The 57,671-nt window shown below is 71.7% G+C and carries 49 protein-coding genes (2 of these 49 only partly in view); 33 read left to right on the top strand and 16 right to left on the bottom strand.

Going from position 1 to position 57,671, the window contains the following annotated elements; genetic code table 11:
• Positions 1 to 650, bottom strand: the 5' portion of a protein-coding gene (locus tag AB3M81_RS05050) for an LppX_LprAFG lipoprotein (RefSeq protein ID WP_412902812.1). It extends 40 nt beyond the left edge of the window; the window shows 650 of its 690 coding nt (coding positions 1–650); it begins with the start codon at positions 648 to 650; its stop codon lies beyond the left edge, outside the window.
• Between the two features lie 5 nt (positions 651 to 655).
• Positions 656 to 3,133 (bottom strand): DNA gyrase/topoisomerase IV subunit A, encoded by a 2,478-nt coding sequence (locus AB3M81_RS05045; protein ID WP_412902811.1) that lies wholly within the window; start codon positions 3,131 to 3,133, stop codon positions 656 to 658.
• A gap of 68 nt (positions 3,134 to 3,201) precedes the next feature.
• On the opposite strand from AB3M81_RS05045, the gene AB3M81_RS05040 reads away from it, so the two are divergent.
• From AB3M81_RS05040 to AB3M81_RS05025, 4 genes are read left to right on the top strand one after another with little or no spacing between them, the layout of a single operon-like run.
• Positions 3,202 to 5,919: a bifunctional acetate--CoA ligase family protein/GNAT family N-acetyltransferase gene (locus AB3M81_RS05040; protein ID WP_412902810.1), complete on the top strand. Its 2,718-nt coding sequence runs from the start codon at positions 3,202 to 3,204 to the stop codon at positions 5,917 to 5,919.
• Entirely contained in the window at positions 5,916 to 6,491 is a 576-nt protein-coding gene (locus tag AB3M81_RS05035) for a DUF5998 family protein (RefSeq protein ID WP_412902809.1), read from the top strand. Before AB3M81_RS05040 ends, AB3M81_RS05035 begins: the two co-directional genes overlap by 4 nt.
• A complete protein-coding gene (locus AB3M81_RS05030; protein WP_412902808.1) occupies positions 6,488 to 7,582 on the top strand; it encodes an alkaline phosphatase family protein in 1,095 nt (364 codons plus the stop codon). Before AB3M81_RS05035 ends, AB3M81_RS05030 begins: the two co-directional genes overlap by 4 nt.
• Positions 7,583 to 7,601: 19 nt before the next feature.
• Entirely contained in the window at positions 7,602 to 8,255 is a 654-nt protein-coding gene (locus AB3M81_RS05025) for a thymidine kinase (protein WP_412902807.1), read from the top strand.
• A gap of 155 nt (positions 8,256 to 8,410) precedes the next feature.
• Here the strand turns inward: AB3M81_RS05025 and sepH are convergent, their stop codons facing one another.
• Positions 8,411 to 9,289 (bottom strand): septation protein SepH, encoded by an 879-nt coding sequence (sepH, locus tag AB3M81_RS05020; RefSeq protein ID WP_412902806.1) that lies wholly within the window; start codon positions 9,287 to 9,289, stop codon positions 8,411 to 8,413.
• A 92-nt stretch (positions 9,290 to 9,381) separates the two neighbouring features.
• Complete coding sequence (locus AB3M81_RS05015; protein WP_412902805.1) at positions 9,382 to 10,557, bottom strand: MFS transporter; 1,176 nt, start codon at positions 10,555 to 10,557, stop codon at positions 9,382 to 9,384.
• A 57-nt stretch (positions 10,558 to 10,614) separates the two neighbouring features.
• On the opposite strand from AB3M81_RS05015, the gene AB3M81_RS05010 reads away from it, so the two are divergent.
• From AB3M81_RS05010 to AB3M81_RS05000, 3 genes are all read left to right on the top strand, one after another.
• Complete coding sequence (locus AB3M81_RS05010; protein WP_412902804.1) at positions 10,615 to 11,655, top strand: ferrochelatase; 1,041 nt, start codon at positions 10,615 to 10,617, stop codon at positions 11,653 to 11,655.
• Positions 11,652 to 12,440 carry an inositol monophosphatase family protein gene (locus AB3M81_RS05005; protein WP_412902803.1) on the top strand — a complete coding sequence of 263 codons (789 nt, stop codon included), beginning with the start codon at positions 11,652 to 11,654 and terminating at the stop codon, positions 12,438 to 12,440. The genes AB3M81_RS05010 and AB3M81_RS05005 overlap by 4 nt, the downstream gene beginning before the upstream one ends.
• A gap of 182 nt (positions 12,441 to 12,622) precedes the next feature.
• On the top strand, positions 12,623 to 12,922 hold the full coding sequence (locus AB3M81_RS05000; protein WP_412902802.1) for a DUF4193 domain-containing protein: 300 nt from the start codon (positions 12,623 to 12,625) through the stop codon (positions 12,920 to 12,922).
• A gap of 70 nt (positions 12,923 to 12,992) precedes the next feature.
• Here the strand turns inward: AB3M81_RS05000 and AB3M81_RS04995 are convergent, their stop codons facing one another.
• Together AB3M81_RS04995 and AB3M81_RS04990 are read right to left on the bottom strand one after the other, a co-directional pair.
• Positions 12,993 to 13,364: a DUF4235 domain-containing protein gene (locus AB3M81_RS04995; RefSeq protein WP_412902801.1), complete on the bottom strand. Its 372-nt coding sequence runs from the start codon at positions 13,362 to 13,364 to the stop codon at positions 12,993 to 12,995.
• Positions 13,330 to 13,839: a DUF3093 domain-containing protein gene (locus AB3M81_RS04990; protein ID WP_412902800.1), complete on the bottom strand. Its 510-nt coding sequence runs from the start codon at positions 13,837 to 13,839 to the stop codon at positions 13,330 to 13,332. Before AB3M81_RS04990 ends, AB3M81_RS04995 begins: the two co-directional genes overlap by 35 nt.
• 46 nt (positions 13,840 to 13,885) lie before the next feature.
• Between AB3M81_RS04990 and dut the strand changes: the two genes are divergently transcribed.
• Genes dut through AB3M81_RS04970 form a run of 4 tightly spaced genes read left to right on the top strand, consistent with a single transcriptional unit; the run spans position 13,886 to position 16,009 of the window.
• Positions 13,886 to 14,356: a dUTP diphosphatase gene (gene dut, locus AB3M81_RS04985; RefSeq protein WP_412902799.1), complete on the top strand. Its 471-nt coding sequence runs from the start codon at positions 13,886 to 13,888 to the stop codon at positions 14,354 to 14,356.
• Positions 14,356 to 14,982: a DUF3710 domain-containing protein gene (locus AB3M81_RS04980; RefSeq protein WP_412902798.1), complete on the top strand. Its 627-nt coding sequence runs from the start codon at positions 14,356 to 14,358 to the stop codon at positions 14,980 to 14,982. Before dut ends, AB3M81_RS04980 begins: the two co-directional genes overlap by 1 nt.
• Positions 14,983 to 14,984: 2 nt before the next feature.
• Positions 14,985 to 15,341 (top strand): OB-fold nucleic acid binding domain-containing protein, encoded by a 357-nt coding sequence (locus AB3M81_RS04975; RefSeq protein ID WP_412902797.1) that lies wholly within the window; start codon positions 14,985 to 14,987, stop codon positions 15,339 to 15,341.
• Complete coding sequence (locus AB3M81_RS04970; RefSeq protein WP_412902796.1) at positions 15,338 to 16,009, top strand: DUF3159 domain-containing protein; 672 nt, start codon at positions 15,338 to 15,340, stop codon at positions 16,007 to 16,009. The genes AB3M81_RS04975 and AB3M81_RS04970 overlap by 4 nt, the downstream gene beginning before the upstream one ends.
• 1 nt (position 16,010) lies before the next feature.
• Here the strand turns inward: AB3M81_RS04970 and AB3M81_RS04965 are convergent, their stop codons facing one another.
• Together AB3M81_RS04965 and AB3M81_RS04960 are read right to left on the bottom strand one after the other, a co-directional pair.
• Positions 16,011 to 16,676: a potassium channel family protein gene (locus tag AB3M81_RS04965; protein WP_412902795.1), complete on the bottom strand. Its 666-nt coding sequence runs from the start codon at positions 16,674 to 16,676 to the stop codon at positions 16,011 to 16,013.
• A complete protein-coding gene (locus AB3M81_RS04960) occupies positions 16,676 to 17,341 on the bottom strand; it encodes a potassium channel family protein (protein ID WP_412902794.1) in 666 nt (221 codons plus the stop codon). The genes AB3M81_RS04965 and AB3M81_RS04960 overlap by 1 nt, the downstream gene beginning before the upstream one ends.
• Before the next feature lie 44 nt (positions 17,342 to 17,385).
• Here AB3M81_RS04960 and AB3M81_RS04955 point away from each other — a divergent pair, with 44 nt between their 5' ends.
• Positions 17,386 to 19,395 carry an APC family permease gene (locus AB3M81_RS04955; protein WP_489671968.1) on the top strand — a complete coding sequence of 670 codons (2,010 nt, stop codon included), beginning with the start codon at positions 17,386 to 17,388 and terminating at the stop codon, positions 19,393 to 19,395.
• A complete protein-coding gene (locus AB3M81_RS04950; protein WP_412902793.1) occupies positions 19,392 to 20,597 on the top strand; it encodes a class I SAM-dependent RNA methyltransferase in 1,206 nt (401 codons plus the stop codon). Before AB3M81_RS04955 ends, AB3M81_RS04950 begins: the two co-directional genes overlap by 4 nt.
• Before the next feature lie 7 nt (positions 20,598 to 20,604).
• On the opposite strand, the gene AB3M81_RS04945 is transcribed toward AB3M81_RS04950, so the two are convergent.
• Genes AB3M81_RS04945 through AB3M81_RS04935 form a run of 3 tightly spaced genes read right to left on the bottom strand, consistent with a single transcriptional unit; the run spans position 20,605 to position 24,205 of the window.
• A complete protein-coding gene (locus tag AB3M81_RS04945; RefSeq protein ID WP_412902792.1) occupies positions 20,605 to 22,923 on the bottom strand; it encodes an FdhF/YdeP family oxidoreductase in 2,319 nt (772 codons plus the stop codon).
• A gap of 49 nt (positions 22,924 to 22,972) precedes the next feature.
• Positions 22,973 to 23,482 (bottom strand): SRPBCC family protein, encoded by a 510-nt coding sequence (locus AB3M81_RS04940; protein WP_412902791.1) that lies wholly within the window; start codon positions 23,480 to 23,482, stop codon positions 22,973 to 22,975.
• A gap of 54 nt (positions 23,483 to 23,536) precedes the next feature.
• On the bottom strand, positions 23,537 to 24,205 hold the full coding sequence (locus AB3M81_RS04935; protein WP_412902790.1) for an HhH-GDP family DNA glycosylase: 669 nt from the start codon (positions 24,203 to 24,205) through the stop codon (positions 23,537 to 23,539).
• 68 nt (positions 24,206 to 24,273) lie between these two features.
• Here AB3M81_RS04935 and AB3M81_RS04930 point away from each other — a divergent pair, with 68 nt between their 5' ends.
• The 6 genes from AB3M81_RS04930 to AB3M81_RS04905 all read left to right on the top strand — a co-directional run bounded on the left by AB3M81_RS04930 (position 24,274) and on the right by AB3M81_RS04905 (position 34,159).
• A complete protein-coding gene (locus AB3M81_RS04930) occupies positions 24,274 to 26,784 on the top strand; it encodes an SCO7613 C-terminal domain-containing membrane protein (protein WP_412902789.1) in 2,511 nt (836 codons plus the stop codon).
• Positions 26,785 to 26,923: 139 nt separating this feature from the next.
• The gene (locus AB3M81_RS04925; RefSeq protein WP_412902788.1) at positions 26,924 to 29,749 is read left to right on the top strand and encodes an aconitate hydratase; all 2,826 of its coding nucleotides are present in this window, start codon (positions 26,924 to 26,926) and stop codon (positions 29,747 to 29,749) included.
• 83 nt (positions 29,750 to 29,832) lie between these two features.
• On the top strand, positions 29,833 to 30,339 hold the full coding sequence (locus tag AB3M81_RS04920; RefSeq protein ID WP_412902787.1) for a flavin reductase family protein: 507 nt from the start codon (positions 29,833 to 29,835) through the stop codon (positions 30,337 to 30,339).
• A 53-nt stretch (positions 30,340 to 30,392) separates the two neighbouring features.
• Positions 30,393 to 32,261: a 1-deoxy-D-xylulose-5-phosphate synthase gene (dxs, locus tag AB3M81_RS04915; RefSeq protein WP_412902786.1), complete on the top strand. Its 1,869-nt coding sequence runs from the start codon at positions 30,393 to 30,395 to the stop codon at positions 32,259 to 32,261.
• Between the two features lie 12 nt (positions 32,262 to 32,273).
• Complete coding sequence (locus AB3M81_RS04910) at positions 32,274 to 33,176, top strand: proteasome assembly chaperone family protein (protein ID WP_412902785.1); 903 nt, start codon at positions 32,274 to 32,276, stop codon at positions 33,174 to 33,176.
• A 104-nt stretch (positions 33,177 to 33,280) separates the two neighbouring features.
• Positions 33,281 to 34,159, top strand: coding sequence for an acyl-CoA thioesterase (locus AB3M81_RS04905; RefSeq protein ID WP_412902784.1), 879 nt, complete (start codon positions 33,281 to 33,283; stop codon positions 34,157 to 34,159).
• A 63-nt stretch (positions 34,160 to 34,222) separates the two neighbouring features.
• Here AB3M81_RS04905 and AB3M81_RS04900 read toward each other — a convergent pair whose 3' ends face one another.
• Both AB3M81_RS04900 and AB3M81_RS04895 read right to left on the bottom strand, forming a co-directional pair.
• Positions 34,223 to 35,104 (bottom strand): MaoC family dehydratase, encoded by an 882-nt coding sequence (locus AB3M81_RS04900; RefSeq protein WP_412902783.1) that lies wholly within the window; start codon positions 35,102 to 35,104, stop codon positions 34,223 to 34,225.
• Position 35,105: 1 nt separating this feature from the next.
• Positions 35,106 to 36,437: a 3-oxoacyl-ACP reductase gene (locus AB3M81_RS04895; RefSeq protein ID WP_412902782.1), complete on the bottom strand. Its 1,332-nt coding sequence runs from the start codon at positions 36,435 to 36,437 to the stop codon at positions 35,106 to 35,108.
• Between the two features lie 128 nt (positions 36,438 to 36,565).
• On the opposite strand from AB3M81_RS04895, the gene AB3M81_RS04890 reads away from it, so the two are divergent.
• On the top strand, positions 36,566 to 37,906 hold the full coding sequence (locus AB3M81_RS04890; RefSeq protein ID WP_412902781.1) for an acetyl-CoA C-acetyltransferase: 1,341 nt from the start codon (positions 36,566 to 36,568) through the stop codon (positions 37,904 to 37,906).
• A gap of 66 nt (positions 37,907 to 37,972) precedes the next feature.
• Here AB3M81_RS04890 and AB3M81_RS04885 read toward each other — a convergent pair whose 3' ends face one another.
• Positions 37,973 to 38,626 (bottom strand): TetR/AcrR family transcriptional regulator, encoded by a 654-nt coding sequence (locus tag AB3M81_RS04885; RefSeq protein WP_412902780.1) that lies wholly within the window; start codon positions 38,624 to 38,626, stop codon positions 37,973 to 37,975.
• A gap of 103 nt (positions 38,627 to 38,729) precedes the next feature.
• Here AB3M81_RS04885 and AB3M81_RS04880 point away from each other — a divergent pair, with 103 nt between their 5' ends.
• From AB3M81_RS04880 to AB3M81_RS04865, 4 genes are all read left to right on the top strand, one after another.
• Complete coding sequence (locus tag AB3M81_RS04880) at positions 38,730 to 39,593, top strand: SDR family oxidoreductase (RefSeq protein ID WP_412902779.1); 864 nt, start codon at positions 38,730 to 38,732, stop codon at positions 39,591 to 39,593.
• Entirely contained in the window at positions 39,590 to 40,135 is a 546-nt protein-coding gene (locus tag AB3M81_RS04875; RefSeq protein ID WP_412902778.1) for a carboxymuconolactone decarboxylase family protein, read from the top strand. The genes AB3M81_RS04880 and AB3M81_RS04875 overlap by 4 nt, the downstream gene beginning before the upstream one ends.
• Positions 40,136 to 40,180: 45 nt before the next feature.
• A complete protein-coding gene (uvrB, locus tag AB3M81_RS04870) occupies positions 40,181 to 42,265 on the top strand; it encodes an excinuclease ABC subunit UvrB (protein ID WP_412902777.1) in 2,085 nt (694 codons plus the stop codon).
• 176 nt (positions 42,266 to 42,441) lie between these two features.
• The gene (locus AB3M81_RS04865; protein ID WP_412902776.1) at positions 42,442 to 43,440 is read left to right on the top strand and encodes a TerC family protein; all 999 of its coding nucleotides are present in this window, start codon (positions 42,442 to 42,444) and stop codon (positions 43,438 to 43,440) included.
• A gap of 6 nt (positions 43,441 to 43,446) precedes the next feature.
• Here AB3M81_RS04865 and AB3M81_RS04860 read toward each other — a convergent pair whose 3' ends face one another.
• Positions 43,447 to 44,853 (bottom strand): APC family permease, encoded by a 1,407-nt coding sequence (locus tag AB3M81_RS04860; protein WP_412902775.1) that lies wholly within the window; start codon positions 44,851 to 44,853, stop codon positions 43,447 to 43,449.
• An 84-nt stretch (positions 44,854 to 44,937) separates the two neighbouring features.
• Here AB3M81_RS04860 and AB3M81_RS04855 point away from each other — a divergent pair, with 84 nt between their 5' ends.
• Positions 44,938 to 46,212, top strand: a complete 1,275-nt coding sequence (locus AB3M81_RS04855) for a cytochrome P450 (protein WP_412903128.1) — start codon at positions 44,938 to 44,940, stop codon at positions 46,210 to 46,212.
• A 45-nt stretch (positions 46,213 to 46,257) separates the two neighbouring features.
• Here AB3M81_RS04855 and AB3M81_RS04850 read toward each other — a convergent pair whose 3' ends face one another.
• Entirely contained in the window at positions 46,258 to 46,911 is a 654-nt protein-coding gene (locus tag AB3M81_RS04850) for an MBL fold metallo-hydrolase (protein ID WP_412902774.1), read from the bottom strand.
• Positions 46,912 to 46,968: 57 nt separating this feature from the next.
• Here AB3M81_RS04850 and uvrA point away from each other — a divergent pair, with 57 nt between their 5' ends.
• From uvrA to tpiA, 8 genes are all read left to right on the top strand, one after another.
• Entirely contained in the window at positions 46,969 to 49,827 is a 2,859-nt protein-coding gene (gene uvrA / locus AB3M81_RS04845; RefSeq protein ID WP_412902773.1) for an excinuclease ABC subunit UvrA, read from the top strand.
• 21 nt (positions 49,828 to 49,848) lie between these two features.
• The gene (gene uvrC, locus AB3M81_RS04840; RefSeq protein ID WP_412902772.1) at positions 49,849 to 51,792 is read left to right on the top strand and encodes an excinuclease ABC subunit UvrC; all 1,944 of its coding nucleotides are present in this window, start codon (positions 49,849 to 49,851) and stop codon (positions 51,790 to 51,792) included.
• Between the two features lie 8 nt (positions 51,793 to 51,800).
• The gene (gene rapZ, locus AB3M81_RS04835; RefSeq protein ID WP_412902771.1) at positions 51,801 to 52,664 is read left to right on the top strand and encodes an RNase adapter RapZ; all 864 of its coding nucleotides are present in this window, start codon (positions 51,801 to 51,803) and stop codon (positions 52,662 to 52,664) included.
• A complete protein-coding gene (locus AB3M81_RS04830) occupies positions 52,661 to 53,623 on the top strand; it encodes a gluconeogenesis factor YvcK family protein (RefSeq protein WP_412902770.1) in 963 nt (320 codons plus the stop codon). The genes rapZ and AB3M81_RS04830 overlap by 4 nt, the downstream gene beginning before the upstream one ends.
• 49 nt (positions 53,624 to 53,672) lie before the next feature.
• Complete coding sequence (whiA, locus tag AB3M81_RS04825; RefSeq protein WP_412902769.1) at positions 53,673 to 54,656, top strand: DNA-binding protein WhiA; 984 nt, start codon at positions 53,673 to 53,675, stop codon at positions 54,654 to 54,656.
• Positions 54,657 to 54,753: 97 nt separating this feature from the next.
• A complete protein-coding gene (gene gap, locus AB3M81_RS04820; RefSeq protein ID WP_412902768.1) occupies positions 54,754 to 55,752 on the top strand; it encodes a type I glyceraldehyde-3-phosphate dehydrogenase in 999 nt (332 codons plus the stop codon).
• A 10-nt stretch (positions 55,753 to 55,762) separates the two neighbouring features.
• Positions 55,763 to 56,959, top strand: a complete 1,197-nt coding sequence (locus tag AB3M81_RS04815) for a phosphoglycerate kinase (RefSeq protein ID WP_412902767.1) — start codon at positions 55,763 to 55,765, stop codon at positions 56,957 to 56,959.
• On the top strand, positions 56,956 to 57,671 hold the 5' portion of the coding sequence (tpiA, locus tag AB3M81_RS04810; RefSeq protein WP_412902766.1) for a triose-phosphate isomerase. 82 nt of this gene lie beyond the right edge of the window; 716 of the gene's 798 nt are visible here — the first part of the coding sequence; it begins with the start codon at positions 56,956 to 56,958; the stop codon falls past the right edge of the window. The genes AB3M81_RS04815 and tpiA overlap by 4 nt, the downstream gene beginning before the upstream one ends.

The raw sequence follows: 57,671 nt of genomic DNA, 5'->3' as shown, positions 1-57,671 counted from the left end.
AGGGTGAGCGTGTACGTGACGTCGGCGTCGCCGTAGAACGGCCCCGTGAGGGTCGCGTCGTGCAGCTCGTCGTCGTCCGTCAGGCGGTACGTGACGTCGAAGTCGGCCGACTCGTCGGCGCTCGGGATGAGGTCCTGGATGCGCCCGCCGGGGATCGTGCCGGTGATCTCGGTCAGCACCTGCTTGCCGTCGCGCGACTGGTCGCCGGCCTCGACGTCCTCGGTGGCGCCGAGCAGCGAGCCGAGGCCGGAGTCGGAGTCCTTGCCGACGAGAGCTGCGGGGTCGGGGGCGCCGAGCGAGGCCGGGTCGAGCGGTGCCCAGACGGGTGCGAAGCCGGTCTTGGCGTAGACCTTGCCGTCCACGGCGATGACGTCGGCGCCGATCGAGGCGCCGCCCGCGACGACCGTGACCTCGCCCTCGAACGCAGGGGAGTGGTCGCCCACGCCCTTGGCCGACAGCAGGCCCTTCGCGCCGCTGGGCAGCTCGGGCGTCGACAGCGAGATCTCGAACGACTCGGCGTCCTCGAGCGCGGACGCGGCGGCGTCGAGCCGCTCGTCCGCCGGTGCGGATCCGTCGTCGTCCCCGGTGCACCCGCCGAGCAGGAGGGCGCCGCCGAGGGCCAGGGCAGTCAGCAGTCGTCGTGTGGACACGACGGTCAGTCTGGCACGTCCGGCGAGGCGGGGAGCCCGCGCGCGGACGAGGACACGCCCGCGATGGGCTGCGCCACCGGGGTGCCGGACGCGTCGCGCTTGGAGACCGGCTCGGGCAGGTCGACGGGGGAGCCGGACGCCGCCGAGGCGATCGGCGTGCCGTCGCCGACCCAGCCGAAGACGATCTCGTCCTCGCCGCTGAGCAGGCGCTGGCAGCGCACGCCGCCCGTGCCGCGACCCTTGGCGGGGTAGATCGACAGCGGGCTGACCTTGACCGACCCGGCCTGCGTGCCCGGCAGCGCGTCCGAGCTGCCGGCGACCGTCACGAGGTGCGCGCCCTCGAGGTCGCCCACCGCGCCGAACGCCACGACGTGCGCGCCGGCGCCCAGCTTGATGCCGGCGACGCCGCCACCGGAGCGCCCCTGCGGGCGGACCAGCGAGGCCGAGAAGCGCAGCAGCTGCGCCTCGGACGTGACGAAGGCCAGGTCCTCCTCGCCGGTGGACAGCGGGACGGCGCCCACGACGCGGTCACCGTCCTCGAGCCGGATGAGGTCCCACGAGTCGCGGTTGCTGAGGTGGTCGGGCCGGACCCGCTTGACGACGCCCGAGCGCGTGCCGAGCGCGAGCCCGGGCACGTCCTCGTCGAACGTCATGAGCGCGAGCGCGTCGCCGTCGAGGCTGAGCAGCTCGGTCAGCGGGACGCCGCCCTGCAGCCGGGGTGCGTCGGCGGTCGGCGGCAGCGCGGGGAGGTCGAGGACCTCGAGGCGGTGCACCGTGCCGGCGGACGTGACCACGCCGATCTGGCCGCGCGCCGTGGCGCGGACGACCGACACGACGGCGTCGTGCTTGCCGCGGCGGCCGATCTCGCCCAGCGGGGCGTCGTCGGACGTGCGGGCGACGAGTCCGGTGGAGGACAGCAGCACCCAGCACGGGTCGTCCGGGACCTCGATGGACGCGCCCTTGGCGGCCGGGGCGGGGACGCCCGCGGACTCCAGCAGCACGGTGCGTCGCGGGGTGCCGAACTTCTGCGCCATCTGGGAGAGCTCGTCACCGACGAGCGCCCGCAGGACGCCCTCGTCGGCCAGGATCGCCTCGAGCTGCTCGATCGTGCGGCGCAGCTCGTCGGCCTCGCGCTCGAGCTCGAGGCGCGAGAACTTCGTCAGGCGGCCGAGCTGGAGGTCGAGGATGTACTCGGCCTGCAGCTCGGACAGGTCGAACACCGAGATCAGGCGTTGGCGCGCCTCGCCGCGGTTCTCGGACGAGCGGATCAGCTGGATGACCTCGTCGATGTCGAGGATCGCGATGAGCAGGCCGTCCACCAGGTGCAGGCGGGCCGCGGCCTTGTCGCGGCGGTACGTCGTGCGGCGGCGCACCACGTCGATCCGGTGGTCGAGGTACACCTGCAGCATCTCGCGCAGGCCGAGCGTGCGCGGCTGGCCGTCGACGAGCGCGACGGCGTTGATGCCGAACGAGGTCTCCAGCGGCGTCTGCCGGTAGAGCTGCTCGAGCAGCGCCTCGGGGACGATTCCGTTCTTGACCTCGATCACGAGGCGCAGGCCGTGCGTGCGGTCGGTGAGGTTCTTCAGGTCCGAGATGCCCTGGATCTTCTTGGCCTGGACGAGCTTCTTGATCGACTCGATGACCTTCTCGGGGCCGACGTTGTAGGGCAGCTCGGTGACGACGATGCCCTTCTTGCGGGCGGTGACGTTCTCGATCCGGGCCGTGGCGCGCATCTTGAACGAGCCGTTGCCCGTGGCGTACGCGTCGCGGACGCCCTCGAGGCCGACGATCTTGCCGCCCGTGGGCAGGTCGGGGCCGGGGATGAAGCGCATGAGCGCGTCCAGGTCGGCGTCCGGGTGGTCGATGAGGTGGCGCAGCGCCTGCACGACCTCGACGAGGTTGTGCGGCGCGATGTTCGTGGCCATGCCGACCGCGATGCCCGAGGCGCCGTTGACCAGCAGGTTGGGGATGGCCGAGGGCAGGACGGTGGGCTCCTGCAGGCGGCCGTCGTAGTTGGGCTTGAAGTCGACCGTGTCCTCGTCGAGCGACGCGGTCATGGCCTCGGCGGCCTCGTCCATCCGGATCTCGGTGTAGCGCATCGCGGCGGGCGGGTCGTCGGGCGAGCCGAAGTTGCCGTGGCCGTCGAGCAGCGGCAGCCGCAGGGCCCACGGCTGGACGAGCCGGACGAGCGCGTCGTAGATCGCGCTGTCGCCGTGCGGGTGCAGCTTGCCCATCACCTCGCCGACGGGGCGGGCGCTCTTGACGTGGGCGCGGTCGTGCCGCAGGCCCATCTCGTCCATCGTGTAGAGGATGCGCCGCTGCACGGGCTTGAGCCCGTCCCGGGCGTCGGGCAGGGCGCGCGCGTAGATGACCGAGTAGGCGTACTCGAGGAAGCTGGAGCGCATCTCGTCGCCGACGTCGGTGTCGAGGATGTGCTCCTCGAAGTCCACGGTCTCGGTACCGGAAGCAGTCACGCGGGCCATTCTCCCGCGACCCGTCCCGGCGCTGACCCGCGACCCGCCGCGACCGGGGTAGGTTTGTGCTCGTGAGTGTGAGCGAACCAGTCGGGCTGACGACCGCGATGCCTCACCCGGTGCCCGCCTGGGAGGCCGACGTCCTCCTCAAGGACGGTCGGGTCGCGCAGATCCGCCCCATCGTGCCCGAGGACGCCCCACGGTTCGTCGCGTTCTACGACCGCGTCTCGGCCGAGTCGAAGTACTTCCGCTTCTTCGCGCCCTACCCGCGGCTGTCCGACCGCGACATCAAGCGCTTCACCACGGTCGACCACGACCGCCGGGTCGCCTTCGTGGTGACCCAGCACGACGACATCATCGCCGTCGGCCGCTACGACGCCGTCTCCGAGGACGAGGCCGAGGTCGCCTTCCTCGTCGAGGACGCCCACCAGGGCCGCGGCATCGGCCAGCTGCTGCTGGAGCACCTGGCCCAGGCCGGCCGCGAGCGCGGCTTCACCGAGTTCACCGCCGAGGTGCTGCCCGAGAACGTGCGCATGCTGCAGGTCTTCCGTGAGATGGGCTACACCATCAGCGGCACCCTCGAGGACGGCGTGCAGCGGCTGACGTTCGAGATCAACCCCACCGACTCCGCGCTGGGCGTCATGCGCTCGCGCGAGCAGCGGGCCGAGGCCGCCTCGATCGCCCGCATCTTCGATGCCCGCAGCGTCGCCGTCGTCGGCGCCAGCCGCCGCCAGGACTCGATCGGCCAGGCGATGGTGCGCAACCTCGTGCTGGGCGACTACGGCGGCACCGTCTACGCCGTGAACTCCCAGGCTGAGGCCGTCTCGGGCCTGACCGCCTACCCGACGGTGCGCGACATCCCCGGCGACGTCGAGATCGCGATCGTCGCCGTGCCCGCCGAGCACGTGAACGACGTCGTCCTGGACTGCGCCGCCAAGGGCGTCCACGGCCTCGTCGTGATCTCGGCCGGCTTCGCCGAGGAGGGCGCCGAGGGCCGCGCCCGCCAGCAGGAGCTGCTGCACCTGTGCCGCACGCACGGCCTGCGCCTCATCGGCCCCAACTGCCTGGGCATCATCAACACCGCCGCCGACGTCCAGCTCAACGCCTCGCTGTCCTCCACGATGCCGCCGCCCGGCCGCGTCGGGTTCTTCTGCCAGTCCGGCGCGCTCGGCTCGGCGATCCTCGAGACCGTCGCGGCCCGCGGGCTGGGCCTGTCCACGTTCGTGTCGGCCGGCAACCGCGCCGACGTCTCCGGCAACGACCTGCTGCAGTACTGGCAGCAGGACGACAGCACCGAGGTCGTGCTGCTGTACCTCGAGTCCATCGGCAACCCGCGCAAGTTCTCGCGCCTCGCCCGCCGCGTCTCCGAGGTCAAGCCGGTCGTGGCGGTGAAGTCGGGCCGCTCCACGCAGGGCGTCCCGGTCGGCCACACCGTGCGCAGCACGTCGGCGCCGCAGCAGGCGGTCGACGCGATGTTCCGCCAGGCCGGCGTCATCCAGGTCGACAACCTCGAGGAGATGTTCGACGTCGCGCAACTGCTGGCTCACCAGCCCCTGCCGCGCGGCAACCGCATCGCCGTCGTGGGCAACTCCGACGCCGTCGCGCTGATCGTGACCGACGCCGCGAAGTCGCAGGGCCTGCAGGTCGCGCCGCCGATCTCGCTCGGCGCCAACGCCGGCGCCGAGGAGTTCGAGGTCGCGATCGAGGCCGCCGTCGCGCGACCCGACGTCGACGCCCTCGTGTGCCTGTACACGCCGCCGATCTCCACCGACAGCGACGCCGTCGCCAATGTGCTCGCCGCGATCGGCGAGCAGTCCGACAAGCCGATCGTCTCGACGTTCCTGGCCAGCAAGGGCATCCCGGTCCTGCTGCGGGTCCCGGACCTGCAGGGCCGCTCCGCCGGCCGCGGCTCGGTCCCGTCGTACGCCGCTCCCGAGGCGGCCGTGAAGGCCCTCGCGCGGGCCGTCAACTACGCCGAGTGGGCGTCGCGCGACCACGGCGAGTACCACGTCGCCGCCGAGCACCGCTCGGGCGACGCGAAGGCGCTCATCCGCGACATCCTCACGATCGCCCCGCGCGGTGCCGTGCTGTCCACCGAGCAGGTCCACTACCTGCTGTCCTGCTACGGCATCGACCTGTGGACGTGGATCAACGTGCACGACAAGCAGGAGGCGATCGCGGCCGGCGAGAAGCTCGGCTGGGACGTCGTCCTCAAGGCCGGCAGCGAGCACCTGCGCGCCCGGCCCGACCTCGACCACATCTGGCGCGAGATCCACGACGCCGAGGACATGGCCGAGGCGTGGGACTCGATGATGACGTGGCGCGGCATGCGTCCCGACACGACGTTCTTCGTCCAGAAGTCCGCTCCGCGCGGCGTCGGCGTCGCCTTCCGCGCCACCGAGGACCGCCTCTTCGGCCCGCTCGTCTCGTTCGGCATCGCCGGCGCCCCCAGCGAGCTGCTCGAGGACCGCAGCTACGGCATCCCGCCGCTGACCGACGTCGACGCGCGCGCCATGATCAGCGGCATCCGCGCCGCCCCGCTGCTGTTCGGCTACCGGGGCAGCGAGGCCGTCGACACCGCCGCGCTCGAGGACATCGTCCTGCGGCTGGCGGCGCTCAAGGACGACCTGCCCGAGGTGGTCTCGCTCGACCTCGAGCCCGTGCTCGTGAACGCCGACGGCTACACCGCGCTGAGCGCGCGCGCCAAGGTGATCCCGTCGTCCGACAGCCGCGGCGACTGGTTCGTCCGGCGGCTGAGCCAGCCCGATGCCTCGGCGGATACGCTGGGCCGGTGACGAAGATCCAGGATCGGACGCAGGACCTGTTCGCCGCGATCTCGGTCAGCGGGTACTACCCCGAGATCGTCTCGGGCGCCCTGCAGGACGCCCTCGCGGGCGAGCCGGCCGAGGCGTTCGTCGTCCACCACGAGCCCACGTTCGACCGCGAGGAGATCCGCCGGCATATGACCGTGCTGGTGCTCACGCCGTCGCGCCTGCTGCTGACGCACACCGACGAGCACCCCGGCGACACGCTGCTGCCGAAGCCGTACACGTCGACCTCCGTCGAGGCGGTCCCGCTGTCGAGGGTCGCCGGCGTCGTCGTGACGCGCATGGTCTCGGCCGCCACGCAGCAGCTCGAGGAGGCCCTCCTCACGATCTCGTGGGGTGCCGTCTCGCGCGTCGAGCTCGAGCCCGCCCGCTGTGACGACCCCGAGTGCGAGGCGGACCACGGCTACACGGGCTCGATCAGCGGCGACGACTTCTCGCTGCGGCTGAGTGCCGCGGCCGAGGGCGGCGCCGCCGTCGAGGGCCTGCTGGAGTTCGCCCGCGAGCTCACGGCCGCCACGACCGTCTCCGGAGCTCGATGACCGCCGCACGCGCGGGCATCCACGAGGTGATGACCTCGGTGGGTGCCGCCCTCGGCGCACCGGGCTTCACCGACGTCCTGGGCCTGCCGCGCGCCGACCGGTTCGTGGTGCTGCTCGTCGACGGGATGGGCCTGGACCTCGTGCGCGAGCACGCCGAGCTGGCGCCGCACCTGGCCGCGCTGCCCAACGTCGAGGGCGTCCTCGCGGGCATCCCGTCCACGACGTCGGTCAGCCTGACCTCCCTCGGCACGGGCCTGCGTCCCGGCACGCACGGGATGGCCGGCTACACGTGCCGCATCCCCGGGACCCAGCGGTTCCTCAACACGCTGTCGTGGCACGACTCGGTCGACCCCGAGCAGTGGCAGCCCCACCGCAACGTCCTGCAGCGGCTGGCCGACGACGGCGTCGCCGTCACGGTGGTCAACAACCCCGACTTCGAGGACAGCGGCCTGACGCTATGCAGCCAGCGTGGCGTGCCGTTCGTCGGCGCCAAGCGGCCGTGGGACCGGCTGGCGGCCGTCGTCGACGCCGTCGAGCTGGGCGACCGCTCGCTCGTCTACGCGTACGAGCCGTCCCTGGACCACACCGGGCACGGGCACGGCGTCGCCTCCGAGGAGTGGCGCACGGTCCTCACCCAGGTCGACCGCGACGTGCAGGACCTGCGCGCGGCGCTGCCCGACGACGTCGTCTTGGTCGTCACCGCCGACCACGGCATGGTCGACGTGCCGGTCGCGGACCGCTTCGACCTCGTCGACCACCCGGGCCTGCGCAACGACGTCGTGCTCGTCGCGGGCGAGCCGCGCTTCCGCCACATCCACACCCGCTCGGGCTCCGAGCGGGCGGTGGCCAAGAAGTGGCGCCAGAAGCTCGGCGACCGCGCCGAGGTGCGGCTGCGCGAGGACGCGGAGGAGTGGTTCGGGCCGCTCGACCCCGCGGTCCGAGGGCGGTTCGGTGACGTCGTCGTCGCGGCGCTCGACGACTTCGCGGTCTTCGCCTCCGACGTCTTCAGCATCGAGCTGAAGCTGCGGGGCTTCCACGGTTCCATCACCGGGCGCGAGCGGCGCATCCCCGTGCTCGTGTCCACGCAGTAGACAGGACGAGGCAGGCGACGTGGCAGAACTGGTCTTCTACTCCGGCACGATGGACTCGGGCAAGAGCACCCTCGCGCTGCAGCTCGACCACAACCACCGGGCGCGCGGCCGGGTGGGGCGCATCTACTCGTCCCACGACCGGGCGGGGGAGGCCGTGCTGTCCAGCCGGCTGGGCCTGTCGACGCCGTCGGTGGAGGTCGGGAACGACCTCAACTTCTGGAACGACGTCGTGGGCGAGCTGACCTCGGGCGGCCGCGTCGACTACCTCGTCTGCGACGAGGCGCAGTTCTACACCGCCGAGCAGATCGACCAGCTGGCCAAGGTCGCCGACGAGCTCGCGATCGACGTGTTCTGCTTCGGGATCCTCACCGACTTCCGCACGCACCTGTTCACGGGCTCGCGCCGGCTCATCGAGCTGGCCGACCGGGTCCTGCCGCTGCAGGTCGAGACGCTGTGCTGGTGCGGCGCCCGGGCGACGCACAACGCGCGCACCGAGGACGGCGAGATGGTGACCGAGGGCGAGGTCATCGTGGTGGGCGACGTCGAGGACCCCGACCGCCCGCGCCCGTTGGTGGGGTACGAGGTGCTGTGCCGCCGTCACCACCGGCGGCGGATGACCGCCGCGCGGGCGCAGGCGGGCGTGCTGTCCCCGGACGTCCTGCCGTTCGACTGAGCACCGCCCCGGCGGGGCGTGATCTCGATACACGCCTCGCTTCGCTCGTCAGCTACTCGATCACCGGGTGGCTGACGCAGCCGCGATTCCGGCGGTCGAGTAGGTCGGCGAGGAACGAGCCGCCGTATCGAGACCCCGGATGCCGCTGAGTGACCTCAGTCGGAGGACGAGCCGCCGAACATGATCTCGTCCCAGCTGGGGACCGAGCGGCGCGAGTGCTTCTTGCGCGGCTTCGGCGTGTCCGGGACGGCGACGCGCTCCTCGAGCGCCTGGTCCTCGTGGTCGTCGACGACCTCGGGCTTGGGCTCCTCGAAGACGGCCTGCTCCATGGCGCGACGGTCGCGCGCCTCCTTGATCGAGCGCACCAGGGGAGCGGTGTCGACGGGCGCGTCGGCGGCGTCGAACGCCTCGGGTGCCTCGCGCACGAGGTCCGCCAGCGCCATGTCGTGCTGCTCCTGGGTGGCCAGATCGCCGACGAGACTGCGCGCGGCGTCGTCGTCGGCGACGACGTAGCGGCTCTTGGGGTCGAACAGGAACGTGGCGGCGCCGTCCTCGAGGTCGACCTGGACCGTCCAGCGGCCGTCCTCACGGCGCCAGGCGTCCCAGCGCGCCGACTCGGGCGAGATGCCGCGCTCGGCGAGGGCCGCGTCGGCCAGCTCGGACAGCGCGACGGCGTGGCCGCCGACGTGCTTGCGGCGCACGGACGTGGCGCGCGCCGACTGGGCCATCCACTCGCGCTCGGCGATCACGGGAACCGCGAAGCCGTGCACGCGCTCGACGGTGATGCCGGCCGCCTCGGCGACCTCCTCGACCGACTCGCCGCGGCGGATGCGGGTCTGTATGTCTCGGGGGGAAAGTGAGCTCTCCATCGGAATCTCCATCTGTCCGGAACGGCTGGACCCCACGGGAGTGCGGTCGACCAGGGACGTGAGCCGGCGATCGATGCTGAGCCGGAACCGTTCACCGGTGGTCGCGTCACGGGCGACGAGGAAGCGTCCGTCGTCGCTGAGTCCCACGGTCGCGAGTTCCCGCATGTTCGAGCCTCCCCGTGTCGCTGCTGCCACCGACTTCGATCCTAGGGAACCATCCTGCGAATCCGTGGAGACGCGCCGGGGCGTCGGCTCGTTCACGCGCGGACCCACGGCCGATCGCGGTACAGCAGGGCGACCGTGGCGGTCATCAGGGCGGCCGCGACGGGCAGTGCGAAGCCCACCGGCACCGAGAAGTGGTCCACGAGGTGGCCGGAGACGGCCGCGCCGCCGGCGGTCCCGGCGGACATGCCGGTGGTGGTCCACGTCAGCGCCTCGGTCAGGCGGGACGGCGGCACGCTCAGCTCCACGAGGTGGACCGCGGTGATGAGGGTCGGCGACAGCATCAGCCCCGCCAGCAGGAAGAACACCGCCAGCCAGACGGTGTTCGGCACGAACGGCAGCGGCGCGAGGAACGCGGTGAGGCCGAGCGTGCCGATCCGCAGTCGCCGGACGGGATCGACCGGCGGCGGGAGCGCGCCGATCACGAGTCCCGCGAGCAGGCTGCCGGCCGAGAAGATCGCGAGGACGATGCCCGCCGCGCCCGGCTGGCCCTCCTCCTTCGTGAACGCCACGATGAGCACCTCGTTGGCGCCGAAGAGGACGCCCAGCCCGGCCGCCGCGACGACGAGGGGGCCGAGGAGCCCCCATGGCAACGGCACGCGCGGACCGTGGTCCCGGGTCGTGTGGGGCGGCTGCGTGGCCCGCTGCGCGGCGAGGCCCCACGCGCCGACGATCGCCGCCGCGCCGGCGACGGCGAGCCCGGACCAGTCGAGGACGCTGAGGGTCAGGACCGTGACGAGCACGGGCCCGACGATGAAGACGACCTCGTCGAGGACGGCCTCGAGGGCGAACGCCGTCTGCAGGCGCGAGCGGTCCGCGAGGACGTGCGTCCAGCGGGCGCGCACGAGGTTGCCGGCCTGGGGCGCGCCGGCGCCGCTGATGGCGGCGCCCACCGCCGCAGCGGCCAGGCTCGTGTCCACCGTCAGCAGGAGCAGGATCAAGCCGGCCACGAACAGCGCACCGGCGGCCAGCAGGACGGGAGCCTGGCCGACGCGGTCGGCGAGGCGGCCCTGGACGGGTGCGAAGACCGCCGACACGACCACGTAGACGGCCATGACCAGGCCCGCCGGCCCGTACTCGCCCGTGCGCTCCGAGATCAGCAGCACGATCCCCAGGCCCGTCATCGACAGGGGCAGCCGGCCGAGTGCGCCCGCCGCCGTGAACGCGGGGGCGCCGGGGGTCGCCAGGATCGTGCGGTACGAGGAGAGCATGGTCGCACCAATGTAGGGCTCCGCGCCGCGTGACCACCGAGGTGGGAGACTGGGCGCATGGACGCACGGCCCTATGACGCCCTCCTGCTGGTCTCCTTCGGAGGCCCCGAGAAGCCCGAGGACGTGGTGCCGTTCCTCGAGAACGTGACGCGCGGCCGCGGCATCCCGAAGGAGCGCCTCGTCGAGGTCGGCGAGCACTACTTCGGCTTCGGCGGCAAGTCGCCCATCAACGACATCAACCGCGCGCTGCTGGACGCGCTGCGCGCCGACTTCGCCGAGCAGGGCCTGGACCTGCCGGTCTACTGGGGCAACCGCAACTGGGACCCGTACCTGGCCGAGGCCGTCGACCGGATGGAGGCCGACGGCGTCCAGCGGGCGATCTGCTTCATGACCAGCGCGTACTCGTCGTACTCCAGCTGCCGCCAGTACCGCGAGAACCTGTACGAGGTCTCGCACGACCGGCCGATCCGGCTCGATCGGCTGCGCCAGCACTTCAACCACCCCGTCTTCATCGAGCTGTTCGCCGAGGCCACGCGCCAGGCCCTCGACGAGGTCGGCGACGACGCGCACGTCGTCTTCGTCACGCACTCGGTGCCCGAGCAGATGAACGAGGCCAGCGGCGGTCCCGGCTGCGGCCTGTACGAGCGCCAGCACCTGTCCGCGGCAGGCCTCGTGGCGGAGCGCCTGGACCTGCCGGGATGGACGCTGGCGTACTGCTCGCGCTCGGGCCCGCCGTCGCAGCCGTGGCTCGAGCCCGACATCAACGACCATCTCGAGGAGCTCGCCGAGCAGGGCGTCACGGGTGTCGTCCTGGTGCCGATCGGCTTCGTGGCGGACCACATGGAGGTCGTGTACGACCTCGACACCGAGGCCAAGGCCACGGCCGAGAAGCTCGGCCTGCGGTTCGCCCGCGCCGCGAGCCCCAACGCCGACCCCCGCTACGCGGGCATGATCCGCGAGCTCGTGCTGGAGCGCGCGTCGGCCGAGCGCGGCGAGTCGCCCGAGCGGCCGGCGCTGGGCGAGCTCGGCCCGAAGGCCGACACCTGCCCGGCGAACTGCTGCGTGAACCCGCGCTCGCAGCGCCCGGTCCTGGCGTGACGGAGCTGCTCGACCTGGCGCGCGTCGTCGCCGCCGAGGCGGTCGAGCACGTCCGGTCCCTGCGTCCGGCCGGACGCGTCGGCGTCGCGGCGACGAAGTCCAGCCCCACCGACGTCGTCACCGAGATCGACCGGTCGTGCGAGGAGCTCATCCGCGCGCGCATCCTGGCCGCGCGTCCCGACGACGCCTTCGTCGGCGAGGAGGGCCAGGACGTGCCGGGCACGTCCGGCGTCGAGTGGGTCGTCGACCCGATCGACGGCACGGTCAACTTCGTCTACGGCATCCCGCGCTACGCCGTCGCGATCGCCGCGCGGCGCGAGGGCGTCGTCGAGGTCGGCGTCGTGGTTAACATCGCGACGGGCGAGGCGTACGAGGCGACGCGCGGGGGAGGGGCGTGGCGCGTCGACGGGCCCGAGCCGGTCCGCCTGACCGGCCCGCCCGACCTGCCGCTGGACCGGATGCTCGTGGCCACCGGCTTCAACTACGTGGTCGCGGTGCGCGAGCAGCAGGCCGCCGCCGTCGGCCGGATGCTGCCGCACGTGCGCGACATCCGCCGCATCGGTGCCGCGGCCCTGGACCTGGCCGATCTCGCCGAGGGACGGCTCGACGCCTACGTCGAGCAGGGGCTGAAGCCGTGGGACGTCGCGGCGGGCGGCCTGGTCGCGAGCGAGGCCGGCGTGACGGTCACCGGCCTCGACGGGGAGCCCACCGAGCGGCTCGTCGTGGCGGCGCCCGCGGCGCGCGCCGAGGAGTTCCTGGCGCTCGTGCGCCGCTGTGGGTTCTGAGGCGTCGGACGCGCCGCGCCACGGGCGCTCGCTCGGGTCGCGCGCGGGCCCCAGGAGTGGGAATATCGGCGGACCCGCCGGACTTGAGGCTTGCGGATGCGTGGGGTCTTGACCCGTGTGGTTGAATCTGCGCGTTCCACAAGAACACGACGAAGTTCCACGAGAACGAGCATGGAGAGTTGATGGCAACCGATTACGACGCCCCGCGCAAGACCGATGAGGAGCAGTCCGAGGACAGCATCGAGGAGCTGAAGGCGCGTCGCCACGAGAAGAACTCGGGCAAGGTCGACGAGGACGAGGTCGAGGCGGCCGAGTCGTTCGAGCTGCCCGGCGCCGACCTCTCCCACGAGGAGCTCGCGGTCAAGGTCGTGCCCAAGCAGTCCGACGAGTTCACCTGCATGTCCTGCTTCCTGGTGCACCACCGCAGCCAGCTGGCGACCGAGAGGAACGGCTCGCCGATCTGCCGCGACTGCGCCGACTGAGACGCCGACGTACCGACCGGGCCCCACGGGCCGGCCGACGCCCGTTGCGGGGCCCGGCCGGACGTGGGGCTCAGTGCTGTCGGTCGTCGAGCGCTCGCATGCCCGGCGGCAGCCCGCCGGTCGACCTGACCCAGTAGCTGGCCGCGCTGCGACGCAGGACCGTGCGCACCACCTGGACCGTCGCGCCGCCGACCGCGGCCCACGCCACGGCCTCCTTGGTGCTCAGGTCGGGGTGGCGCGTGTGCCGCGGGGGCTTGCGTCCGGTCGCCAGCCGCCACGCCACGTTCGACACCCGCGGCGCCAGCGCGGCGGCCAGCAGGCCCGAGCCGGCGTCGAGGGCCTTCCAGGCACCACGGCCGCGTCCCCTCGCGACGCGCGCCTCTGCGGCAGAGGTCGTCGTCGCCGGATCAGGTTCCGTCGGGGTCGGGCGCTTCCTGGCCATCGGTGCTCCTTCGTTCGGGGGCACCAGTCTGGCCCACGGCGCGCGTGAGCGCGTCGGGACGGCGCGACGAGACGAGCCAGTAGGGCGTCGGGTCGGCGTCGTCGACCACCTCCACGCGCACGCCGCGGTCGATCCACGGCCGCGTCAGCAGGAAGGCGCGGTCGGCGCCGGCGCGGTCGAGCGCGGCACGCCAGGCCGCCGGATCGAGCGACTCGACGCGGCCCAGGTGCGGCTCCTCGAGGTGCGCCTCGCCCGCGCGGAACCGGCCGGGCTCGGCGACGATCCGCAGCGAGCCGTAGCGCCACAGGCCCGCGCCGAGCAGGACGAGGGCGGCGAGGGCGGCGGCGGCCGCGACCGTCGGCGACGTCGCGACGAGCAGCAGCCAGCCCACGACGACGGCCAGCAGGACGACCATGGCCCACCACAGGCCCGAGGCGGTGAGGCGTTCGACGTGACGGGGGGAGGTCGTGTGCACGGCTCCACTGTGCCCGATGGTGGGTGACCGCAGTATCGTCGCCACCGTGACCGAGGTCCTGATCCGTCGCCTGGCCGACGACGTCCCGATCCCGTCCTACGCGCACCCGGCCGACGCGGGCGCCGATCTCGTCTCGACGGTCGACGTCACGCTGCAGCCGGGGGAGCGGCTCCTCGTGCCGACGGGGATCGCGATCGCGCTGGCGGAGGGCTTCGCCGCCTTCATCCACCCCCGCTCGGGGCTGGCGCTGCGTCACGGGCTCTCGGTCGTCAACACGCCCGGCACGATCGACGCGGGCTACCGTGGCGAGATCAAGGTGCTGCTGGTGAACCACGACCTGCACGAGCCCGTGCACATCGCGCGCGGCGACCGGATCGCCCAGCTGGTGGTCCAGCGCGTCGAGCACGCCCGCTTCGTGGAGGTCGACGCGCTGCCGGACTCGGTGCGCGGCAGCGGCGGGTACGGTTCCTCGGGTGGTCACGCCTCGATCGGGGCATCGACGGAAGGACGACAGTGATGTTCGGTCGCAAGAACAAGGACGCGGGCGCCCCGGCGCCGGCGGCCGCCCCCGAGCCGGTGGAGGTCACCGGCCACCGCGCCGACGGCCCGTTCGACGTCACGGAGCGTCCCGTGGGCTCGGCGGACGAGTACGTCGACCTGGGCAGCCTGCTCATCCGGATGCGCCCCGACATCGAGATCCAGCTGCCCACCGAGGAGGACGTCGTGACGGCGGTCCTCGTCACCGCCGAGGGATCGGCCGTCGAGCTGCGGCCCTTCGCCGGTGCGCGCAGCGGCGGCACGTGGGACGGCGTCCGCGAGGAGCTGCGTCAGCAGGTCGAGGAGCGCCAGGGCACCTACCAGGAGATCGAGGGACCGTTCGGCACCGAGCTGCTCGCCCAGTTCCCGGCCACCGCGCCCGACGGCTCCGCCGCCGTGCAGCCCGCCCGCTTCATCGGCATCGAGGGCCCGCGCTGGGTCGTCCGGGCCACGATCCTGGGCGCCGCCGGTCTCGAGTCCACGAACGAGGGCGTGTTCATGGAGGTCCTGCGCGACCTGCGCGTGCGCCGCGGCGACGAGCCGCGGATCCTGCGCGAGTCGCTGCCGCTGACCCTGCCGCCCGACGCACAGCGCATCGAGGAGTAGTGATGGCCGGACTGGTCTCGCGCTGGGTCGACCGGTACTCGGTCGAGCGGCAGGAGGACGACGAGCTGCGGCGCCGCACGGTCGCCGCGGGCTGCGCGGCGATCAAGGACGTCCCCTCCCGTGAGGTGACCGAGGTCCACGGCGTGCTCAACAGCGTCGCGCTGCGCCCGATAGGCGATGCCACCGCGCTCGAGGCCGAGCTGTACGACGGCACGGGCTCGATCACGCTCATCTGGCTCGGCCGCCGGCGGATCGAGGGCATCAGCCCCGGCCGGTCGCTCACGGCCACCGCGCGCATCGGGCTGCGCGGCACCGAGCGCGTCATGTACAACCCGGCGTACCGGCTGGACGCCTCGTGAGCGAGCCCGAGCGGCCGGCCGCCGACGTCGCGACCGTCGAGCAGCTCGTCCGCCAGAAGCTCGCCGAGGCCTTCGGCGGCGCCCGCGGCATCGTCGAGGCCGCCGTCCCGACGGCCGTCTTCACGGTCTGCTACCTCACCACCCGCGAGCTGCGGCTGGCCCTGATCGTCGCCACGGCGCTCACGGCCGTGCTGCTGATCGTGCGCGTGGTCCAGCGGTCCAACCCGCAGTTCGTCATCAACGCGCTCGTGGGGATCGGCATCGCCGCGATCTTCGCGTCGCGCTCGGGCGAGGCGCGCGACGTCTTCCTGCCCGGCATCATCTACAACGCCGGGTACGCGGCCGTGCTGATCGCCACCGTCCTGATCGGCTGGCCCGCGATCGGCCTGATGATCGGCGCCCTCGTGGGTGACCTGTCCGGCTGGCGCGACGATCCCGGCATGCGCCGGCTGTGCAACCGCCTCACGCTGCTGTTCGCGCTGCCGTGCATCGCCCGCGTCGTCGTGCAGTACCCGCTCTACCTGGCCGACCAGATCGCCTGGCTGGGCGCGTCCAAGATCGTCATGGGCTGGCCGCTGCAGATCGCCGCGCTGCTGGCGATGGTGTGGCTGCTGAGCCGCAACAGCACCCCGCTCGAGTCGTCCGGGGACCCCGAGCCCGAGGCGTAGCTCAGGCGTCCTTGGCCGACAGCAGCGCCGCCAGGGCCGCCTCGCTGTCGGTGGGCGTGACGAACAGCAGCTCGTCGCCCGCCTCGACCGTGCGGTCCGACTCGGGCAGCAGCGTCTCGTGCTGGCGCAGGATGACCAGGACCGTGACGCCCTCGGGCCAGTCGATGTCGCCGATGCGGCGGCCGACGTGCGGCGAGTCCGCCGGGACGGTCAGCTCCACGAGGTTCGTCTCGCTCTGGCGGAACGTGAACAGCCGCACGAGGTCGCCGACGGCGACGGCCTCCTCGACCAGCGCCGCCATGATGCGCGGCGTCGACACGGCCACGTCGACGCCCCAGGACTCGCCGTAGAGCCACTCGTTGCTGGGGTTGTTCACGCGGGCGACGGTGCGCGGCACCGTGAACTCGGTCTTGGCCAGCAGCGACATCACGAGGTTGGCCTTGTCGTCGCCCGTGGCCGCGATCGCGACGTCGCACGTGTCCAGGCGCGCCTCCTCGAGCGTCGACAGCTCGCACGCGTCGGCCAGCAGCCACTCGGCGTCCGGCACGCGGTCGCGCCGCATCGACGCGGCGGACCGCTCGATGATCAGGACGCTGTGGCCGCTCTCGATGAGCTCCTGCGCGACGGAGCGGCCGACCGCGCCGCCCCCGGCGATGACGACGCGCATCAGTCGTCCCCCTTCGGTCCGGCCGCCACGGCGGCCAGGGTGCGGTCGGCGTCCTCGTCGACGACGAAGAGGCTGAGGAAGTCGCCCTCCTGGATCACCGAGTCCCCGGTGACCTGGACGCCGGCGCCGAGGCGCGTGATGAACGCGACCCGGGCGCCCGTGTCGGCCTCGAGGGCGGCGACGGTGCGGCCGACCCAGGCGAACGGGGCGTAGGCCGTGTCCAGGCGCAGGCGGCCGGACTGGTCGCGCCATATGGGCTCGGACCCGGCGGGCAGCAGCCGGCGCAGGACCTGGTCCGCGGCCCACGGCACCGTGGCGATCGTGGGGACGCCGAGCCGCTCGTAGACCTCGGCGCGGCCCGGGTCGTAGATGCGGGCGATCACGTTCTCGACGCCGAACAGCTCACGGGCGACCCGCGCGGCGATGATGTTGGAGTTGTCGCCGCTGGACACGGCCGCGAAGCCGTCGGCGCGCTCGATCCCGGCGGCGCTGAGCACGTCGCGGTCGAAGCCCATGCCCGTCACGGTGAGGCCGGAGAAGCTGGGTCCCAGGCGGCGGAACGCGCCCGGGTCGGAGTCGATGACAGCGGTCGAGTGACCGCGTGACTCGAGGCTGCGGGTCAGCGTCGCTCCGACGCGGCCGCACCCCATGATCACGATGTGCACACGGCGACGCTACACCGCTTCTGCGGGGGTCTAGCATCGACCGGGTGGGATTGACCGGGGCGCTGAAACGCGCGGTGATCGGGCGGAAGCTGCGCACCTCCCAGATGGACGAGACGCTGCTGCCCAAGCGGGTGGCGCTGCCCGTCTTCGCGAGCGACGCGCTGTCGTCGGTCGCCTATGCGCCGGACGAGATCTTCCTGACCCTCTCGATGGCCGGGCTGTCGGCCTACGCGTTCAACTGGCAGATCGGCCTGGCGGTCGTCGTGGTCATGCTGACGGTCGTCGCGTCCTACCGCCAGAACGTGCACGCGTACCCCAGCGGCGGCGGCGACTACGAGGTCGCCACGGTCAACCTCGGGCCCAACGCGGGCCTCACGGTCGCCAGCGCGCTGATGGTCGACTACGTCCTCACCGTGGCCGTGTCGATCTCGTCGGGCGTGCAGAACGCGACCGCCGCCCTGCCGTTCCTCAACGGACACGAGGCGACCGCCGCGGTCGCGCTCGTGGCGCTGCTGACCGCCATGAACCTGCGCGGGACCAAGGAGTCGGGCTCGGCGTTCGCCATCCCCACGTACCTGTTCATGGCGTCGATCGGGATCATGGCCGTCTGGGGCTTCGTGAAGTATGCGGCCGGGTCGCTGCCGATGGCCGAGAGCGCGCAGTACAAGATCGCTCCCGAGGAGCCGTTCACCGGCGCCGTCACGGGCCTGGCCATGGCCTACCTGCTGGCACGCGCGTTCTCCTCGGGCTGTGCGGCGCTGACCGGCGTCGAGGCGATCAGCAACGGCGTGCCGGCCTTCCGCAAGCCCAAGAGCCGCAACGCCGCCACGACGCTGCTGCTGCTCGGCTGCATCTCCATCGCGATGCTGATGAGCATCATCGTGCTGGCCGACCTCATGCACGTGCGGTACGTCGAGGACCCGGCGCACCAGCTGCTGCTCGACGGCCGGCCGGTGGGGGAGGGCCACGTCCAGGAGACGGTGCTGGCCCAGCTCGCGGGCGCGCTCTTCGACGGCTTCCCGCCGCTGTTCTACTTCGTCATCGCCTGCACGGGCGTCATCCTCATCCTGGCCGCCAACACGGCCTTCAACGGCTTCCCCGTGCTGGGCTCGATCCTGGCGCGCGACGGCTTCCTGCCGCGCCAGCTGCACACGCGCGGCGACCGGCTCGCGTACAGCAACGGCATCATCACCCTCGCCGCCGCCGCGAGCGTGCTCATCATTGCCTTCGACGCCGAGGTCACGAAGCTCATCCAGCTATACATCGTCGGCGTCTTCGTGTCCTTCACGCTGAGCCAGCTCGGGATGATCCGGCACTGGACCCGCGAGCTGCGCAGCGAGCAGGACCCCGCCACGCGACGCCGGATGCAGCGCTCCCGGGCCGTCAACACGTTCGGCCTGGCGATGACGGCCGTCGTGCTCGTGATCGTCCTGATCACGAAGTTCCTGTCGGGCGCGTGGATCGCGATCCTGGCCATGGTGGCGGTGTTCGTCGTGATGCGGTCGATCTCGCGCCACTACAGCCACGTCGCGACCGAGCTGGAGATCGACTCCGGCGACGTCGCGCTGCCGTCGCGCGTGCACGCCGTGGTCCTGGTGAGCAAGCTGCACAAGCCGACGATGCGGGCGCTGGCGTACGCGCGGGTCTCCAAACCCAGCTCGCTCGAGGCCGTCACGGTCGACCTCGACCACGAGGAGACCGAGGCCCTCACGAAGCGCTGGGAGGAGCTCGGCGTCCCGGTGGCGCTGCGCGTCCTCGACTCGCCGTACCGCGAGATCGTGCGCCCGATCGTCCGCCACGTGAAGCAGCGCCGCACCGAGAGCCCGCGCGACATCGTCACGGTCTACGTGCCCGAGTACGTCGTCGGCCGCTGGTGGGAGCAAGCGCTGCACAACCAGACCGCGCTGCGGCTGAAGGCCCGGCTGCTGTTCGTGCCCGGCGTGCTCGTCGTGAGCGTGCCGTTCCAGCTGGCCTCGGCGAAGAACGCCTCGCCGCTGGACACGCGGCCAAGTCCCGGCGACGTCCGCCGGGGCATCGGGGCGGACCGGCCATGAGCGATCCCGTCGTCCAGGTCGGGCCCGTCGCGCACGGCGGCCACTGCGTCGCGCGGCTCGACGGCCAGGTGGTCTTCGTGCGGCATGCGCTGCCCGGCGAGACCGTCCGGATCCACATCACCGAGCGCTCCAAGCGGTTCCTGCGCGCGGACGCGATCGAGGTCATCACGCCGTCGCCGGACCGCGTGCCCCGGCCGTGCCCGCTGTCCGGACCGGGGCTGTGCGGCGGCTGCGACTTCCAGCACGTCTCCGCCGAGGGCCAGCTGACCCTGCTGACCGACGTCGTGCGCGAGCAGCTGCAGCGCCTGGCGGGATTGGAGTGGGACGGCCGCGTCGAGGCCGTCGGCCCGCTGCTCGACTGGCGCACCCGCGTCGTGTGGTCCGTCGCCGAGAACGGCTACGTGGGCCTGCGCAAGCACCGCAGCCACGAGGTCGTCCCCGTCCCCACGTGCCCCATCGCGCACCCGAACCACCCGCGCGTGAGCGACCAGCTGTGGGACGAGCCGCGCGTCGAGTCCATCGCGTCCTCGACCGGCCAGCGACTGCTCGTCACCGACGCCACGATCGACGACGCCCTCGAGGCGCAGGTCGACGGCGTCGTGGCGTCCGACGGCAGCGTCCGGGCCGGCACGGGGATCGTCGTGGAGGAGGTCCACGGCCGCCGGTTCTCGGTCTCCGGGTCCGGCTTCTGGCAGGTGCACCCCGCGGCGGCGACGACCCTCGTGGACGCCGTGATCGCGGGCGCCGACGTGCGGCCGGGCGACCGGGTGCTCGACCTGTACGCCGGGGCGGGCCTGTTCTCGGCCTTCCTGGCGCCGGCGTGCGCGCCCGGCGAGCTGGTCAGCGTCGAGGGCAACCGGCGCGCGTCGGCCGACGCGCGGGGCAACCTCGCGGACCTGGCGAACGCCGCCATGATGCACGCGCCGGTCGAGCGGGCGCTGCGCCGCGGACTGCTCGGCGAGCGGGCGGACGTCGTCGTGCTCGACCCGCCGCGCACGGGGGCGAAGGAGGCCGTGCCGGCGATCGCCGCGCTGTCGCCGCGCCGGATCGTCTACGTGGCCTGCGACCCCGCCGCGCTCGCGCGGGACCTGGCCACGTTCGGCGAGCACGGCTACGCGCTGGAGTCGCTGCGCGGGTTCGCCCTGTTCCCGATGACGCACCACGTCGAGTGCGTCGCGGTGCTGACCCGCGCCGGCGCCTGAGCCGGGCTCACCCAGCCGCGACCGGCGACGCCGCCCGGTCCGCGACCCGCTCGAGCCGCACGACGATGCCCTTCGACGCCGGCTGGTTGCTGATCGCGTCCACGTCGTCCAGGGGCACCAGCACGTTCGTCTCGGGGTAGTAGGCGGCGGCACAGCCTCGCGGGGTCGGGTACGGGACGAGCTCGTAGCCCTCGACGCGACGCTCCACCCCGTCCGGCCAGACCGAGACCACGTCGACCACCTCACGCTCGGCGAGGCCGAGCTCGGCGAGGTCCTCGGGGTTGACCATGACGACGCGACGGCTCCCGTGGATGCCCCGGTAGCGATCGTTGCTCGTGTACGGAGTGGTGTTCCACTGGTCGTGCGAGCGCAGCGTCTGCAGCACCAGGTGCCCTGCGGGCGCCCGAGGCGGCTCGCCGCTGTTCCTCGTGAACACGGCCTTGCCCACGGGCGTGGGGAACACGCCCTCGTTCACTGGGTTGGGCAGCGGGATGCCGCCAGGGCGCGCGACCCGGGCGTTGAAGTCGTGGAAGCCGGGCACGACGCGCGAGATCCGGTCGCGGATGGCGCCGTAGTCGGCCTCGAAGTCCGCCCACGGGATCGGGTGGTCGTCGCCGAGCGTCCGGCGTGCGAGCCGGCTCAGGATGGCGACCTCGCTGAGCAGCAGCGGCGAGGACGGCTCCAGCCGGCCGCGGGACGTGTGCACGACGCTCATGGAGTTCTCGACCGTGACGAACTGCTCGCCCGTGGCCTGCACGTCACGCTCGGTCCGCCCCAGGGTGGGCAGGATGAGCGCGGTCTCGCCGCAGACGACGTGCGAGCGGTTGAGCTTGGTCGAGACCTGCACCGTCAGCCGGCACCGCCGGATGGCCTCCTCGGTGAAGTTGCTGTCGGGAGCGGCGCGCACGAAGTTGCCCGCGACGCCCATGAAGACCTTGACCCGGCCCTCGTGCATGGCGCGGATGGAGTTCACGGAGTCGAGGCCGTGGTGCCGCGGCGGGTCGAACCCGAACTCCTCCTGCAGCGCGTCCAGGAACTCGTCCGGCATCTGCTCCCAGATGCCCATCGTGCGGTCGCCCTGGACGTTGCTGTGCCCGCGCACGGGGCATGCGCCGGCGCCCTGCTTGCCGAGGTTGCCGCGCAGCATCAGGAAGTTCACGATCTCGCGGATCGTGGGGACGGCGTGGCGGTGCTGGGTCAGGCCCATCGCCCAGCAGACGATGACGCGGTGGGCGCTCAGCACCTCGTCGCGCACCGCCTCGATCTCCTCCCGCGTCAGTCCGGTGTCGGCCAGGACATCGGACCACTCGGTGGCGCGGACGTGCTCGCTGAACTCCTCGAACCCGACGGTGCTGGCGTCGATGAACTCGTGGTCCAGCACGGTGCCGGGCGCCGCGTCCTCCGCCTCGAGCAGCAGCCGGTTGAGCGCGCGGAACAGGGCGAGGTCGCCCCCGACGCGGATCTGCAGGAGCCGATCGGCGATCTGCACGCCCTTGCCGATCACGCCGCGCGGCTTCTGCGGGTTCTTGAACCGCTTCAGGCCCGCCTCGGGCAGCGGGTTGACGGCGATGATGCGGCCGCCGTTCAGCTTCGTCCGCTCGAGCGCGGACAGCTGGCGCGGGTGGTTGGTGCCGGGGTTCTGCCCGACCAGCAGGACGAGGTCGGCGTGCTCGAGGTCCAGCAGGCTGACCGTGCCCTTGCCGACGCCGATGGTCTCGTGCAGGGCGAACCCGCTGGACTCGTGGCACAGGTTGCTGCAGTCCGGCAGGTTGTTGGTGCCGAACGCGCGGGCGAACAGCTGCAGCAGGAACGCGGCCTCGTTGCTCACGCGCCCCGAGGTGTAGAAGGTCGCCTCGTCGGGCGAGTCGAGGGAGGTGAGCTCGTCGGCGAGCAGGCCGAACGCCTCGTGCCAGCTGATCGGCTCGTAGTGCTCCGAGCCGGGCCGCTTCACCATCGGCTCGGTGAGCCGGCCCTGCTGGTTCAGCCACTCGTCGGAGCGCTCGCTGAGCTCCGTGACGCTGTGGCGGCGGAAGAAGTCGGCCGTCACGCGGTGCGTCGTCGCCTCGTCGTTGATGTGCTTGGCGCCGTTCTCGCAGTACTCGTTCCGGTGCCGGTGGCCCGGCGCCGGATCCGGCCAGGCGCAGCCGGGACAGTCGATGCCGTCGACCTGGTTCATGTTGAGCAGGGTCAGCGCGGTCCGCCGCGGGGACGTCTGGTCGAGCGAGTACTCGAGGGCGTGGGCGACGGCCGGCACCCCGGCCGCCCAGTCCTTGGGTGGCGACACGGTCAGGTCGTCGCTCGTCCCGTCGTCCGGTGATCTGCTCATCGTGCGCTGCCTCTCGCCGCGGTGACCCGTGTGACTGCGCCGCCGGGTGTCACCCGTGCGGCCATCCCGGGATGGTGGTGGGGGACTCGTCGTAGTTGTGCTGCACCCGGCCGTCGTGGATCGTTCCCCGCCAGGCCTCGCCGGCCTCGCCCATGCCCTCGACGAACGTCTTGAAGTGCTCCAGCTGGGACCTGAGCAGGCGCTGCACGGCCGGCCGGAGCAGGGCGCCCACCGGCGGCCGGGGGTCGAGGCGCAGCTCCACCCGCACGGCGGTCAGGTCGGGAGCGAGGGACTCGAAGGTGACGGCGCCCTCGTGGTGCAGGCGTCGGTCCAGGCTGCGCCACTGCACGAGCGAGTCGGGATGCTGCTCGAGGGTCTCGGCGTGGAACTCGTGGTGCAGGGGTCCGAGCCCCAGGACCCAGCGGGTCACGGCGGGCCGCTCCTGCTCGACGTCCCTCACCGCGGGCATGAACCGCGGGAACGTCTCGAACTGCGTCCACTGGTCGTATGCGGTGCGCACGGGAACGGCCACCCGCACCTCGTCCACGATCGCCCCCATGAATCGACCGTAGACCCGCGATCGCCGGGGCACCACCGCACCGACGGCCCCGGCTCAGGACCTCGTCACGTCGGCGAGCAGGCGCGGGTCCCGCGCGGCGCGCACACAGGCGGCGACCAGCCGGGCGAGGTCCTCCCGCCGGACGAGGCGGGCGAGCTCGGGCCCCGAGGCCGGCAGACCGAGGCGCTCGGCACCGCGCGCGGCGAGTCCGTCGACGTACGGCGCGACGTCGGGCCAGGTGGACTGGACCTCGCGCAGGAAGACTCCCGCACCGGTCGGCCCGATCCCGGTGAACTCCTGGAGGGCGGCGGCGAGGGCGGGCACGTCCTCGCACCGCTCGTGCATGCGGCGCAGGTCACCGGCGTGCTCGTCGAGCACGGCACGGGACAGCTCGGCGAGCCGTGTCGCGGTGCGCTCGTCGTAACGGCGGTAGCCACCGCGCCCGAGCGCGGCGACCAGCGTCCGTCGCGGGAGGTCGCGGGTCCGTCGCGGCGTGGTGCAGCCGGCGGCGAACAGCTCACGGGCGGTGGCGACCGCGGCCGTCGAGCGGATGGGGGCCGAGAGCAGCAGGCTCAGCACGAGCAGCTGCCACAACGGCGCCGGCTCGTCCTCCAGCGCGATGCCGGCCTCCTGGGCGAACGTGGTGCCCGCGCGGTCCAGGAGCACGCGGACCACCTCGGCGTCGCTCATCGGGCGCGCAGCCGGCTCCCGCGCGTCGTTCACGCGGCCTCCCGCGTGACGCGTGCGTGGCGGTGCTTGCGCCGGTGTGACGGGTGAGGTTGAGTCACCCCGTGAAGTATGCCGACCCCCATGCGTGTCCAGCCTGCCGAGGCGCCATCGCGGGGGAGCCCCGCTGCCCGCACTGCGACTTCCCGCTGGGGTCGGCGCCCGCGCACCGCCTCTGGTCGCTGTTCCTCGAGGCCGACCGGCTCGTCGCGCAGGGTCGCGCGCTGCAGGAGGCGCCTCAGCCCGGACCGGCACCGGTCCGGCCGGCCACGGCGGGGCAGTCGCCGCAGCCGGCCCACGCGCAGCCGGGGCCGCAGTACACGCCGCTCGCGCCCGCGCCGGGCTCGTCGTGGTCGACGGGGTCCGTGCTGCTCGCGCTCGGCGCGGTGTGCCTCGTGGTCGCCGGACTGATCTTCGCGACGGTCGCGTGGGGAAGCCTGGGCATCCTGGGCCGCGCCGTCATCCTGCTCGCCCTCACGGGCGCGGCCGGGTGGTGCGCCGCGTGGGCGACCCGGCGCCGCCTGTTCGGCACGGCGGAGGCCCTGTGGGCCGTCTTCGCCGGCCTCGTCACGGTGGACGTCCTCGCCGCGGTCGCCGAGGGCCTCCTCGGCCTCGATTGGGGCGACTTCCCGCTGGTCTCGGTCGCCTGGACCGCGGTCCTGACGGCCGTCGCCGTGACGGTCGTGCGCCGAGCCCGCGCGTCGGTCGAGCACGAGCTCGTGGTGCCGCAGCTCGCGGCCGGCCTCGCCACGTGGATCAGCACGCCCGCGGTCCTCGTCCGGCTGGGCGACGACTTCGGTGCCGCCGAGCTGTGGTTCTGGGCGGCCCTCATCGCGCTCGTCGTCCCCGCCGCGGTGGCCGCGGTGGCACGCCGCGCCGGCCTGCTCTGGGCCGTGTGGACCAGCGGCCTCGCCGTCGCGGGCGTCGGCGTCCTGCTCGTGGCGCTGGCGTTCGGCGCCGCCGTCGCCGACACGCCCGTCGTCACCGTCGCCGAGGCACTCCCGGCGATCGTGCTGGCCGCGGTGCTCGCCGTCGCCGCCCGGCTCGTCGCGTCGCTCCGACCGTGGCTCGTCGCCTCGTCCGTCGTCGTCGTCCTCTTCCTGCTGGGCGTCGCCAGCGCCGGCTGGGCGTGGGACCTCGACGTCGACCGGACCGTCGGCGTGGTGGTCGTCGGCGTGGCTGTCGCGGCCCTCGCGTGGCTGGCCACCGGACCCGGCGGCTGGGCGACCGGCCTGCGCTGGGCGGCCCTCGTGGGCGCGCTGGCCCCGATCTTCTGGCTGATCGCCGTCGCGATGACGAACCTCGAGCGCATCGACGCGGCCAGCTGGTTCTCCTCCCCGGCCGACGTGTGGGTGCGTCCCGTCGAGATCGAGTTCGACCAAGGCGCGTGGGTGCTCGCCGTCGCGGCGCCCGTCCTGCTCGCGTGGGTGGCCGTGCGCCGCTGGCGCTCGCCGGTCCTCGCGCCCGAGGGCTGGTGGGGGCCGGTCGCGCAGCTGCTCGTCGCGCTCGCCGTCGTCACGTCGGTGTCCGCGACGCTGCTGCCGTTCCTCGTGCACGCGGCGGTGCTCGTCGCCGTCGGCGCGGCACTGGCCGTGGGCCTGGCCCGCGCGCCGTGGCCCACCGCCCTCGTGCCGCCGGTCCTGGCGGGCTTCGCGATGGTCGTCGTCCCCGGTGGCGCCGACGTGACCGCGTGGGCCTGGGGCCTCGCCGCGGCCGGCCTCGCCGTGTGCGCGGTCGTCGGTCACGACGACCCGGTGCGCGAGCGCCGGGTCGTCTCCGCGGTGTCGGCGGGCCTCGCCGTCGGCGCGGCCATCGCGACCGTGGGCCAGGTGCTCGCGTTGGCCGACGTGGAGACCGGGTGGCAGGGGACCGTCATCGCGGGCCTCGCCGCGGCGACGCTGCTGCTGTCGCTCGCGCTCGACGAGCTGCCGGCCCACCGGCTCGCGCTCGAGATCGTCGCCGGCCTGGCGTTCCTGTTCGCCGTCACGTCCGGCAGCGACGACCTCGCCGACGTCGCCCTGCAGTGCACGATCGGCGCGGTCGCGGCGGCGGTGGTCGGCCTGCTCGACGAGGACCGTCCGTACCTGCGCTGGGTCGCCGTCGGCCTCGTCGCGTGCGCATGGGTCGCGCGGCTCGCGGCCAGCGGCGTCGACACGGTCGAGGCGTACACGGCGCCGTTCGCGGTCGTGCTGCTGGCGGCCGGCGTGTGGCGCCTGCGCACGCATCCGGGCGTCCGCTCCTGGAACGCGCTCGCGCCCGGACTGGCCATGGCCCTGCTGCCCTCGCTGCCGCAGGCGCTGGGTGACCCGACGAGCCTCCGGGCCGCCCTGCTGGGGCTCGTGGCCCTGCTCGTCCTGGGGGCCGGGGCGGTCCTGCGCTGGGGCGCCCCGGTCGCCGCCGGCGCGTCGGTCGTGCTGCTGCTCGTGCTGGCGAACGTCGGCCCCACGGCGCTCGGCCTGCCGCGCTGGATCCTCATCGCGCTGGCCGGTTTCGTCCTGCTGATCGTGGGCACCACGTGGGAGAAGCGCGTGCAGGAGGGACGGGCCCTGGTGGCCCGGCTCGCCGAGCTCAGGTGAGGGTCGCCTGAGCCGGGCAGGACCGGGATCGTTTGGTATCGTTTATCTTGACATCAAGATATCTGGTGACTCAGGTCATCTCGACCGCCCACGCGCCGCCACGCGGAGGCACCATGGGAACACCAGCGAAGGAGAAGCCATGAGCGTCGACACATTCCGGGCGAAGGACTCCCTCTCGGTCGGGGACAAGTCCTACGACTACTACCGACTGGACGCGGTGCAGGGCGAGGGGCTCGACGTCGCCGGCCTGCCGTTCAGCCTCAAGATCCTGCTCGAGGCGCTGCTGCGCACCGAGGACGGCGCGGACATCACCGCCGACGACATCAAGGCCCTGGCCGCGTGGGACCCCGCGGAGGAGCCGAACAAGGAGATCCAGTTCACGCCCGCCCGCGTGATCATGCAGGACTTCACCGGCGTGCCGTGCGTCGTCGACCTCGCCACGATGCGCGAGGCGATGGCCGACCTCGGCGGCGACCCGAACAAGATCAACCCGCTCGCGCCGGCCGAGATGGTCATCGACCACTCCGTCATCGCCGACGTCTTCGGCACGCCCGAGGCGTTCGAGCGCAACGTCGAGATCGAGTACGAGCGCAACGGCGAGCGCTACAAGTTCCTGCGCTGGGGCCAGGGCGCGTTCGACGACTTCAAGGTCGTCCCCCCGGGCACCGGCATCGTCCACCAGGTCAACATCGAGCACCTGGCGCGCGTCGTGTTCGAGCGCGACGGCGTCGTCTACCCCGACTCCTGCGTCGGCACCGACTCGCACACCACGATGGTCAACGGCCTGGGCGTCGTCGGCTGGGGCGTCGGCGGCATCGAGGCCGAGGCCGCGATGCTCGGCCAGCCCATCAGCATGCTGATCCCGCGCGTCGTGGGCTTCAAGCTGTCGGGCGAGCTGCCCGAGGGCTCCACCGCGACCGACCTCGTGCTCACGATCACCGAGATGCTGCGCCAGCACGGCGTGGTCGGAAAGTTCGTCGAGTTCTACGGCCCCGGCGTCTCCGCCGTCCCGCTGGCCAACCGCGCCACGATCGGCAACATGAGCCCCGAGTACGGCTCGACCGTCGCGATCTTCCCGCTCGACTCCGAGACCACGAAGTACCTCGAGCTGACCGGCCGCAGCGCCGAGCAGATCGCGCTCGTCGAGGCCTACGCCAAGGCCCAGGGCCTGTGGCACGATCCCGAGGCCGAGCCGCGCTTCTCCGAGTACCTCGAGCTCGACCTGTCGACGGTCGTCCCCTCGATCGCCGGCCCGAAGCGCCCGCAGGACCGCGTCACGCTCGCCGACGCCAAGCAGGGCTTCCGCGGCGCGCTGGCCGACTACGCCACCGACGAGGTCGACGGCGACCGCAAGCCCGGCGTCCCGCCGGCCGCCAACGAGGAGACCGGCTACGACGAGGCGGTCGCCGAGACGTTCCCGGCCTCCGACCCGGTCTCGAGCCACGACGACGGCAAGAGCGCGCCCAAGGACTACGCGTCCTGCGCTCCGACCGACGGCGGCCGCCCGAGCAACCCCGCGATGGTGACCCTCGAGGACGGCACGCAGTTCGAGCTCGACCACGGCGCGGTCACGATCGCGGCCATCACGTCGTGCACCAACACGTCCAACCCGTCGGTCATGATCGGCGCGGCCCTGCTGGCCAAGAAGGCCGTCGAGAAGGGCCTGCAGCGCAAGCCGTGGGTCAAGACGACGCTGGCCCCGGGCTCGAAGGTCGTCTCGGACTACTACGAGCGCGCCGGCCTGACGCCGTACCTCGACAAGCTGGGCTTCAACCTGGTCGGCTACGGCTGCACCACGTGCATCGGCAACTCGGGCCCGCTGATCCCCGAGGTCAGCGCCGCCGTCAACGAGAACGACCTCGCCGTCGTCTCGGTGCTGTCGGGCAACCGCAACTTCGAGGGCCGCATCAACCCCGACATCAAGATGAACTACCTGGCCAGCCCGCCGCTGGTCGTGGCCTACGCGCTCGCCGGCACGATGGACATGGACATCACGACCGAGGCGCTCGGCACCGACTCCGAGGGCAACCCGGTCTACCTCAAGGACATCTGGCCGTCGCCGGCCGAGGTCGAGGACGTCATCGCGTCCGCCATCTCGTCCGAGACCTTCAGCCAGGAGTACGCCGACGTCTTCGCCGGTGACGAGCGCTGGCAGAACCTGCCCACGCCGGACGGCGACACGTTCGCGTGGGACGAGGACTCCACGTACGTCCGCAAGGCGCCCTACTTCGACGGCATGGGCCTGCAGCCCGAGCCCGTCCAGGACGTCGAGGGCGCGCGCGTCCTGCTCAAGCTGGGCGACTCGGTCACGACCGACCACATCAGCCCGGCCGGCGCCATCAAGAAGGACAGCCCCGCCGGCAAGTACCTCATGGAGAAGGGCGTCGAGCCGCGGGACTTCAACTCGCTCGGCTCGCGTCGCGGCAACCACGAGGTCATGATCCGCGGCACGTTCGCCAACATCCGCCTGCGCAACCAGATCGCGCCGGGCACCGAGGGCGGCTTCACGCGGGACTTCTCCACTGACGGCGAGGTCACCACGGTGTTCGACGCCGCGCAGAACTACCAGGCCGCCGGCATCCCGCTGGTCGTCCTGGCGGGCAAGGAGTACGGCTCGGGCTCGTCGCGCGACTGGGCGGCCAAGGGCACGGCGCTGCTGGGCGTCAAGGTCGTCATCGCCGAGAGCTACGAGCGCATCCATCGCTCGAACCTCATCGGCATGGGCGTCCTGCCGCTGCAGTTCCCCGAGGGCCAGAACGCCGAGTCGCTCGGCCTGACCGGCGAGGAGACCTTCAGCGTCACGGGCATCACCGAGCTCAACGAGGGCCGCACGCCCAAGACGGTCAAGGTCAAGGCCGGCGACGTCGAGTTCGACGCCGTCGTCCGCATCGACACGCCCGGTGAGGCGAACTACTACCGCAACGGCGGCATCATGCCGTACGTGCTGCGCTCGCTGCTCGACTGAGCACCGCATCGCCCGGAGCGCCCGCCACTCGACGAGTGGCGGGCGCTCCGTCGTCCGCCGCCGCGAGGTGGTGGGATGGGGGAGTGACGATCCACACCGATCACCCGTTCGTGCCGGCCGAGGGAGACAAGGACGCGTTCCGGCGGCTGCGCGGCCGGCTGCCCGCGCCCGCGACGGTCGTCGCGACGGGGCAGGGGCGCGGCCGCGTGGGGCTGACGGTCTCCTCGATCGTGCTGGTGGACGGGCCCGAGCCGCTCGTGACGCTGTTCGTCGACCCCGACTCCGACCTCGGCGAGGAGCTCGTGCCCGGTGCGCGGGCCGCCGTCAGCGTGCTGCAGGCCGGGGACGACTGGCTCGCCGAGGTCTTCGCGGGCCTCGCGCCGGCGCCGGGCGGGATGTTCACGGTGGGGGACTGGGCGGACTCGGGATGGGGTCCGCGCCTGCGGGAGCGGTCGTGGTGCGGGCTCACGGTCGCCGACGTGCGCGAGGTCGGCTGGGCGCACCAGGTCACGGGGCCCGTCGGCGAGATCGAGCTGGTGGACGCGACCGGCGTCGCCCACGCGCGCGGTCGCTTCCACCCGATCGGCTGAGCCGATCGGCCGGTCGCACCGCCGGGCTGAGGGGCCCTCGTTACGATGGAGCAATGGCCTCCGTCCTCAGTTCCGTGTCCGGTCCCGCCGACCTGCGAGGCCTGTCCGACGAGGAGCTGGCGCAGCTCGCCGCCGAGGTCCGCGAGCTGCTGATCGAGTCGGTCGCTGCCAACGGCGGACACCTCGGGCCCAACCTCGGCGTCGTCGAGCTGACGATCGCGCTGCACCGCGTCTTCGACTCCCCGAACGACAAGATCGTGTGGGACACGGGCCACCAGGCGTACGTGCACAAGATGCTGACGGGGCGGGCCGACCGCTTCGGCGACCTGCGCAAGGAGCACGGCCTCTCGGGCTACCCCAGCCGCGCCGAGTCCCCGCACGACTTCGTCGAGAACTCGCACGCCTCCACGTCGCTGTCCTACGCCGACGGACTGGCCCGCGCCAACGCGCTGCAGGGCAAGGACGACCACGTCGTCGCGGTGATCGGCGACGGCGCGCTGACCGGCGGCATGGCGTGGGAGGCGATCAACAACATCTGCGCCGACAACCGGCGCAACGTCGTGATCGTCGTGAACGACAACGGCCGCTCGTACACGCCCACGGTCGGCGGCCTGGCCAACCGACTCACCGAGATCCGCACCAACCCCCGCTACGAGTCCGCGTTGAGCGCCATCAAGGACCGCATGACGGGCGGGCCCAAGGTCGCCGGCGTCGCCTACGAGGCGCTGCACGCGATCAAGAAGGGCTTCAAGGACGCCCTCGCGCCGCAGGGGATGTTCGAGGACCTCGGCATCAAGTACCTCGGACCCGTCGACGGCCACGACCGCCGCGCCCTCGAGCACGTGCTCTCCGCCGCCCGTAACTACCGCGGACCCGTGCTGGTCCACGCGATCACCACGAAGGGCCACGGCTACGACATCGCGGTCGCGAACGAGAACGACCAGATGCACCAGTCGCACCCGTTCGACCGCTCCACCGGCGAGGCGATCAGCATCGCGCCGGCCGGCTGGACCTCGGTCTTCCGCGACGAGATCGTCCGCATCGCCGACGACCGTCCGGACATCGTCGGCATCACCGCGGCCATGCTCTACCCGACCGGCCTCGACGCGTTCGCCGAGAAGTTCCCCGACCGCGTCCTCGACGTCGGCATCGCCGAGCAGCACGCCGTGACCAGTGCCGCGGGCCTCGCGATGGGCGGCCTGCACCCCGTCGTCGCGGTCTACGCCACGTTCCTCAACCGCGCCTTCGACCAGGTCCTCATGGACGTCGCCCTGCACCGGCTGGGCGTCACGTTCGTGCTGGACCGCGCGGGCGTCACGGGCGACGACGGCGCGAGCCACAACGGCATGTGGGACATGTCGATCATGCAGATCGTCCCGAACCTGCACCTCGCCGCGCCGCGTGACGGCGCCCGCCTGCGCGAGGCGCTGCGCGAGGCCGTCGACATCGCCGACGCCCCCACCGTCGTCCGCTTCGCGAAGGGCGCCGTGGCGCCCGACCTCGAGGCGATCGAGCGCATCGGCGGCATCGACGTGCTGCACCGCGGCACCGATCCGCAGGTGCTCGTCGTCGGCGTCGGCACGATGGCCGCCACGGCCGTCGAGGTCGCCCGCGAGCTCGAGCAGTCCGGCCTCGGCGCCACCGTCGTCGACCCGCGCTGGGTCAAGCCGCTCGATCCCGCGATCGTCGACCTCGCGCGCGAGCACCGCCTCGTCGTGACGATCGAGGACAACGGCCGTCAGGGCGGCGTCGGCTCCACGATCCTGCACGCCCTCAGCGACGAGGACGTGCACGTGCCGGTCCGGATCCACGCGGTCGAGCAGCAGTTCCTCGACCACGCCAAGCGCGACGTGATCCTCGGTCGCCTCGGCCTGACGGCCGAGGCCATCGCGGCGGACACCCGCCGTCGCCTCGCGGAATGAACGAAGCAGGTGGTGACGTTGACTCCGAAGTGGTTCTCACGACGACGTTCCGATGACCTCGACCGCGACCCGATCCCGCTGATCGTCGCGCTCGACGGGTTCCTCAGTGCCGGCTCCTCCTCGCTGCTCGCGGCCGGGCAGCTGCGGACCGAGGACGCCGAGGTGGTCCACGAGTTCGACCTGGACTCGATGTTCGACTACCGCGCGCGCCGCCCGCCGATCACGTTCCGCCGCGACCACTACGTCGACTACGTCGAGCCGACGCTGCGCATCACGCGCCACCACGACCTCGCCGGCACGCCGTACCTGCTGCTCTCGGGTCCCGAGCCGGACTTCGGCTGGGAGGCGTTCGCCGCCGAGACGATCGACGTCATCAGCGAGCTCGGCGTCCCGCTGACGGTGTTCCTGGGCGGCGTCCCGATGGGCGTGCCGCACACCCGGCCGCCGCTGCTGACGATGCACGGCACCCGCCCCGAGCTGGTCGACCGCAAGAACTTCTGGAACGCCGAGGTCACCGTGCCGTCGTCGGCGCAGTCGATGCTGGAGTTCCGCATGCGCGAGCACGGCCTCGACGCGATCGGCTACGTCGTGCACGTGCCGCACTACCTGACTCAGATCGAGTACCCCACGGCCGCGCTCGCGCTGCTGGAGGCCGTCGCGCTCAAGCTCGGCCTCAGCCTCGACCTGGAGGAGCTGCGCGCGCGCCAGCCCGACTCGATCTCCGAGATCGAGCAGCAGATCGCCGAGCAGGACGGCGAGGGCGTGCTCCACGGCCTCGAGGAGCAGTACGACATCTTCAGCCGCGGTGCCGCCGAGTCGCTCCTGGCCGACGACGCCAGCCTGCCGACCGGCGACGAGCTCGCCAGCCAGCTCGAGCAGTTCCTCGCGAATCAGCGCAAGAACGACCAAGGGTGAAAGGCTGCGCCTTGTCCGTGGTTGCTCCACCTGTGACCACGGTTACGGGTGGTCTCGAGCGCTGACGGCCGGTGCCACGCGCCGATCCCGATAGGATCGCGTTCGTGCCCGCGACCGTGAACGAACTCGTCGACCTGCTCCAGATCGAGCAGCTGGAGGTCAACCTCTTCCGCGGCGGCCAGCCGCCGAAGTCCCGGCTCAAGCGCGTGTTCGGCGGGCAGGTGGCGGGCCAGGCCGTGATGGCCGCGCAGCGCACCGTCGCCGACGACAAGCACCTGCACTCGCTGCACGTGTACTTCATCCTCGGCGGCGATCCGAGCATCCCGATCATCTACGACGTCGAGAACGTCCGCGACGGCCGCTCGTTCGCGACCCGTCGCGTCGCCGCGCGCCAGCACGGCGAGGTCATCTTCTACATGACCGCGTCGTTCCAGCGCGAGGAGGACGGCTGGGACCACCAGGACGTCCTGCCGTCCACGCCGGGCCCGGACGACGGCACCCCGATGGTCGACCTGGTGAAGTACATCAGCCCCGACGGCGCCGAGCAGTGGAAGCAGGAGTGGGGCGGCTTCGACATGCGGTACGTCGGCGACCCGCGTCCCGAGGACGACCCGAGCCGCGCCACGACGCCCGTCGTGCAGCGCATGTGGTTCCGCGCCAGCGAGCGACTGCCGGACGACGTGCTGCTGCATCGCGCGCTCTTCACGTACTACAGCGACTTCAGCCTGCTCGGCGCCTCGCTCGTGCCGCACGGCGTGCTCATCAGCTCGCCCAAGGTGCAGCCCGCGTCCCTCGACCACGTCGTGTGGTTCCACCGCCCGTTCCGGGTCGACGAGTGGCTCCTGTACGACCAGACGTCGCCGTCCGCCTCGGGCGCCCGTGGCCTGTCGACCGCGAGGGTCTTCACGCAGGACGGCACGCTCGTGGCGTCCGTCGCGCAGGAGGGCCTCATCCGGCCCGTGAAGCCGCGCGAGGAGCGCTGAGCTTCACGTTCCGCCCGCTCCGCACGGCGTGTCGCGGGCGGAACGTGAAACTCAGCGGGTCGGTCAGGCCGGGGTGATGCGGCCGACGAGGTGCGGGACGCCCTGGCGCGCGTCCCGCACGCCGAACGTCGTGACGTCGCCGTCGGTCGACGCGCCGAACCGGACAGTGCCCGGCAGCAGGATCGGCTTCTTGAACTCGACGTCCACCGTGTACGCGTCGGGCAGCCGGTTCTGCAGGGCGGCCAACGAGCGCGCCTTGGTCCACATCCCGTGCGCGATCTGGCGCGGGAAGCCGAACGCCTTCGCCGTGACGGGGTACAGGTGGATCGGGTTGCGGTCGCCCGAGACCGCGCCGTAGCGCCGGCCCAGGTCGCCACCGAGCGTCCAGCTCACCGGTCCCTCGGGCGCCTCGACGCCGGCGAGCGGGGGAGCGGTGGTCTCGTCGCCGCCGGTGCGGCTGCGGAACAGCACCGTCATGGTCTCGTCCCAGACGATCTCGCCGCCGATCCGCGCCTCGCTCACGAGCGAGATGAGCCGGCCCTTGGGGTGCGGCTCGTCGGCGTCGGCGCGCAGCGTGAGGTCGTAGACCTCCTCGCGGCCGATCGGCCGGTACTGCGTGATCCGGTTGCGCAGGTGCACGGCCCCCATGGGCGGGAACGGGAACGCCGTGTCCGTCATGAGGGTCAGGTGCAGCGTGTGGGCCGCGATGTGCGGGTAGGTCGCCGGCACGGTCTCGGCCCGGGCGAACCCGCACACGTCGTTGTAGCGCTCGAGGTGGGCCAGGTCCGTCACGACCTGCGTGCGCCGCAGGACCGTCCGGGGCAGCCCACCCTTCTCGTGCTTGATGCCCGGCAGGCCGCCGATCACGGGAAGGGCCGGCAGCGCCGCCTTGACCATGAGCGGCAGGCCGGCCGGGGCCTTGTCGAACGTGCGCGTCGTCGTCACGTCAGGCACCGAGGAAGCCCTGGCCGCACACGCGCACGACGTTGCCCGAGATCGCCGACGAGCCCGGGTGGCTGTACCAGGCGATCGCCTCGGCGACGTCGACCGGCTGGCCGCCCTGCGACAGCGAGCTGAGGCGGCGGCCGGCCTCGCGGATGCCGAGCGGCATCGTCTTGACCATGTCGGTCTCGATGAAGCCCGGCGCGATCGCGTTGACCGTGATGCCGTCGGCGGCGACCTGCGGGGCGAGCGCCTGGACGAAGCCGATGACGCCGGCCTTGGCGGTGCCGTAGTTGGTCTGGCCGTTGTTGCCCGCGATGCCGGCGATGGAGGAGATGCCGATGACGCGGCCGCCCGGGCGGATGAGCTTGCTCTCCAGCAGGTGCGCCGTGATGCGCTCGGGGGCGCCGACGCTGATGTCGACGACCTTCGCCCAGTTCTCGGCCTTCATGTTCTTCAGGCGCTTGTCGCGCGTGATGCCGGCGTTGTGGACCACGATGTCGACGCCGTCGCCCAAGCCCGCGGCGATGGTCTCGGGCGCGTCCTCGGCGGTGATGTCGCACACGATCGAGCTGCCGCCGAGCTCGCCCATGAGGCGGTCGAGGTCCTCCTGCAGCGGCGGGACGTCGAGGCCGATGATCGTGGCGCCGTCGCGGTGCAGCGTGCGCGCCATCGCGGCGCCCAGGCCACGCGAGGCGCCGGTCACGAGGGCGACCTTGCCGGCGAGCGGCTTGGCCGGGTCGGCGACCTCGTCGGCCTCGACCAGGTCGGTGGTGCCGAGGCGGACGACCTGGCCGTCGACGAACGCGGACTTGGGGGAGAGCAGGAACTGCAGGGTCGACGCGATCGCGTCCTTGGACTCGGGCGTCACGTAGACGAGGTTGGCGGTGCTGCCGTTGGCGCCGATCTCCTTGCCGAGCGACCGGACGAAGCCCTCGAGGCCGCGCTGCGCGATGGCCGCGCCGACCGAGCCGGCGCGCTCGGGCAGGACGCCGATGACGACGATCTTGGCGCTGGGAGCGAGGCTGCGCAGGACGGGGGTGAAGAACTCCTGCAGCGCGACCGTGCCGGCGGCGGAGTCGATGATCGAGGCGTCGAAGACGAGGCCGGCGTAGCGGCGGCCCTCGGCGCGGACCGTCGTGGTGTCGATGCCGGAGCCCTTGAGCAGCCCCGGCAGGTCCGCGGCGACGAGGCCGTCGCCACCGATGAGGACGGGACCGTCGACGAGTGCGCCGCCGCTGTAGCGCTTGAGCTCCGGAGGGTTCGGCAGGCCCAGGTTCTTGACGAGGAACTGCCCGATCGGGTTCTGGATCATCGACTTGTAACGGTCGCTCATCGCGGCATTCGTCCTATCTCTCGGATCTTCGGATACCATCGGTATCCGACGCGTTGTACCGACTGTAGCCTGCACGGCAGCGTCACGGCAAAGATGAGCGCGACCCAGTCGCAGACGAAAGGTTTCCCATGGCTGACAAGCCCAGCACGAAGGCGTCGAAGGCCGCGGCCCCCGAGGCCCGCACCGTCCGCCGGGTCGCCGTCATCGGCGGCAACCGCATCCCCTTCGCCCGCTCCAACACGGTCTACGCCGGCGTCTCCAACCAGGAGATGCTGACCGCCGCGCTCGACGGCCTGGTCGAGCGCTTCGGCCTCGAGGGCGAGCGCGCCGGCGAGGTCGTCGCCGGTGCCGTCCTCAAGCACGCCCGCGACTTCAACCTCACGCGCGAGACGGTCCTGGGCTCCAAGCTCTCGCCCGCGACGCCCGCCACCGACATCCAGCAGGCGTGCGGCACGGGCCTGCAGGCCGCGTTCCAGGTGGCCAACAAGATCGCCCTCGGCCAGATCGAGTTCGGCATCGCCGGCGGCACCGACACCACGTCGGACGCGCCGCTCGCGGTCAACGACAAGCTGCGCAAGATCCTGCTGCAGGCCAACCAGGCCAACGCGAAGGGCGACAGGAAGGCGCTGCTCAAGCTGCTGGCGAAGATCCGCCCCAGCCACCTCGCGCCCGACCAGCCGCGCAACGCCGAGCCGCGCACCGGCCTGTCGATGGGCGACCACCAGGCGCTCACGACGCACGAGTGGGGCATCACCCGCGAGGCGCAGGACGAGCTGGCCGCCCGCTCGCACCAGAACCTGGCCGCCGCGTGGGAGTCGGGCTGGCAGGACGACCTCGTCACCCCGTTCCACGGCGTCGAGCGCGACAACCACCTGCGTCCCGACTCCACGGTCGAGAAGCTCGCCAGGCTCAAGCCCGTCTTCGGCAAGCAGCTCGGCGAGGCCGCCACGATGACGGCCGGCAACTCCACGCCGCTGTCCGACGGCGCCTCCGTCGCGCTGCTGGCCTCGGAGGAGGAGGCCGGGCGTCGCGGCTGGGACGTCAAGGCGTACCTCGTCGACTTCGAGACCGCCGCGGTGGACTACGTCAACGGCGGCGAGGGCCTGCTCATGGCACCCGCCTACGCCGTGCCGAAGATGCTCGAGCGCCAGGGCCTGACCCTGCAGGACTTCGACTTCTACGAGATCCACGAGGCGTTCGCCGGCCAGGTGCTGTCGACGCTCGCGGCGTGGGAGGACGCGGACTTCTGCAAGCAGCGCCTCGGCCTCGACAGCCCGCTCGGAGCGATCGACCGCGACAAGCTCAACGTGAAGGGCTCGTCGCTGGCCGCGGCGCACCCGTTCGCGGCGACCGGCGGTCGCATCATCGCGAACGCCGCGAAGCTGCTGGAGCAGAAGGGCTCGGGGCGTGCCCTGATCTCGATCTGCGCCGCCGGCGGCCAGGGCGTCGTCGCGATCCTCGAGCGCTGACGCAGACGTGGAACGGGGCCGGTGGCGACTGTCACCGGCCCCGTTCGCGTGTCGGGGGAGGTCCGCTCAGCTGGTCTTCTGGACGATCGCGCGGACCGAGCGCTTCGCCAGCTCGACGACCTCGGGCATCGGCAGGTTGTCCATCGTGGGGATGCCCGAGTTGAGCTCGCGGATGGAGCGCTGGAACGTCACGAGGTTCAAGATGCCCAGGCCCTGCGTGTACATCATGTTGGCGATCAGCTCGGGGTCGGCGACGTCGAAGTCGCCGGTCTCGTTGCCGTGCTGGATCGCGGTCGTGATGTGGACGAAGCAGCGGTTGATCGCGGCGCCCAGCTCGGTGAGGCGCTCGAGGCTGATCTGCTCCAGCAGCTCGGAGCCGCGGTGGCGCAGCAGCGACTGCGCGCAGTCGACGAACGCCGGGTACTCACTGCCGTAGGCGAGGAACTCGTTCGTGATGATGTCGATCCGCTCGAGTGGGGACAGGCCCTCGGCATCGGACTTGGCCAGGCGCGTCTCGAGCTCGTGGAGGTAGTCCACCAGCGTCATCGCGAAGAGCTCTTCCTTCGTGGTGAAGTGCCGGTAGATGATCGCGCGGTTGATGCCGACGGCTCGGGCGATGTCCTCGATCTGCGCGTCCCGCATGCGACGCTCGTCGAAGAGCATGCGCGTCGCATCGAGGATCTCGCGGGTTCGTTGGGCCCGACGCTCGACAATGGCCATGCGAATCAGCCTATAGGTTCGCGCTCGACCCGCGTGCGTCGGATGCTCGGGCGTCCGAGGATTCCTCGTTGTCCTTCCACGACCCGGCACCTAGGCTGACGCCATGGCAGAACTGGACATCCGTACCAAGTCCTGTCTTGTCACTGGAGCCACGGGGGGCATCGGCAGCGCGACGGCGCGCGTCCTGGGCCGCGAGAGGGCCCGGCTCGTGTTGACCGACCGCGACCAGGCGGCACTCGACGCCCTCGCCGATGCCCTCCGTGCCGAGGGCGCCGAGGTGCTGCTGGCCAGGGCGGCCGACCTCACCGACCCCGCCGCCGTGCGGCGCCTCGCCGACGAGGTCCACGCGACGCACGGCTCGGTGGACGTCGTCCTCAACGTCGCGGGCATCTCCGCCTGGGGGACCATCGAGACGCTCACCGAGGACCACTGGCGCCGGATGCTCGACGTCAACCTGATGGGACCCGTGCACGTCCTGTCCGCGTTCGTTCCGCCGATGATCGCCGCCGGGCGCGGGGGACACGTCGTCAACGTCGCCAGCGCGGCCGCGCTGTTCGGGCTGCCGTGGCACGCCGCCTACAGCGCGAGCAAGTTCGGCCTGCGCGGCGTGAGCGAGGTCCTGCGGTTCGACCTGCGGCGCCACCGGATCGGCGTGAGCCTCGTGTGCCCCGGGGCCGTCGCGACCCCGCTCGTCGACTCGCTCGAGGTCGCCGGGGTGGATCGCTCCGCGCCCTCCGTCCGGCGGATCGAGGAGCGGTTCCTGCGGCACGCCGTCTCGCCCGAGCACGCCGCCGAGGCGATCGTCGGGGGAGTGCGGCGGCGCCGCTACTGGGTCTACACCTCCCGTGACGTCCGGCTGGCCCACCTCGCGCAGCGCTGGCTCCCCTGGGCCTACTCGGCAGCGATGAGGCTGCTCAACCGGCAGCTCGTGCGCGCGGTCGCGCAGGCGACGGGGGAGCGGCGATGAGCCGGGGTCCTCGCGTCACGCCGGGGGACCGTGACGGGCTCGGCCTCGTGAACCACGCGCTGGGGCGGCTCATGTCGCGCGCCACGCGGGTCCGCGAGGCGCACCTGTTCACGACGCTCGGCCGGCACCGGTGGCTGTACCGGGCGTGGCTGGGCTGGTCCGGCGCGCTGCTGCTGGCCGGCCGGATCCCGCGTCGCGAGACCGAGCTCGTGATCCTGCGCGTCGCCGACCGTTGCCACAGCGAGTACGAGTGGCGCCACCACGAGCGGCTCGGCCGCCGGGCGGGCCTGACGGTCGAGGAGATCGCGCGCGTCCGCGAGAAGGGCCTGCCCGGGTGGTCGGCGCCGGACGCGGCGCTGCTGGCGGCGACGGACCAGCTGCTGCGCACCGACGACATCGACGACGCGGCGTGGTCGATGCTGCGCGCCCACTGGGACGAGCGGCACGCGATCGAGCTGTGCCTGCTCGTCGGGCAGTACCGAGGACTGGCGGCGACGATCCGGGCGCTGGGGGTGCCGCCGGACGAGCGCCTCGGTCGGTGACTCGCTCCCCGGGAAACTGTCGGTGCCCGCCCGTAGGCTCGAACCATGCGATCAGTCTCCGAACTCACGCGGCAGGTGGCGCCGTTCGAGGTCGTCTCCGAGTACAAGCCCGCCGGCGACCAGCCCGCCGCGATCGCCGAGATCACCAAGCGCATCCGGGGCGGCGCGAACGACGTCGTGCTGATGGGTGCCACCGGCACCGGCAAGACCGCCACCACCGCGTGGCTCGCGGAGCAGCTGCAGCGCCCGATGCTGGTCATGCTGCCGAACAAGACGCTCGCCGCGCAGTTCGCCAACGAGCTGCGCGAGCTGCTGCCCAACAACGCCGTCGAGTACTTCGTCTCGTACTACGACTACTACCAGCCCGAGGCGTACATCGCGCAGACGGACACGTACATCGAGAAGGACTCCTCGATCAACGAGGAGGTCGAGCGGCTGCGCCACTCCGCCACGTGGTCGCTGCTGACGCGCCGCGACGTCATCGTGGTCGCCACGGTCTCGTGCATCTACGGCCTGGGCTCGGCGCAGGAGTACCTGAACCGCATGATCGGCTTCAAGGTCGGCGACGAGATGGGCCGCGACCAGCTGCTGCGCACGCTCGTGCAGGCCCAGTACGTCCGCAACGACGTCAGCTCCACCCGTGGCACGTTCCGGGTCAAGGGCGACACCGTCGAGATCTTCCCCGTCTACCAGGAGATGGCGGTCCGGGTGGAGTTCTTCGGCGACGAGATCGAGCGGCTCATGACGCTGCACCCGCTCACGGGCGAGGTGCTCAGCGACGACCAGGAGCTGTACGTCGGCGCCGCCACCCACTACGCCGCGGGTCCCGAGGTCATGGCACGCGCGATCGAGGGCATCAAGCGCGAGCTGGAGGAGCGGCTCGAGGTGCTCGAGCGCGAGAACAAGCTGCTCGAGGCCCAGCGACTGCGCATGCGCACCACCTACGACCTCGAGATGATGGAGCAGGTCGGCACCTGCTCGGGCATCGAGAACTACTCGCTGCACATGGACGGCCGCCCGCCGGGATCGGCCCCCAACTGCCTCCTGGACTACTTCCCGCAGGACTTCGTGCTCGTCGTCGACGAGTCGCACGTGACGATCCCGCAGATCGGCGCGATGTACGAGGGCGACATGAGCCGCAAGCGCTCGCTCGTCGAGCACGGCTTCCGGCTGCCCAGCGCGATGGACAACCGACCGCTCAAGTGGCCCGAGTTCCTCGAGCGCATCGGCCAGACCGTCTACCTGTCGGCCACGCCGGGCGACTACGAGATGAACAAGGTCGAGGGCGACGTCGTCGAGCAGGTCATCCGCCCGACCGGCCTCATCGACCCCGAGGTCATCGTCAAGCCCACGAAGGGCCAGATCGACGACCTCATCGGCGAGATCAACGACCGCGTCGAGCGCAACGAGCGCGTCCTGGTCACCACGCTGACCAAGAAGATGTCCGAGGACCTGACCGACTACCTGCTCGAGGCGGGCATCCGCACGCGCTACCTGCACAGCGAGGTCGACACCCTGCGCCGCGTCGAGCTGCTGCGCGAGCTGCGCATGGGCGAGTACGACGTCCTCGTCGGCATCAACCTCCTGCGCGAGGGCCTCGACCTGCCCGAGGTGAGCCTCGTGGCGATCCTCGACGCCGACAAGGAGGGCTTCCTGCGGTCGGGCCGCTCGCTCATCCAGACGATCGGCCGCGCGGCGCGCAACGTCTCGGGCCAGGTCATCATGTACGCCGACCGGGTGACCGACTCGATGGAGTCGGCGATCGACGAGACGAACCGCCGCCGGGCCAAGCAGATCGCCTACAACGAGGCGCACGGTATCGACCCGCAGCCGCTGCGCAAGAAGATCGGTGACATCACCGACATGCTCGCCCGCGAGGACGAGGACACCAAGGCGCTGCTCGCCGCCACGGGCGACCACCGGCGCAAGGGCGCCCCGGTGCCGCTCGGCCAGCACACGAAGGACCTCGCGGACCTGCCGTCCGAGGAGCTGGCCGGCCTCATCGACCAGCTGTCCGACCAGATGCACCAGGCCGCGGCCGAGCTGCAGTTCGAGGTCGCCGCGCGCCTGCGCGACGAGATCGGCGAGCTCAAGCGCGAGTTGCGCGGCATGATCGGCGCCGGCACCTGAGTTGGCGACCGTTGGGGTCGGCTGAGAGACTTGACCGGCGGAGGGGAGTATTCCCAGCACCGGCATCTCGTCAGCACGGGGGTCATCGTCGACCACCCCGGGAGCCCGGGTCGACCGACGTGTCGGCGGAAGAGACCTCCGAGTCTTGACGACCCGGAGAGAACTGAGGACCGCCTGTGAACGTCAGCCTGCTGGAATGGGGCATCACCCTCGGGGTGACCATCGCCATCTTGCTGTTCGACATCGTCGTGATCGCGCGCAAGCCGCACGAGCCCACCACCAAGGAGTGCGCCATCGCGCTCTCCTTCTACATCGGCCTCGCCGTCGCCTTCGGCGCCTGGGTCTGGGGCTTCCACGGCCACCAGTACGGCATCGAGTTCTACGCCGGCTGGCTGACCGAGTACAGCCTCTCGATCGACAACCTGTTCATCTTCATCATCATCATGAGCAGCTTCGCGGTCCCGCGGAAGTACCAGCAGGAGGCGCTGCTCGTCGGCATCATCCTGGCGCTGGTGTTCCGCGGCATCTTCATCGCGTTGGGCGCGGTGGCCATCGAGCAGTTCTCGTGGATCTTCTACATCTTCGGCGCCTTCCTCATCTACACCGCGATCAAGCTGGCGAAGAACGACGACGAGGACGAGGACGTCGAGAACGCCGTCGTCCGCTTCGCGCGCAAGCGCTTCAACCTGAGCGACACGTGGGACGGCCTCAAGCTGGTCGTGCGCGAGAACGGCCGTCGCGCCATCACGCCGATGGCGCTCGTCATCATCGCGCTGGGCACCACCGACATCCTGTTCGCGCTGGACTCGATCCCCGCGATCTTCGGCCTCACGCAGGAGCCGTACATCGTCTTCACGGCGAACGTCTTCGCGCTCATGGGACTGCGCCAGCTGTACTTCCTGCTCGGCGACCTGCTGCAGCGCCTCGTGTTCCTGTCGTACGGCCTGGCGTTCCTGCTGTTCTACATCGGCATCAAGCTGGTCCTGCACGCGCTGCACGAGAACGAGCTGCCGTTCATCAACGACGGCCACCCGGTCCACCACATCGGCCCGGTCCCGGTGCCCGAGGTCCCGACGCTGCTCAGCCTGGGCGTCATCATCCTGACGCTCACGATCACGGCCGTCGCGAGCCTCTGGTACAGCAAGAAGTACCCGGACCGCGTCGGCGGTCACTGAGTCCCGTCACGGGATGCCGTGCGGCGGGAGGTCGTCGGGGTGACTCACCTCGAGCCTCTCGCCGCGGCGGCGGCTCAGGAAGTACATCGGCACCGACAGCAGCAGGCCGATGACGAGCAGGATCCCCGCCACCTCGTACTGCGACGCCGGGCGCCCGGACAGCGGCGTCACGAGGTAGAGGCAGGTCAGCGACCCCAGCAGCGCCACGGGCGCCGCGGTGCGGAAGTGCGAGTGCTCCACGTGATCACGGCGCAGGATCAGGACCGCCAGGTTCACGACGGCGAAGACCGCGAGCAGCAGCAGGCTGGTCGTGCCGCCGAGCACGGCGACGGCGTCCTCGCTCGCGTTCGACACGTAGGCGATCAGTCCCAGGGCCAGCAGCGTCGTGAACGCGATGGCCACCCACGGCGTCTGGCGGCGGCTCACCTTCGACAGGCTCATGGGGATGACGCCCTGCTTCGCCATGCCGTAGAGCAGGCGGCTCGCCATCAGCATGTTGATGAGCGCCGAGTTCGCCACGGCGAACATCGAGATGAACGGCAGGATCTGGTCGATCGGGATGTCGGGCGCGCCGCGCTCGACGACGATCACGAGCGGCGTGTCGCTCTTGGCCAGCTCGCCGACGGGCACGAGCGCGACGGAGCAGATCGACACGAGGACGTAGATGACGCCGGTCAGGCCCAGGCCGGTCAGCATGATCCTGGGGAAGATGCGGTTCGGCTCGTGGCACTCCTCGGCCATGTTCACCGCGTCCTCGAAGCCGACCATCGCGAAGAACGCCAGCGAGGTGGCCGTCGTGACGGCGAGGAACACGTTCTTGTCCTGGGGCGTGTCGAAGGCCACGACGCGGCCCCAGTCGGCGTCGCCGCCGGCGATGGCCCAGAAGCCGACCAGAATGACCAGCAGCAGGCCCGAGAGCTCGATGAGCGTGAGCACGACGTTCGTCTTGACGCCCTCGCTGACGCCGCGCAGGTTGATGGCGGCGACCAGCAGCATGAAGCCGAGCGCCATCAGCATGATCTCGATGTTCGAGGCCTTCCAGTCGATGCCGACGGCGAGGTTGGAGGCGAACGCGCGCGACGCCGTCGACGCCGACGTGATGCCCGAGCACATGACCGTGAAGGCGACCATGAAGGTGAGGAAGTGCACGCCGAACGCCTTGTGCACGTACAGCGCGGCACCGGCCGCCTGCGGGTACTTCGTGACGAGCTCGAGGTACGACAGCGCGGTCAGCAGCGCCACGACGAACGCCACGAGGAACGGCAGCCAGGCGGCACCGCCGACCTCCGCGGCGACCTGGCCGGTGAGGGCGTAGACGCCGGTGCCGAGGATGTCCCCGACGATGAACAGCAGGAGGAGCTTGGGACCCAGGACGCGCCTGAGCTCGGTGGGTCGGTCGACGGTGGCAGTCATGGCGCCTCCCTGGGACGATTTTCCACCAGAGTCGCGCCAAGCCTCGGATCCGGCAACCGCGACCGATATTGTGTCCCGGTGACGATGTTGCGCAGACTGCGCTCGAAGGTGCTGGCGTCGGTGGCCCGGCGCCACGTGAGCAAGCGCGGCATCGACCTCGCCAGCTTCTCGTTCATCCCCGAGACCACGAAGGCCCCGCTGCAGCGCATCGGGCTGGATCCGCTGCCCCGGATGGCCCAGATCCGCGCCAGCGAGCCCCTGCACCGGCTCGACCTGCCGTTCGACTTCACCGCCTACCTGGTGACCGGCCACGAGCAGGCGCGACAGGTGCTGACGGCGCGTGACGCGTACTCCACGGACATCCGTCACCTGTTCTCCGGCGACGGCCCGGCCACGTCCGACGACATCGGCGGCCTGGGCTTCACCGACCCGCCCGTGCACACCCGGCTGCGCAAGATCGTCACGCCCGAGTTCACGATGCGCCGCCTCGCGCGGCTCGAGCCCGTCATCGAGGGCATCGTCGACCGGGCGCTCGACGACCTCGAGGCGGCCGGCCCGGGCGCCGACCTCGCCCAGGAGCTGGCGTTCCCGATCCCGTTCAACACGATCTGCGCCCTGCTGGGCCTGGACTACGAGGACACGCAGGCGTTCTCCAAGCTCGGCAGCGCCCGGTTCGACGCCACGCACGGGGGAGCGGCCGCGTTCGGGGCGGTCTCGGCCCAGCGCGAGTTCCTCTTCGACGCGGTGGCGCGCCAGCGCAAGGAGCCCGGCCCGGGCCTCATCGGCCAGATCATCCGCGACGAGGGCGAGCTGATCAGCGACGTCGACCTCGCCGGCCTGGCCGACGGCGTCTTCACCGGCGGCTACGAGACCACGGCCGGCATGATCGCGCTCAGCACGATCATGCTGACGCGCGACCCGGCCTACGCCGAGCTGGTCCGCTCCGGCGACCGCGCCACGGTGGACCGCGTCATCGAGGAGCTGCTGCGCTACTTCTCGGTCGTGCAGGTGGCGTTCCCGCGCTTCGCGAAGCAGGACATGGACCTGTTCGGCACCCGCGTGAAGGCCGGCGACGTGCTGCTCGTGTCACTGAGCGCGGCCAACCGCGACCCGGCCGTGGCGGGACCCGACGCCGACACGTTCGACCCGTTCCGCGTGCCGGCCAGCGGCCACCTCGCGTTCGGGCACGGCATCCACCGCTGCATCGGCGCCGAGCTGGCGCGCATGGAGCTGCGCATCGCGCTGCCCAAGCTGCTCAACCGCTTCCCGGACCTGCGCCTCGCCGTCCCCGAGGCCGAGCTCGAGTTCCGCCAGCTCAGCTTCGTCTTCGGGATCGAGTCGCTCCCCGTCACCTTCTGAAAGGGCGCCTTCGGCGCAACCCAGCCATGGCGAAGCAGCCGGAGGCTACCATCCGCGGGCCCGCCAGTCCGGGATGCTCGCGCGCTCGGCGCCCAGGTTGGAGTCGTCGCCGTGGCCCGGGTAGAACCACGTGTCGTCGTCGAACCGTCCGAAGAGCTTGGTCTCGACCTCGTCGACGAGCCGCAGGAAGTCGTCGGGGGACCACGTGCGGCCGACGCCGCCGGGGAACAGGGAGTCGCCGGTGAACAGGTGGGTGATGCCGTCGGGGTCGTCGTAGGCCAGCACGATCGAGCCGGGCGTGTGGCCGACCACCTCGATGACCTCGAGCTCGCACGAGCCGACGCGCACCCGCGCGCCCGTCCGGACCCGGACGTCGACCTTCACGGGCAGCTCGTCGGCGTCGTCCTCGCCGGCGACGGTCTCGGCGCCGGTCGCCTCGACGACCTCGGCGAGCGCCTGCCAGTGGTCGCCGTGGCGGTGCGTCGTGACGACCCTCGCCAGGCCGCCGTCGCCGACCAGCTCGAGCAGGCGCCCGGCCTCGTCGGCGGCGTCGATGAGCACCTGCTCGCCGGTCAGCGCACAGCGCAGCAGGTAGGCGTTGTTGGCCATCGGGCCGACGGCGATCTTGGTGATGACCAGGTCGCCCGCCTCGCGCGTGTCCGCGGGGCCGCCGACCGTGACCTGTCCGGTGTACGTCATGTCACGAAGGCTACTCGTCGAGAGGTTTCTGTCAGGCCCGCTCAGTACGCTGGACAGGTGACTGATCGTCTCGTGGTCCGGGGTGCGCGCGAGCACAACCTCAAGGACGTGTCCCTCGATCTTCCTCGTGATTCCCTCATCGTCTTCACCGGCCTGTCCGGCTCGGGCAAGTCGTCCCTCGCGTTCGACACGATCTTCGCCGAGGGCCAGCGCCGCTACGTCGAGTCGCTGTCCTCGTACGCCCGGCAGTTCCTGGGCCAGATGGACAAGCCCGACGTCGACTTCATCGAGGGCCTGTCGCCCGCGGTGTCGATCGACCAGAAGTCCACGTCGCGCAACCCGCGCTCGACCGTCGGCACGATCACCGAGGTCTACGACTACCTGCGCCTGCTGTACGCGCGCGCCGGCCGGGCGCACTGCCCCACGTGCGGCGAGCCGATCGGCCGCCAGACGCCCCAGCAGATCGTCGACCGCATCCAGGACGACGAGGAGGGCACCCGCTTCCAGGTGCTCGCGCCCGTCATCCGCGGCCGCAAGGGCGAGTACGTCGAGCTGTTCCGCCAGCTGCAGTCCTCGGGCTTCAGCCGCGCCATCGTCGACGGCGAGATGCACATGCTCGCGGACGAGCCGCCGAAGCTGACCAAGCAGAAGAAGCACACGATCGAGGTCGTCGTCGACCGCCTCACGGTCAAGCCGTCGTCCAAGCAGCGGCTCACCGAGTCGATCGAGACCGCGCTCGGCCTGGCCGACGGCCTCGTCATCATCGACTACGTCGGCCTCGACGAGAAGGACCCCAAGCGCCGTCGCCGGTTCTCCGAGCGACTCTCGTGCCCCAACGACCACCCGCTGCAGGTCGACGAGCTCGAGCCCCGCTCGTTCTCGTTCAACGCCCCCTACGGCGCCTGCCCCGAGTGCCACGGCCTGGGCTCGCGCAAGGAGGTCGACGCCGAGCTGCTCGTGCCCGACCCGGAGAAGACGCTCGCCGAGGGCGCCATCACGGCGTGGACCTACACCCAGGTGTCGGACTACTTCCTGCGCCTCATGCGCTCCCTCGGCGACGAGCTCGGCTTCGACGTCGACACCAAGTGGAGCGACCTCAAGCCCGAGTTCCAGGACGCGCTGCTCAACGGCCACTCCACGAAGGTCCACGTCCAGTACAAGAACCGCTACGGCCGCCAGCGCTCGTACTGGGCGGAGTTCGAGGGCGCCAAGGCGTTCGTCGAGCGTCGCCACGCCGAGACCGACTCCGACACCAGCCGCGAGCGGCTCGAGGGCTTCATGCGCGAGGTCCCGTGCCCCACGTGCCACGGCACGCGCCTCAAGCCGGTCATCCTGGCCGTCACGCTGTCGTCCGAGCGCCACGGCCCGAAGAACATCGCCGAGCTGACGCACATGTCCATCGCGGACGCGGCGGACTTCCTGCAGGACCTCGACATGACCGACCGCGAGCGCCAGATCGGCGAGCGCGTGCTCAAGGAGATCCACGAGCGCCTGCGGTTCCTGCTCGACGTCGGCCTGGACTACCTCGCGCTCGACCGGGCGGCCGGCTCGCTGTCCGGCGGCGAGGCGCAGCGCATCCGACTCGCCACGCAGATCGGCGCGGGCCTCGTCGGCGTTCTCTACGTCCTCGACGAGCCCTCGATCGGCCTGCACCAGCGCGACAACCACCGCCTCATCGAGACGCTCGTGCGACTCAAGAACCTGGGCAACACGCTCATCGTCGTCGAGCACGACGAGGACACCGTGCGGGCCTCGGACTGGGTCGTCGACATCGGCCCCGGCGCCGGCGAGCACGGCGGCCAGGTCATCGTGTCCGGTCCCGTGGACGAGCTGCTGACCAACCCCGACTCGCTCACCGGCGCGTACCTGGCCGGACGGGCGTCCATCCCGGTGCCCGAGGTGCGTCGCCCGCGCGACAAGGATCGCCAGCTCGTCGTCCGCGGCGCGCGTGAGAACAACCTGCAGGACGTCGACGTGGCGTTCCCGCTCGGCCAGCTCGTCTCCGTGACGGGCGTGTCCGGCTCGGGCAAGTCGACGCTGGTCAACGACATCCTCTACACGTCGCTCGCCCGACAGATCTACAAGGCGCGCACGATCCCCGGCCGTCACCGCACGATCGAGGGCATCGAGCACGTGGACAAGGTCATCCACGTCGACCAGTCGCCCATCGGCCGCACGCCGCGGTCCAACCCCGCCACGTACACCGGCGTGTTCGACCACGTCCGCAAGCTGTTCGCGCAGACGCCCGAGGCGAAGATGCGCGGCTACCAGCAGGGCCGCTTCTCGTTCAACATCAAGGGGGGCCGCTGCGAGGCGTGCCACGGCGACGGCACGATCAAGATCGAGATGAACTTCCTGCCGGACGTCTACGTCCCGTGCGAGGTGTGCCACGGCGCCCGCTACAACCGCGAGACGCTCGAGGTGCACTACAAGGGCAAGACGATCGCCGAGGTGCTCGACATGCCGATCGAGGAGGCCGTCGACTTCTTCGAGGCCATCCCCGCGATCGCGCGCCACCTGCGCACGCTCGTCGACGTCGGCCTGGGCTACGTGCGCCTCGGCCAGCCGGCGCCCACCCTGTCCGGCGGCGAGGCGCAGCGCGTCAAGCTGGCCTCCGAGCTGCAGAAGCGGTCCACGGGCCGCACGGTCTACGTGCTCGACGAGCCCACGACCGGCCTGCACTTCGAGGACATCCGCAAGCTGCTCATCGTGCTGCAGCGCCTCGTCGACGCCGGGAACTCGGTCATCGTCATCGAGCACAACCTCGACGTCATCAAGGCGTCGGACTGGCTCATCGACATGGGCCCCGAGGGCGGCAGCGGCGGCGGCACCGTCGTCGCCGAGGGCACGCCCGAGGAGGTCGCGGCCAACCCCGACTCGCACACCGGCCGATTCCTCGCGCCGCTGCTGTCGTGAGCGCGGGGGAGGGGCCCACCCATGGCTGACCCGTCCACCTACCGGCCACGCCCGGGGGAGATCCCGACCGACCCGGGCGTGTACCGGTTCCGCGACGAGCAGGGCCGCGTCATCTACGTCGGCAAGGCCAAGAACCTGCGCCAGCGGCTGAACTCGTACTTCCAGGACGTCGGCAACCTGCACCCGCGCACGCACCAGATGGTGACGACCGCGTCCTCGGTGACGTGGACGGTCGTCAACACCGAGGTCGAGGCGCTCGCGCTGGAGTACTCCTGGATCAAGGAGTTCGCCCCCCGCTTCAACGTCAAGTACCGCGACGACAAGTCCTATCCCTGGCTCGCCGTCACGGTGGGCGAGGAGATCCCGCGGGTGCTCGTCATGCGCGGCGCACAGAAGAAGGGCGTGCGGTACTTCGGCCCGTACGGCCACGCGTGGGCGATCCGCGACACCGTCGACACGCTGCTGCGCGTCTTCCCGATGCGCTCGTGCAGCATGGGCGTCTTCAAGCGCGCCAAGGCCGCCGGCCGCCCGTGCCTTCTCGGCGACATCGGCAAGTGCTCGGCGCCGTGCGTCGGCCGGGTCTCGCCCGAGGAGCACCGCGAGATCGTCGACGACTTCCTGTCGTTCATGGGCGGCCAGACCGCCGGGTTCGAGCGGTCGATCGAGCAGCGCATGCGCGATGCCGCCGCCAACCAGGAGTACGAGCTCGCGGCGAAGTATCGCGACGACCTCATGGCCATGCGCCGCGCGCTGGAGAAGCAGGCCGTCGTCCTGGGCGACGGCACCGACGCGGACGTGCTGGGCTTCGTCGACGACCCCCTCGAGGTCGCGGTCCAGATCTTCAACGTCCGCGGCGGCCGGATCCGCGGCCAGCGCGGCTGGGTGGCCGACAAGGAGGACGACGCCGACTTCCCGCAGCTCGTCCAGAACGCGGTCATGACGCTCTACGCCGACGTGGCGCCCGCCGCCATCCCGCGCGAGGTTCTCGTGCCGGCGCTCCCGGCCGACCACGAGGCCGTCGAGGACCTGCTCAGCGAGCGGCGCGGCTCGCGCGTGACCCTGCGCGTCCCGCAGCGTGGCGACAAGCGCCGCCTGCTCGAGACCGTCGAGCAGAACGCCAAGCAGGCGATCGCCCGTCACAAGCTCAAGCGCGCCGGCGACCTCACGGCCCGCAGCCGGGCGCTCGAGGAGATCCAGGCCGCGCTCGACCTGCCCGAGCCGCCGCTGCGGATCGAGTGCTTCGACGTCTCGAACCTGCAGGGCACCGAGATCGTCGCCTCCATGGTCGTGTTCGAGGACGGCCTGCCGCGCAAGTCCGAGTACCGGCGCTTCACGGTCCGGCACGAGGGCCAGAGCGACGTCGCCGCCATGCACGAGGTCATCACGCGCCGGTTCATGCACCACCTGCGCGCCCTCGAGCGCCAAGGCGACGCCGAGCCGGGCATCGACCCCGAGACCGGCAAGCCGCGCCGCTTCGCCTACGCGCCCTCCCTCGTCGTGGTCGACGGCGGCCCGCCGCAGGTCGCGGCCGCCCGCCAGGCGATGGAGGCGCTCGGTGTCACGGGCGTCGCGCTGTGCGGCCTGGCGAAGCGCCTCGAGGAGGTCTGGCTGCCCGACGACGAGGACCCGGTGATCCTGCCGCGCACCAGCGAGGGTCTCTACCTGCTGCAGCGCGTCCGCGACGAGGCGCACCGCTTCGCGATCACGCACCACCGCCAGCGGCGCAGCAAGTCGATGATCGTCAGCGTCCTCGACACGGTCCCCGGCCTGGGCGAGACGCGGCGCAAGGCGCTCATGAAGCAGTTCGGCTCGCTCAAGCGGCTGCGCGCCGCGACGGCCGACGAGATCGCCACCGTGCCCGGGATCGGTCCGGCTACGGCACAATCCATCGTGGCGGCCCTGCACGAGGGCGAGCCGGCGGCCCCCGCCGTGAACATGACCACGGGCGAGATCCTGGAGGACTGAGACCGATGATGACGAAGATCACCGAGTGCGTCCTCGTGACGGGGATGACCGGGGCCGGCCGCAGCACCGCGGCCAAGGCGCTGGAGAAGCTCGGGTACTACGTCGTCGACAACCTGCCCCCGGGCATGCTGGAGGACCTCGTCTCCTCGGTGGAGGCGGCCGAGGACATCGACCGCCTGGCCGTCGTGGTGGACTCCCGCTCGCGCACGTTCTTCTCCGGGCTCGTCGACGCGATCGAGTCGGTCCGGCCGCTCGGCGTGAAGGTCCGCACGCTCTACCTCGAGGCCTCGGACGAGGTGCTGGTCCGCCGCCAGGAGGCCGCGCGCCGTCCCCACCCGCTGAGCCGCCAGGGTCGGCTCATGGACGGCTACGCCCGCGAGCGCGAGCTGCTGCGCACGATCCGTGGCCGCGCCGACCTCGTGATCGACACCAGCCGACTCAACGTCCACCAGCTGGCCGCGCGGGTGCGTGAGGCCTTCGAGGACGACTCCGAGCGCGGCCTGCACGTCACGGTCGTGTCCTTCGGCTTCAAGTACGGCATCCCGATCGACGCGGACATGATCGCCGACATGCGCTTCCTGCCCAATCCGTACTGGGTCGACGAGCTGCGCCCGCTCAGCGGCCAGGACGAGCCGGTGCGCGAGTACGTCTACCGCCAGCCGCGCTCGCAGGAGTTCCTCGACCGCTACGTCGACCTGCTGTCGATGCTGACCAACGGGTTCCTGCACGAGGACAAGCTGTTCCTCAGCGTCGGCATCGGGTGCACCGGTGGCCGTCACCGCAGCGTCGCGATGTCCGAGGCGCTCGCCGAGCGCCTGCGCGACCGCGGCGTCCGCACGCTCGTCGTCCACCGAGACCTGGGCCGCGAGTGACCACCCCCGTGGAGGGTGGACCCAAGGTCGTGTCCCTCGGCGGGGGACACGGGCTGGCCGCCACGCTGTCCGCGCTGCGGCGGGTGACCGACCGGCTCACGGGCATCGTGACGGTCGCCGACAACGGCGGCTCGTCGGGCCGGCTGCGCGCCGAGCTCGGCATCATGCCGCCGGGGGACCTGCGCATGGCGCTGGCCGCCCTGTGCGGCGACGACGACTGGGGCCGCGCGTGGGCCGAGATCCTGCAGCACCGCTTCGGCGGCGACGGACCGCTCGCCGGCCATCCCGTCGGCAACCTGCTGCTCGCGGCGCTGTGGGACATGGAGGGCGACCAGGTCGCCGGCCTCGACCTCGTCGCCGAGCTGCTGCGCGCCCGCGGCCGCGTCCTGCCGATGGCCAACGTCCCGCTCGACATCGAGGCGGACGTGCGCAACGACGACGACACCGTCGAGGTCGTGCGCGGCCAGGCCGAGGTCGCCACGACGCCCGCGCGCATCGAGACCGTGCGCCTGGACCCGGCCGACCCGCCGGCGTGCCCGCAGGCCGTCGCGGCGCTCGAGAGCGCGGAGTGGGTCACCGTCGGACCGGGCTCGTGGTTCACCAGCGTCATGCCCACGCTGCTCGTCCCCGAGCTGCGCCAGGCGCTGCTGCGCACGCCGGCCAAGCGCGCGCTCGTGCTCAACCTCGTCGGCCAGCCGGGGGAGTCGGACCACCTCACGCCGGGGCAGCACCTCGAGGTCCTCGCCGAGCACGCGCCGTCCCTGCACCTCGACGTCGTCATCGCCGACACCAGCGCCGAGGCCGACCGGACGGACCTGCGCCGGGCGGCCGAGAAGCTCGGCGCCGAGCTCGTGACGGCGCCCGTGCGGTCGCCGGAGCGGCCCGACCAGCACGATCCCTCCGCGCTGGCGCGGGTCTTTGCGCAAACCTTTGCCCGAACCTCACCAGCACAGGCATAGAGTGGCCCGAGCGGGTTCTCGGACCGCAGGACTGGAGGCTGATTTCTCAATGGCGATGACGGCACAGGTGAAGGCGGAGCTCGCCAGGATCCCGGTGACGAAGGCGTGCTGCCGCAAGGCGGAGGTCTCCACCGTCCTGCGCTTCTCCGGCGGCCTGCACATCGTCTCGGGGCGGATCGTGATCGAGGCGGAGCTGGACACCGCGGCCGCCGCGCGTCGCCTGCGCCAGGAGATCGCCGACGTCTACGGCCACGACAGCGACATCATCGTCCAGCAGGGCGCCGGCGTCCGGAAGACCACGCTCTACACCGTGCGCATCGCCAAGGGCGGCGAGCTGCTGGCGCGCCAGACCGGCCTCGTCGACGGCGGTGGCCGTCCCGTTCGCGGCCTGCCCCCGCAGGTCGTCACCGGCCCCTCGTGCGACGCCGTCGCCGCGTGGCGCGGGGCGTTCCTGGCGCGCGGCTCGCTGACCGAGCCCGGCCGCTCCTCGGCCCTCGAGATCGGCTGCCCCGGGCCCGAGGCCGCGCTCGCCATGGTGGGCGCCGCCCGCCGCGTCGGCGTCTCGGCCAAGGCCCGCGAGGTCCGCGGCGGCGACCGCGTCGTCATCCGCGACGGCGAGGCGATCGGCGCGCTGCTGACCCGCCTCGGCGCGCACGAGACCCTGCTGGCCTGGGAGGAGCGCCGCATGCGCCGCGAGGTGCGGGCCACCGCCAACCGGCTGGCCAACTTCGACGACGCGAACCAGCGCCGCTCGGCCCGCGCGGCGGTCGCGGCCGGCGCCCGCGCCCAGCGCGCCCTCGACATCCTCGGCGAGGACGTCCCCGACCACCTGCGGCTCGCCGGCCAGCTGCGCGTGCAGCACCGTGAGGCCAGCCTCGAGGAGCTCGGCCAGCTGCACGAGCCCGCGCTGACCAAGGACGCGATCGCCGGGCGCATCCGCCGCCTGCTGGCGATGGCCGACAAGCGGGCGCACGACCTCGGCATCGACGACACCGAGGCGGGCCTGAACCCCGACCAGCTCGGCGACGGCTGAGACGTCTCGTCGTACCGGGACCCGGTGCCGCTCGTCCGGCGTCGTCGGTAGGGTGAGGATGTAAGCGAGTCCACCCCGGCTACTCAGGAGCTTTCCCGTGACTGTTCGCGTAGGTATCAACGGATTCGGCCGCATCGGCCGCAACTTCTTCCGAGCGGTCCGTGCCGCCGGTGCCGACATCGAGATCGTGGCCGTCAATGACCTGACGGACAACAAGACCCTCGCCACCCTGCTCAAGTACGACTCGATCCTGGGCCGTCTCGACGCGGACGTGAACTTCGACGACACGGCCATCTACGTCGGCGACCAGAAGATCGTCGCCTTCGAGGACCGCGATCCCGCCAACCTCGACTGGAGCTCCGTCGGCGCCGACATCGTCGTGGAGTCGACCGGCTTCTTCACCGACGCCACGGCCGCGAAGGCCCACCTGGACGGCGGCGCGAAGAAGGTCATCATCTCCGCCCCGGCGAAGAACGAGGACATCACGATCGTCATGGGCGTCAACGACGACCTGTACGACCCGGCGTCGCACACGATCATCTCGAACGCCTCGTGCACCACGAACTGCCTCGCGCCCATGGCCAAGGCCCTCAACGACGGCATCGGCATCGAGCGCGGCCTGATGACGACGATCCACGCCTACACGCAGGACCAGAACCTGCAGGACGCGCCGCACAAGGACCTGCGCCGCGCCCGCGCCGCCGCGCTGAACATCGTCCCCACGTCGACCGGCGCCGCCAAGGCCGTGTCGCTCGTGCTGCCCGAGCTCAAGGGCAAGCTCGACGGCTACGCGCTGCGCGTCCCCACGCCGACCGGCTCGGCCACCGACCTGACGTTCACGGCCAGCCGCGAGACCTCGGTCGAGGAGATCAACGAGATCGTCCGCAAGGCCGCCGAGGGCTCGAAGTACCTCAAGTACAACGAGGACCCGATCGTCTCGACCGACATCGTGACCGACCCGTACTCGTGCATCTTCGACGCGCCGCTGACCAAGGTCATCGGCGACCAGGTCAAGGTCGTCGGCTGGTACGACAACGAGTGGGGCTACTCGAACCGCCTCGTCGACCTCGCGTCGCTCGTCGGCTCCTCGCTCTGAGGCCTGCCGCGTGAAGACGATCGATGACCTGGGGGACCTGAAGGGCAAGCGCGTCCTGGTCCGCAGCGACCTGAACGTGCCGCTCGACGGTGCCACCATCACCGACGACGGCCGCGTGCGCGCGAGCGTGCCGACCATCCAGAAGCTGACCGGCCTGGGCGCCCGCGTCCTCGTCGTGGCCCACCTGGGCCGGCCGAAGGGCGAGCCGGACCCGCAGTACTCCCTGCAGCCCGTCGCGTCGCGGCTGAGCGAGTTGCTGGGCCAGAGCGTGCGGTTCGCCGCGGACACGGTGGGCGTCGACGCCCAGCGGACCGCCGAGGAGCTCAAGGACGGCGAGGTCGCCCTGCTGGAGAACGTTCGCTTCAACGCGGGCGAGACCAGCAAGGACGACGCCGAGCGCGGCGCGTTCGCCGATCAGCTCGCGGCGCTGGCGGACGTGTTCGTGTCCGACGGCTTCGGCGTCGTGCACCGCAAGCAGGCCAGCGTCTACGACGTCGCGAAGCGCCTGCCGGCGGCCGTCGGCGGCCTGGTGCGGGCCGAGGTCGAGGTGCTCCAGCGACTCACCGCGTCGCCCGAGCGCCCGTACGCCGTCGTGCTCGGCGGCTCGAAGGTCTCGGACAAGCTGGGCGTCATCGATCACCTCATGACCAAGGCCGACACGCTCGTGATCGGCGGCGGCATGGTCTTCACGTTCCTCAAGGCCCAGGGCCACGGCGTCGGCTCGTCGCTGCTCGAGCAGGACCAGGTCGAGGTGGCCAAGGGCTACCTCGACCGGGCCGCCGACCTCGGCGTGTCGATCGTCCTGCCCACGGACGTCGTGGTCGCGCCGGAGTTCAAGGCCGACGCGCCCGCGACGACGGTCGCGGTCGACGCGATCCCCGACGACCAGATGGGCCTGGACATCGGCCCCGAGTCCGCCGCCGCGTTCGCGGACGTCGTCCGCGGTGCGAAGACGGTCTTCTGGAACGGCCCGATGGGCGTCTTCGAGATGGAGGCGTTCGCCGCCGGCACCAAGGCCGTCGCGCAGGCGCTCGCCGAGGTCGACGGCCTGTCGGTCGTCGGCGGCGGCGACTCGGCCGCGGCCGTGCGCCAGCTCGGCTTCGAGGACGGCCAGTTCGGCCACATCTCCACGGGCGGCGGGGCGAGCCTGGAGTACCTCGAGGGCAAGACGCTGCCGGGTCTGGCAGTGCTGGAGGAGAGCGCATGAGCCGTACGCCGCTGATGGCGGGCAACTGGAAGTCCAACCTGAACCACCAGGAGGCGGTGGTCCTCGTCCAGAAGCTGGCGTGGACCCTGTCGGACAAGAAGCACGACTACGCCAAGAGCGAGGTCGTCGTGATCCCGCCGTTCACCGACCTGCGCAGCGTCCAGACGCTCGTCGACGGTGACAAGCTGGCGATCGGCTACGGCGCGCAGGACGTGTCGGCGCACGACGGCGGCGCGTACACGGGCGAGATCTCGGCCGCGATGCTGGCCAAGCTGGGCTGCTCCTACGTCGTGGTCGGCCACTCCGAGCGCCGCGAGTACCACGGCGAGACCGACGAGCTGGTCAACGCCAAGGCGGGCAAGGCGCTCGCCGCGGGCATGACCCCGATCGTGTGCGTCGGCGAGGGCCTCGAGGTCCGCCAGGCCGGCGAGCACGTCGCGTACACGCTGGGCCAGGTCGACGGATCGCTGGCCGGTCTGACCGCCGAGCAGGTCGCCGGACTCGTCATCGCGTACGAGCCCGTGTGGGCCATCGGCACCGGCGAGGTGGCCACCCCCGAGGACGCGCAGGAGGTCTGCGCGGCCATCCGCGGGCGGCTCGCCGAGACCTGGGGTACCGAGGCGGCGGACCAGACCCGTATCCTTTACGGCGGATCGGTCAAGGCGGCGAACGTGGCCGCGATCATGGCCAAGCCCGATGTTGACGGCGCGCT

Source organism: Aeromicrobium jepli (assembly GCF_047246605.1).
In the GTDB taxonomy this organism is placed as follows: domain Bacteria; phylum Actinomycetota; class Actinomycetes; order Propionibacteriales; family Nocardioidaceae; genus Aeromicrobium.
The sequence above is the reverse complement of the archived record's forward strand: the minus strand, read 5'-3'. Positions and strand labels throughout refer to the sequence as shown.

Excerpts from the sequence above, each read along its gene's own strand:
- AB3M81_RS05045 (WP_412902811.1), bottom strand. The coding sequence starts at position 3,133 with ATGGCCCGCGTGACTGCTTCCGGTACCGAGACCGTGGACTTCGAGGAG.
- AB3M81_RS05030 (WP_412902808.1), top strand. The coding sequence starts at position 6,488 with ATGACCGCCGCACGCGCGGGCATCCACGAGGTGATGACCTCGGTGGGT.
- sepH (WP_412902806.1), bottom strand. The coding sequence starts at position 9,289 with ATGCGGGAACTCGCGACCGTGGGACTCAGCGACGACGGACGCTTCCTC.
- AB3M81_RS05015 (WP_412902805.1), bottom strand. The coding sequence starts at position 10,557 with ATGCTCTCCTCGTACCGCACGATCCTGGCGACCCCCGGCGCCCCCGCG.
- AB3M81_RS05010 (WP_412902804.1), top strand. The coding sequence starts at position 10,615 with ATGGACGCACGGCCCTATGACGCCCTCCTGCTGGTCTCCTTCGGAGGC.
- AB3M81_RS05000 (WP_412902802.1), top strand. The coding sequence starts at position 12,623 with ATGGCAACCGATTACGACGCCCCGCGCAAGACCGATGAGGAGCAGTCC.
- AB3M81_RS04995 (WP_412902801.1), bottom strand. The coding sequence starts at position 13,364 with ATGGCCAGGAAGCGCCCGACCCCGACGGAACCTGATCCGGCGACGACG.
- AB3M81_RS04980 (WP_412902798.1), top strand. The coding sequence starts at position 14,356 with ATGTTCGGTCGCAAGAACAAGGACGCGGGCGCCCCGGCGCCGGCGGCC.
- AB3M81_RS04975 (WP_412902797.1), top strand. The coding sequence starts at position 14,985 with ATGGCCGGACTGGTCTCGCGCTGGGTCGACCGGTACTCGGTCGAGCGG.
- AB3M81_RS04965 (WP_412902795.1), bottom strand. The coding sequence starts at position 16,676 with ATGCGCGTCGTCATCGCCGGGGGCGGCGCGGTCGGCCGCTCCGTCGCG.
- AB3M81_RS04950 (WP_412902793.1), top strand. The coding sequence starts at position 19,392 with ATGAGCGATCCCGTCGTCCAGGTCGGGCCCGTCGCGCACGGCGGCCAC.
- AB3M81_RS04945 (WP_412902792.1), bottom strand. The coding sequence starts at position 22,923 with ATGAGCAGATCACCGGACGACGGGACGAGCGACGACCTGACCGTGTCG.
- AB3M81_RS04940 (WP_412902791.1), bottom strand. The coding sequence starts at position 23,482 with ATGGGGGCGATCGTGGACGAGGTGCGGGTGGCCGTTCCCGTGCGCACC.
- AB3M81_RS04925 (WP_412902788.1), top strand. The coding sequence starts at position 26,924 with ATGAGCGTCGACACATTCCGGGCGAAGGACTCCCTCTCGGTCGGGGAC.
- dxs (WP_412902786.1), top strand. The coding sequence starts at position 30,393 with ATGGCCTCCGTCCTCAGTTCCGTGTCCGGTCCCGCCGACCTGCGAGGC.
- AB3M81_RS04895 (WP_412902782.1), bottom strand. The coding sequence starts at position 36,437 with ATGAGCGACCGTTACAAGTCGATGATCCAGAACCCGATCGGGCAGTTC.
- AB3M81_RS04890 (WP_412902781.1), top strand. The coding sequence starts at position 36,566 with ATGGCTGACAAGCCCAGCACGAAGGCGTCGAAGGCCGCGGCCCCCGAG.
- AB3M81_RS04885 (WP_412902780.1), bottom strand. The coding sequence starts at position 38,626 with ATGGCCATTGTCGAGCGTCGGGCCCAACGAACCCGCGAGATCCTCGAT.
- AB3M81_RS04880 (WP_412902779.1), top strand. The coding sequence starts at position 38,730 with ATGGCAGAACTGGACATCCGTACCAAGTCCTGTCTTGTCACTGGAGCC.
- AB3M81_RS04875 (WP_412902778.1), top strand. The coding sequence starts at position 39,590 with ATGAGCCGGGGTCCTCGCGTCACGCCGGGGGACCGTGACGGGCTCGGC.
- uvrB (WP_412902777.1), top strand. The coding sequence starts at position 40,181 with ATGCGATCAGTCTCCGAACTCACGCGGCAGGTGGCGCCGTTCGAGGTC.
- AB3M81_RS04860 (WP_412902775.1), bottom strand. The coding sequence starts at position 44,853 with ATGACTGCCACCGTCGACCGACCCACCGAGCTCAGGCGCGTCCTGGGT.
- AB3M81_RS04855 (WP_412903128.1), top strand. The coding sequence starts at position 44,938 with ATGTTGCGCAGACTGCGCTCGAAGGTGCTGGCGTCGGTGGCCCGGCGC.
- AB3M81_RS04850 (WP_412902774.1), bottom strand. The coding sequence starts at position 46,911 with ATGACGTACACCGGACAGGTCACGGTCGGCGGCCCCGCGGACACGCGC.
- uvrC (WP_412902772.1), top strand. The coding sequence starts at position 49,849 with ATGGCTGACCCGTCCACCTACCGGCCACGCCCGGGGGAGATCCCGACC.
- rapZ (WP_412902771.1), top strand. The coding sequence starts at position 51,801 with ATGACGAAGATCACCGAGTGCGTCCTCGTGACGGGGATGACCGGGGCC.
- whiA (WP_412902769.1), top strand. The coding sequence starts at position 53,673 with ATGGCGATGACGGCACAGGTGAAGGCGGAGCTCGCCAGGATCCCGGTG.